This window comes from Citrobacter sp. wls757 (assembly GCF_005280935.1).
Taxonomy (GTDB): domain Bacteria; phylum Pseudomonadota; class Gammaproteobacteria; order Enterobacterales; family Enterobacteriaceae; genus Citrobacter; species Citrobacter portucalensis.
On the sequence record NZ_SZWU01000060.1, the window covers coordinates 456,316 to 513,986 of the forward strand.

General features: G+C 51.7%; 52 protein-coding genes and 1 pseudogene (1 of these 53 running past the window's edge). 20 read left to right on the forward strand and 33 right to left on the reverse strand.

Going from position 1 to position 57,671, the window contains the following annotated elements; translation table 11 throughout:
• The 3 genes and pseudogenes from FDW94_RS23555 to FDW94_RS17060 form a co-directional block, all read right to left on the reverse strand.
• A pseudogene (locus FDW94_RS23555) lies at positions 1 to 1,956 on the reverse strand (NtaA/DmoA family FMN-dependent monooxygenase); the annotation flags it as partial.
• Positions 1,957 to 1,981: 25 nt separating this feature from the next.
• Positions 1,982 to 3,103, reverse strand: coding sequence for an amidohydrolase (locus FDW94_RS17055; RefSeq protein WP_032943504.1), 1,122 nt, complete (start codon positions 3,101 to 3,103; stop codon positions 1,982 to 1,984).
• Positions 3,103 to 4,101: an MsnO8 family LLM class oxidoreductase gene (locus FDW94_RS17060; RefSeq protein WP_032943505.1), complete on the reverse strand. Its 999-nt coding sequence runs from the start codon at positions 4,099 to 4,101 to the stop codon at positions 3,103 to 3,105. The genes FDW94_RS17055 and FDW94_RS17060 overlap by 1 nt, the downstream gene beginning before the upstream one ends.
• 514 nt (positions 4,102 to 4,615) lie before the next feature.
• Here FDW94_RS17060 and FDW94_RS17065 point away from each other — a divergent pair.
• Positions 4,616 to 6,157, forward strand: coding sequence for a PAS domain-containing methyl-accepting chemotaxis protein (locus FDW94_RS17065; RefSeq protein WP_137377943.1), 1,542 nt, complete (start codon positions 4,616 to 4,618; stop codon positions 6,155 to 6,157).
• A 279-nt stretch (positions 6,158 to 6,436) separates the two neighbouring features.
• The gene (gene ansP / locus FDW94_RS17070; protein WP_003833088.1) at positions 6,437 to 7,879 is read left to right on the forward strand and encodes an L-asparagine permease; all 1,443 of its coding nucleotides are present in this window, start codon (positions 6,437 to 6,439) and stop codon (positions 7,877 to 7,879) included.
• A gap of 41 nt (positions 7,880 to 7,920) precedes the next feature.
• On the opposite strand, the gene FDW94_RS17075 is transcribed toward ansP, so the two are convergent.
• From FDW94_RS17075 to FDW94_RS17090, 4 genes are all read right to left on the reverse strand, one after another.
• Positions 7,921 to 8,142, reverse strand: coding sequence for a YgdI/YgdR family lipoprotein (locus FDW94_RS17075; protein WP_003020157.1), 222 nt, complete (start codon positions 8,140 to 8,142; stop codon positions 7,921 to 7,923).
• A 137-nt stretch (positions 8,143 to 8,279) separates the two neighbouring features.
• Entirely contained in the window at positions 8,280 to 9,341 is a 1,062-nt protein-coding gene (locus FDW94_RS17080; RefSeq protein WP_003833093.1) for a YncE family protein, read from the reverse strand.
• A 252-nt stretch (positions 9,342 to 9,593) separates the two neighbouring features.
• Positions 9,594 to 10,628 (reverse strand): NADP-dependent oxidoreductase, encoded by a 1,035-nt coding sequence (locus tag FDW94_RS17085; protein WP_137377944.1) that lies wholly within the window; start codon positions 10,626 to 10,628, stop codon positions 9,594 to 9,596.
• A 58-nt stretch (positions 10,629 to 10,686) separates the two neighbouring features.
• On the reverse strand, positions 10,687 to 11,262 hold the full coding sequence (locus FDW94_RS17090; protein ID WP_137377945.1) for an XRE family transcriptional regulator: 576 nt from the start codon (positions 11,260 to 11,262) through the stop codon (positions 10,687 to 10,689).
• Positions 11,263 to 11,299: 37 nt separating this feature from the next.
• Between FDW94_RS17090 and mddA the strand changes: the two genes are divergently transcribed.
• Together mddA and FDW94_RS17100 are read left to right on the forward strand one after the other, a co-directional pair.
• Positions 11,300 to 11,818: an L-methionine sulfoximine/L-methionine sulfone acetyltransferase gene (gene mddA / locus FDW94_RS17095; RefSeq protein ID WP_048235335.1), complete on the forward strand. Its 519-nt coding sequence runs from the start codon at positions 11,300 to 11,302 to the stop codon at positions 11,816 to 11,818.
• A complete protein-coding gene (locus FDW94_RS17100; protein WP_137377946.1) occupies positions 11,815 to 12,264 on the forward strand; it encodes a DMT family transporter in 450 nt (149 codons plus the stop codon). The genes mddA and FDW94_RS17100 overlap by 4 nt, the downstream gene beginning before the upstream one ends.
• A 64-nt stretch (positions 12,265 to 12,328) precedes the next feature.
• On the opposite strand, the gene FDW94_RS17105 is transcribed toward FDW94_RS17100, so the two are convergent.
• Both FDW94_RS17105 and FDW94_RS17110 read right to left on the reverse strand, forming a co-directional pair.
• Positions 12,329 to 12,562, reverse strand: coding sequence for a YdcY family protein (locus FDW94_RS17105; RefSeq protein ID WP_003020183.1), 234 nt, complete (start codon positions 12,560 to 12,562; stop codon positions 12,329 to 12,331).
• A gap of 17 nt (positions 12,563 to 12,579) precedes the next feature.
• Positions 12,580 to 14,178, reverse strand: coding sequence for an ABC transporter substrate-binding protein (locus tag FDW94_RS17110; RefSeq protein ID WP_137377947.1), 1,599 nt, complete (start codon positions 14,176 to 14,178; stop codon positions 12,580 to 12,582).
• Positions 14,179 to 14,460: 282 nt separating this feature from the next.
• Here FDW94_RS17110 and FDW94_RS17115 point away from each other — a divergent pair, with 282 nt between their 5' ends.
• The 3 genes from FDW94_RS17115 to FDW94_RS17125 are packed head-to-tail and all read left to right on the forward strand — an operon-like array spanning position 14,461 to position 20,913.
• Positions 14,461 to 15,768 (forward strand): SrfA family protein, encoded by a 1,308-nt coding sequence (locus tag FDW94_RS17115; protein ID WP_137377948.1) that lies wholly within the window; start codon positions 14,461 to 14,463, stop codon positions 15,766 to 15,768.
• 4 nt (positions 15,769 to 15,772) lie between these two features.
• Entirely contained in the window at positions 15,773 to 18,754 is a 2,982-nt protein-coding gene (locus FDW94_RS17120; protein WP_137377949.1) for a virulence factor SrfB, read from the forward strand.
• Positions 18,751 to 20,913 carry a virulence factor SrfC family protein gene (locus tag FDW94_RS17125; RefSeq protein ID WP_137377950.1) on the forward strand — a complete coding sequence of 721 codons (2,163 nt, stop codon included), beginning with the start codon at positions 18,751 to 18,753 and terminating at the stop codon, positions 20,911 to 20,913. The genes FDW94_RS17120 and FDW94_RS17125 overlap by 4 nt, the downstream gene beginning before the upstream one ends.
• Positions 20,914 to 20,932: 19 nt before the next feature.
• Here the strand turns inward: FDW94_RS17125 and FDW94_RS17130 are convergent, their stop codons facing one another.
• Entirely contained in the window at positions 20,933 to 21,106 is a 174-nt protein-coding gene (locus FDW94_RS17130; protein ID WP_003020198.1) for a GhoT/OrtT family toxin, read from the reverse strand.
• A 192-nt stretch (positions 21,107 to 21,298) separates the two neighbouring features.
• Between FDW94_RS17130 and yncL the strand changes: the two genes are divergently transcribed.
• Entirely contained in the window at positions 21,299 to 21,394 is a 96-nt protein-coding gene (gene yncL / locus FDW94_RS17135) for a stress response membrane protein YncL (protein WP_071524268.1), read from the forward strand.
• Positions 21,395 to 21,513: 119 nt separating this feature from the next.
• On the opposite strand, the gene FDW94_RS17140 is transcribed toward yncL, so the two are convergent.
• Positions 21,514 to 22,293 carry a helix-turn-helix transcriptional regulator gene (locus FDW94_RS17140; RefSeq protein ID WP_048214153.1) on the reverse strand — a complete coding sequence of 260 codons (780 nt, stop codon included), beginning with the start codon at positions 22,291 to 22,293 and terminating at the stop codon, positions 21,514 to 21,516.
• 101 nt (positions 22,294 to 22,394) lie between these two features.
• Between FDW94_RS17140 and FDW94_RS17145 the strand changes: the two genes are divergently transcribed.
• A complete protein-coding gene (locus FDW94_RS17145) occupies positions 22,395 to 23,522 on the forward strand; it encodes a multidrug effflux MFS transporter (protein WP_137377951.1) in 1,128 nt (375 codons plus the stop codon).
• A 193-nt stretch (positions 23,523 to 23,715) separates the two neighbouring features.
• Here the strand turns inward: FDW94_RS17145 and patD are convergent, their stop codons facing one another.
• The 6 genes from patD to FDW94_RS17175 form a co-directional block, all read right to left on the reverse strand.
• A complete protein-coding gene (patD, locus tag FDW94_RS17150; protein WP_003833127.1) occupies positions 23,716 to 25,143 on the reverse strand; it encodes an aminobutyraldehyde dehydrogenase in 1,428 nt (475 codons plus the stop codon).
• Between the two features lie 21 nt (positions 25,144 to 25,164).
• Entirely contained in the window at positions 25,165 to 25,971 is an 807-nt protein-coding gene (locus tag FDW94_RS17155) for an ABC transporter permease (protein ID WP_003020204.1), read from the reverse strand.
• Positions 25,961 to 26,905 carry an ABC transporter permease gene (locus FDW94_RS17160; RefSeq protein ID WP_003833133.1) on the reverse strand — a complete coding sequence of 315 codons (945 nt, stop codon included), beginning with the start codon at positions 26,903 to 26,905 and terminating at the stop codon, positions 25,961 to 25,963. The genes FDW94_RS17155 and FDW94_RS17160 overlap by 11 nt, the downstream gene beginning before the upstream one ends.
• Complete coding sequence (locus FDW94_RS17165; RefSeq protein WP_048235324.1) at positions 26,906 to 27,922, reverse strand: ABC transporter ATP-binding protein; 1,017 nt, start codon at positions 27,920 to 27,922, stop codon at positions 26,906 to 26,908. It abuts the gene before it with no gap.
• A gap of 16 nt (positions 27,923 to 27,938) precedes the next feature.
• Positions 27,939 to 29,084 carry a putative ABC transporter substrate-binding protein YdcS gene (gene ydcS, locus FDW94_RS17170; RefSeq protein ID WP_137377952.1) on the reverse strand — a complete coding sequence of 382 codons (1,146 nt, stop codon included), beginning with the start codon at positions 29,082 to 29,084 and terminating at the stop codon, positions 27,939 to 27,941.
• A gap of 327 nt (positions 29,085 to 29,411) precedes the next feature.
• Complete coding sequence (locus tag FDW94_RS17175; RefSeq protein WP_008784843.1) at positions 29,412 to 30,821, reverse strand: PLP-dependent aminotransferase family protein; 1,410 nt, start codon at positions 30,819 to 30,821, stop codon at positions 29,412 to 29,414.
• 310 nt (positions 30,822 to 31,131) lie between these two features.
• Here FDW94_RS17175 and FDW94_RS17180 point away from each other — a divergent pair, with 310 nt between their 5' ends.
• The 4 genes from FDW94_RS17180 to FDW94_RS17195 all read left to right on the forward strand — a co-directional run bounded on the left by FDW94_RS17180 (position 31,132) and on the right by FDW94_RS17195 (position 34,092).
• Positions 31,132 to 32,535 (forward strand): cytochrome ubiquinol oxidase subunit I, encoded by a 1,404-nt coding sequence (locus FDW94_RS17180; RefSeq protein ID WP_060682173.1) that lies wholly within the window; start codon positions 31,132 to 31,134, stop codon positions 32,533 to 32,535.
• Complete coding sequence (gene cydB / locus FDW94_RS17185) at positions 32,535 to 33,545, forward strand: cytochrome d ubiquinol oxidase subunit II (protein WP_111465540.1); 1,011 nt, start codon at positions 32,535 to 32,537, stop codon at positions 33,543 to 33,545. The genes FDW94_RS17180 and cydB overlap by 1 nt, the downstream gene beginning before the upstream one ends.
• A complete protein-coding gene (locus FDW94_RS17190; protein WP_137377953.1) occupies positions 33,545 to 33,670 on the forward strand; it encodes a DUF2474 domain-containing protein in 126 nt (41 codons plus the stop codon). The genes cydB and FDW94_RS17190 overlap by 1 nt, the downstream gene beginning before the upstream one ends.
• Positions 33,671 to 33,861: 191 nt before the next feature.
• A complete protein-coding gene (locus tag FDW94_RS17195; RefSeq protein WP_003020233.1) occupies positions 33,862 to 34,092 on the forward strand; it encodes a DUF2554 family protein in 231 nt (76 codons plus the stop codon).
• 3 nt (positions 34,093 to 34,095) lie between these two features.
• Here the strand turns inward: FDW94_RS17195 and rlhA are convergent, their stop codons facing one another.
• Together rlhA and FDW94_RS17205 are read right to left on the reverse strand one after the other, a co-directional pair.
• Complete coding sequence (gene rlhA, locus FDW94_RS17200; protein WP_137377954.1) at positions 34,096 to 36,057, reverse strand: 23S rRNA 5-hydroxycytidine C2501 synthase; 1,962 nt, start codon at positions 36,055 to 36,057, stop codon at positions 34,096 to 34,098.
• Positions 36,058 to 36,136: 79 nt separating this feature from the next.
• Entirely contained in the window at positions 36,137 to 36,673 is a 537-nt protein-coding gene (locus FDW94_RS17205) for an XRE family transcriptional regulator (RefSeq protein WP_071446326.1), read from the reverse strand.
• A gap of 105 nt (positions 36,674 to 36,778) precedes the next feature.
• On the opposite strand from FDW94_RS17205, the gene FDW94_RS17210 reads away from it, so the two are divergent.
• Positions 36,779 to 37,945: a benzoate/H(+) symporter BenE family transporter gene (locus tag FDW94_RS17210; RefSeq protein ID WP_137377955.1), complete on the forward strand. Its 1,167-nt coding sequence runs from the start codon at positions 36,779 to 36,781 to the stop codon at positions 37,943 to 37,945.
• On the opposite strand, the gene FDW94_RS17215 is transcribed toward FDW94_RS17210, so the two are convergent.
• On the reverse strand, positions 37,928 to 38,797 hold the full coding sequence (locus tag FDW94_RS17215; RefSeq protein WP_048214144.1) for an AraC family transcriptional regulator: 870 nt from the start codon (positions 38,795 to 38,797) through the stop codon (positions 37,928 to 37,930). The genes FDW94_RS17210 and FDW94_RS17215 overlap by 18 nt on opposite strands.
• Before the next feature lie 185 nt (positions 38,798 to 38,982).
• On the opposite strand from FDW94_RS17215, the gene FDW94_RS17220 reads away from it, so the two are divergent.
• Positions 38,983 to 39,891 carry a DMT family transporter gene (locus FDW94_RS17220; protein ID WP_032943534.1) on the forward strand — a complete coding sequence of 303 codons (909 nt, stop codon included), beginning with the start codon at positions 38,983 to 38,985 and terminating at the stop codon, positions 39,889 to 39,891.
• Positions 39,892 to 39,928: 37 nt separating this feature from the next.
• On the opposite strand, the gene FDW94_RS17225 is transcribed toward FDW94_RS17220, so the two are convergent.
• The 3 genes from FDW94_RS17225 to tehA all read right to left on the reverse strand — a co-directional run bounded on the left by FDW94_RS17225 (position 39,929) and on the right by tehA (position 42,376).
• Entirely contained in the window at positions 39,929 to 40,603 is a 675-nt protein-coding gene (locus FDW94_RS17225) for a DUF3313 domain-containing protein (RefSeq protein WP_103285252.1), read from the reverse strand.
• A gap of 175 nt (positions 40,604 to 40,778) precedes the next feature.
• A complete protein-coding gene (gene tehB, locus FDW94_RS17230) occupies positions 40,779 to 41,375 on the reverse strand; it encodes a tellurite resistance methyltransferase TehB (protein WP_103285253.1) in 597 nt (198 codons plus the stop codon).
• The gene (tehA, locus tag FDW94_RS17235; RefSeq protein ID WP_008784854.1) at positions 41,375 to 42,376 is read right to left on the reverse strand and encodes a dicarboxylate transporter/tellurite-resistance protein TehA; all 1,002 of its coding nucleotides are present in this window, start codon (positions 42,374 to 42,376) and stop codon (positions 41,375 to 41,377) included. Before tehA ends, tehB begins: the two co-directional genes overlap by 1 nt.
• A 113-nt stretch (positions 42,377 to 42,489) precedes the next feature.
• Between tehA and ydcK the strand changes: the two genes are divergently transcribed.
• Positions 42,490 to 43,470, forward strand: coding sequence for a YdcK family protein (gene ydcK, locus FDW94_RS17240; protein ID WP_048214140.1), 981 nt, complete (start codon positions 42,490 to 42,492; stop codon positions 43,468 to 43,470).
• On the opposite strand, the gene rimL is transcribed toward ydcK, so the two are convergent.
• Positions 43,462 to 44,007, reverse strand: coding sequence for a 50S ribosomal protein L7/L12-serine acetyltransferase (gene rimL, locus FDW94_RS17245; RefSeq protein ID WP_137377956.1), 546 nt, complete (start codon positions 44,005 to 44,007; stop codon positions 43,462 to 43,464). The two genes, ydcK and rimL, sit on opposite strands and share 9 nt — an antisense overlap.
• Before the next feature lie 218 nt (positions 44,008 to 44,225).
• Between rimL and alr the strand changes: the two genes are divergently transcribed.
• Positions 44,226 to 45,452, forward strand: coding sequence for an alanine racemase (gene alr, locus FDW94_RS17250; RefSeq protein ID WP_137377957.1), 1,227 nt, complete (start codon positions 44,226 to 44,228; stop codon positions 45,450 to 45,452).
• Positions 45,453 to 45,519: 67 nt separating this feature from the next.
• Here the strand turns inward: alr and FDW94_RS17255 are convergent, their stop codons facing one another.
• The 4 genes from FDW94_RS17255 to FDW94_RS17270 all read right to left on the reverse strand — a co-directional run bounded on the left by FDW94_RS17255 (position 45,520) and on the right by FDW94_RS17270 (position 50,127).
• Positions 45,520 to 45,744, reverse strand: a complete 225-nt coding sequence (locus tag FDW94_RS17255) for a YdcH family protein (protein ID WP_003833168.1) — start codon at positions 45,742 to 45,744, stop codon at positions 45,520 to 45,522.
• Positions 45,745 to 45,911: 167 nt separating this feature from the next.
• Positions 45,912 to 47,567, reverse strand: coding sequence for a glucan biosynthesis protein (locus tag FDW94_RS17260; protein WP_047411098.1), 1,656 nt, complete (start codon positions 47,565 to 47,567; stop codon positions 45,912 to 45,914).
• A gap of 193 nt (positions 47,568 to 47,760) precedes the next feature.
• The gene (locus tag FDW94_RS17265; RefSeq protein WP_137377958.1) at positions 47,761 to 49,104 is read right to left on the reverse strand and encodes a VOC family protein; all 1,344 of its coding nucleotides are present in this window, start codon (positions 49,102 to 49,104) and stop codon (positions 47,761 to 47,763) included.
• Positions 49,105 to 49,224: 120 nt separating this feature from the next.
• Positions 49,225 to 50,127 carry a manganese-dependent inorganic pyrophosphatase gene (locus tag FDW94_RS17270; RefSeq protein WP_137377959.1) on the reverse strand — a complete coding sequence of 301 codons (903 nt, stop codon included), beginning with the start codon at positions 50,125 to 50,127 and terminating at the stop codon, positions 49,225 to 49,227.
• A 231-nt stretch (positions 50,128 to 50,358) separates the two neighbouring features.
• Between FDW94_RS17270 and pcaQ the strand changes: the two genes are divergently transcribed.
• On the forward strand, positions 50,359 to 51,282 hold the full coding sequence (gene pcaQ / locus FDW94_RS17275) for a pca operon transcription factor PcaQ (protein WP_003020288.1): 924 nt from the start codon (positions 50,359 to 50,361) through the stop codon (positions 51,280 to 51,282).
• A 40-nt stretch (positions 51,283 to 51,322) separates the two neighbouring features.
• Here pcaQ and FDW94_RS17280 read toward each other — a convergent pair whose 3' ends face one another.
• The 3 genes from FDW94_RS17280 to FDW94_RS17290 form a co-directional block, all read right to left on the reverse strand.
• Complete coding sequence (locus tag FDW94_RS17280; RefSeq protein ID WP_137377960.1) at positions 51,323 to 53,011, reverse strand: methyl-accepting chemotaxis protein; 1,689 nt, start codon at positions 53,009 to 53,011, stop codon at positions 51,323 to 51,325.
• A 169-nt stretch (positions 53,012 to 53,180) separates the two neighbouring features.
• The gene (locus FDW94_RS17285) at positions 53,181 to 54,299 is read right to left on the reverse strand and encodes an S-(hydroxymethyl)glutathione dehydrogenase/class III alcohol dehydrogenase (protein WP_008784862.1); all 1,119 of its coding nucleotides are present in this window, start codon (positions 54,297 to 54,299) and stop codon (positions 53,181 to 53,183) included.
• Between the two features lie 32 nt (positions 54,300 to 54,331).
• Positions 54,332 to 54,607: a metal/formaldehyde-sensitive transcriptional repressor gene (locus FDW94_RS17290; RefSeq protein WP_003833178.1), complete on the reverse strand. Its 276-nt coding sequence runs from the start codon at positions 54,605 to 54,607 to the stop codon at positions 54,332 to 54,334.
• Positions 54,608 to 55,329: 722 nt separating this feature from the next.
• Between FDW94_RS17290 and FDW94_RS17295 the strand changes: the two genes are divergently transcribed.
• Both FDW94_RS17295 and FDW94_RS17300 read left to right on the forward strand, forming a co-directional pair.
• Positions 55,330 to 55,692, forward strand: a complete 363-nt coding sequence (locus FDW94_RS17295; protein ID WP_103285263.1) for a CHAP domain-containing protein — start codon at positions 55,330 to 55,332, stop codon at positions 55,690 to 55,692.
• Between the two features lies 1 nt (position 55,693).
• Entirely contained in the window at positions 55,694 to 56,146 is a 453-nt protein-coding gene (locus FDW94_RS17300; protein ID WP_060683722.1) for a DUF3828 domain-containing protein, read from the forward strand.
• A 489-nt stretch (positions 56,147 to 56,635) separates the two neighbouring features.
• On the opposite strand, the gene FDW94_RS17305 is transcribed toward FDW94_RS17300, so the two are convergent.
• Positions 56,636 to 57,424, reverse strand: a complete 789-nt coding sequence (locus FDW94_RS17305; RefSeq protein ID WP_137377961.1) for a hypothetical protein — start codon at positions 57,422 to 57,424, stop codon at positions 56,636 to 56,638.
• A gap of 185 nt (positions 57,425 to 57,609) precedes the next feature.
• Positions 57,610 to 57,671, reverse strand: the 3' portion of a protein-coding gene (gene ompA, locus FDW94_RS17310) for a porin OmpA (RefSeq protein ID WP_137377962.1). It continues 985 nt past the right edge of the window; 62 of the gene's 1,047 nt are visible here — the last part of the coding sequence; its start codon lies beyond the right edge, outside the window; the stop codon is at positions 57,610 to 57,612.

Below are 57,671 nucleotides of genomic sequence, written 5' to 3' on the forward strand. Positions count from 1 at the left end.
GGCATCATCTTTGGTATATACCGGCGTAAACGGCTGTAACCCTTTCTTCACGTTCTCATCGTTCCAGGCCAACAGAATGGCTTCCTGGTTAGTCCCCGAACCGACGATAATGCGTAGTCCTGCGATATCTTCCGCCTGCTCGATTTTCTTCAGCTTGCTACCGGTTTTGACATAAAAGCCAAGAGAGTCCTTCCGATACGTCGCGAAATCGAATTTTTCTTTGCGTGCTTTGGTGACGGTAATATTGCTGATCGCGGCATCGTATTTGCCGGAAGTGACGCCCAGCGGCCAGTCTTCCCATGACGTAGGTACAACGTTGAGTTCCAGCCCCAAACTGTCAGCCACCAGACGCGCGATATCCGCCTCGCTGCCGATCAGCGTTTTATTGTCATCGGCAAATACGGTCAGCGGCGGCTGGCTGAGCCCGGCAATCGCCACGGTGAATTTACCCGGTACGGCCAGGTGCAGGTTTGCGGGCAACTGCGCAATCGCCTGCGGATTCTTAGCTGTATGGATCGGCGCTTTATTGGCTTCCAGGCTTACGCCGGTGCCGTTAATCGTCACCTCATTTGCCCAAACGGTCGCGCTTAAAGCCAGTGACAGCGCGAGAAATACTGATTTTTTCTGCATAGCGTTTTTCTCTTATTGTGTGAATTGATTTGCAGGTGTCGCTAATCCCAGGCTTGCGCGCAGGGTCGTACCGGGATATTCATGGCGGAACAGGCCGCGCGCCTGAAGCACGGGGACAACCTGTTCGACAAAACGCGGGAAGGTATCCGGCGTTCCGCCCTGGATGATAAAACCGTCTGCGGCTTTTTCGTCGAACCACTGCTGCAAGCCGTCGGCAACCTGTTGTGGCGTGCCGCTGAAACGCGGACGTGGACTGGCCGCTTCCAGAGCAACCTGACGAAGTGTTAAACCCCGCTCGCGTGCGTTGCGTTTGATCTCATCAGTCGTACTGCGAAAGCTGTTTTGTCCGAGAGAGCCCAGATCCGGGAACGGTGCGTCCAGCGGATATTGGGCAAAATCATGATGTTCAAAGTAGCGGCCAAGATAGTTCAGCGCGTCAGTAACGGAGACCAGCGCAGCGGTAGTCTGATACTGCTGCTCAACGTCTTCTGCGCTGTCGCCAACAATAACGCTGACGCCCTGGAATATATGCAGTTGATCGGGATGTCGTCCGGCGACTTCCAGCTGGCTTTTTACATCCTGATAGAAAGCTTTAGCCTCTGCCAGCGACTCCTGATGGGTAAAAATGGCATCAGCATGCTGCGCCGCTAATTTCTTGCCATCTGCTGAAGCGCCCGCCTGAAATATAATCGGACGACCTTGTGGTGTACGCCCAATATTTAAGGGCCCGGCAACCTGGAAATAATCTCCATGATGATTAAGCGTATGCAGTTTTTGCGGATTAAAAAATTCTCCACTTGTTTTATTACGGGTAAAAGCATCATCTTCCCAGGAATCCCACAGCCCTTTCACTACCTGTAAATATTCATCGGCAATACGATAACGCTGGGCATGCTCTGGATGCTGAGCGCGAGAATAGTTTTTTGCCGATCCTTCCAGAGGCGACGTCACCACGTTCCAACCCGCGCGCCCCTTGCTGAGATGGTCCAGGCTAGCGAACTGCCGTGCGGTCGTAAACGGCTCGCTGTATGATGTGGACACCGTGCCAACCAGCCCCAGATTCGTGGTGATACTGGCCAAAGCGGATAATACTGTCAGCGGCTCAAAACGATTTAAAAAGTGTGGGATTGATTTTTCATTAATATACAGACCATCGGCGACAAAAATAAAATCCAGCTTCCCTTTTTCCGCAATAAGCGCCGTCTCTTTGACAAAATCAAAATTAATACTGGCATCAGCCTGAGCCGCCGGATGGCGCCATGCGGACATATTTCCCGATGCGCCATGTAGAATAGTGCCGAGCCGTAGTTGCCGATTTTCAGCCATAATAACCCCTACCCAACAGGTAAACTTAAAGGTGTGCAAATGCCGTTTTTGCTAACTGTGCAAAGTAATGCGCGGCAGGTTCAATTAAACGCTCGTCCGGATTAAATCCCGGGTGATGTAATCCGTATTCACTGGCGCTGCCAATACTGACAAATGCGCCAGGTGTATTTTGCAGGTAGACGGCAAAATCCTCCCCGCCCATATGCAGGTCGGCATGGTGGGTGGTATAGCCTGACTGTTTCGCCACCGCGGTGGCAATATCGGCCCAACGATCATCATTTACCAATGCGGTTGGTCCCGCATGCCAGATTACGTCGATTTGTGCGCCAAAGGCGTGGGCAAATCCGGCGGCGATGTCATTAACGCGGGCCTTAACCTGCTGCTGCACCTGGGTTCGGTGCGTTCTGAGTGTCCCTTCCAGCTCAACGGACTCCGGCAGTACGTTCCATGTGTTTCCCCCCTGAATACGGGTCACGCTGAGCACCACCGAATCCAGCGTGTTTATGTCGCGGCTGGCAACGCTTTGCAGCACCGTTACCAACTGGCTGGCGAGCAGGATGGCATCTTTACCTTCATGCGGACGCGCCGCATGTGCGCCCTTGCCATTAATGCGCAGTACGAAGCGGTCGACATTGGCATAAAATGCGCCGCCGCGTGTGGCAAATTCGCCCACCGGCAAACCGGGCTCATTGTGCATACCGAAAATAGCCGCTACGTTTTGCAGCGCACCGGCGCGGATCAACGTTTTTGCGCCGCCGAAACTCTCTTCAGCTGGCTGAAACAAAATACGTACTCGCCCCGGTAAGGTTATTTCCTGCTGTTTTAGCAGCAGTGCTGCACCAAGCATGACGCTGGTATGGACGTCATGCCCGCAGGCATGCATCACGCCCGGCGTGAGTGAACGAAACGGAACATCGGCGCTTTCTTCTATCGGTAGCGCGTCGATATCCGCCCGCAGCGCGATGACATCTTCTCCCTGACCAATTTCCACGACCAGACCGGTTTTCAGCTCGAACGGCAGAATGTCGACGTCCGCAGCGTGCAACCAGGCGTGAATGCGCGCCGTGGTTGCTTCCTCCTGCAGGGAAAGCTCCGGATGCTGATGTAGTTCACGACGCCAGTCGATAAGCGTTGAGCCGAGAGTCATCAGAGCACCTCCACGGCGTTATGGGCTTGCGCTAACAAACGCAGCGATGTCAGACGCGCATGCCCTTGCGCCACTGGCGTGTCGATAATGAACTCGTCAATGCCAAATTGCGTATGCAGAGCATTCAGCTTTGCCATCACCTCCTGAGCGGTGCCGTGTAGCAACGCCTGCTCACGACGCGCGATTTTGCGTGGTGGGCTGCCAGACTGAGCGGCAAACGCCAGCGCCTGTTCTTCGCTGGCTACCGTGACACGTTGACCATCTTCCAGCTCCACGCCCCAGATTTGTACGTTTTCCGCCAGTTGCGCAGCGGTGTCGTAACTGTCAGCCACAATCACCTGGACGGCGACTATCGTCGGGCGTGCACTGTGGGTCTGCCAGAAGGACAAAACGTCATGCAATAACGCTTTGTCACCATTGAGGTGCGCTGCGAAGATGAAATTCCAGTCGGATTGCGCTGCTAACTGCGCGCTTTGTACACTGGCTCCCAGTACAAACTTTTCCGGTGGTATCGGTGGAATTGGCGTCGGGAATACCGTTTCCCCGCTTTCCGTTCCGCTCAGCGCCAGCCAATCGTTAAGCAAAGAAAGCTGGTCGGCAAAACTGCCTTTTTCTTCCTGATGCAGCCCATGCTGTAACGCCTGGGTCGACAGCGGTAAGCCGCCAGGGGCTTTCCCTACGCCGAGATCAACACGTCCAGGAGCCAGCGATGCCAGAAGATTGAAGTTTTCCGCCACTTTGTACGGGCTGTAATGTTGCAGCATTACGCCGCCGGAACCTACGCGGATATGCTGGGTTTGCCCGAGGATCCAGGCGATCACCAGCTCCGGCGATGGGCTGGCCAGCTGTGCCGTATTATGGTGTTCCGCGATCCAGAAACGATGGTACCCCCACTCTTCTGCCAGTTGCGCCAGGCGCAACGTCCGGGAAAGCGCGGTCGCGGCAGTTTCACCTTCACCGATGGGGCTTTTATCCAGAATACTCAGGCGATATGACATGTTACGAGCCTATGTTTGTTAACATGTCTTTATTATTAATTTATCAAATAGCCATACTGAAACATTTAATTCACATTTACTCAGCTAAAAAGTAGATAACAGCCCCTGTCGCTGCCAGGGTTAAAATTTGGATCGCCCAGTACTGGTTGTAACGCTAAACAGAAAAACACCCGCAATTAATAGCCTACAAAATATAATAGGGTCGTTGGCACCACGGTAATAGCATCAAAATCATTTCATGCCAGTTTTCTTTTTACGAAAAGGTTTTTTAACGCGATTTACGTTAAGTCAGTTTAAACGACTTGTCACGTTATGCGCTTGTATTAATTGTTTCACTTTTATGACACAGGATGAATGATTTACATAGGAATTTTTATTTTAACTACTTCCACAGAATTGATGATTAGTAGAGAATGCAACGTTCTTATTAAAACGGTTTAAAACAGATTTTAATATCCCCCGATTTTATTGCGGGGATTTTTGTATGGATTATACATAGCACCATGGGACCTCTATGAAAAGTAACATGCCCGTTACACAAATTGAGCACGCACTTAACGATAAAACGACGTTGCTTTCTACGACGGATAAAGAAAGTCATATTACCTACGCCAACTCCGCGTTTATTGATGCCAGCGGATTTAACGAACACCAGTTAATGGGCGAACCACATAATATTATTCGCCATCCCGATATGCCTCCCGCGGCGTTCGCCGATATGTGGTACACGCTACAGCAGGGAGACAGCTGGACGGGGATGGTGAAAAACCGTCGACAGAATGGCGACCATTACTGGGTTCGCGCCAACGTTACGCCAGTCTGGCACAATGAAAAACTCACCGGCTACATCTCGGTGCGTACCGTTCCTTCGCGAGATGAAATAACTCAAAGCGAAAGCTTATATCAAAAAATTAATAATCAGCAGCTTAAAGGGTTTCGTCTTTTTAAAGGCATTATCATTCGTCGCGGAATATTGTCATGGGCATCAATGTTTAAATGGCTGAGTATTAGCCAGCGCGTCAATTATTCTTTAGGGGTAATCGCCCTGCTCGCTGTGCTATTTCTCTTCGCTCCTGTTAATCCATTTATTCAGGCGGGAGGGTTATTGTTCTTATTTCTGATGCTTGCTATTTACCTTAAGTATCAAATTTGTCAGCCAGTTAATACGCTACTGACGCAAATGAAGAAAGTGGTATCCGGGAGAAAACCTGATAACTGTCATTTAAATCGGGTGGATGAGATCGGAATGCTGATGCGTCTGGTTAATCAGTCCGGGCTTAATCTGAATTCCCTGGTCGATGATGTCAGTACGCAAATATCCGGTATTCGCGCCATCAGTCAGCGGGTATCAAAAGAAGGTACGGCGCTGCACAAGCGTTCAGAAGAAACCTCCGCCGACCTGCAACAAACCGCTGCCGCCATTGAAGAAATTGGTAGCGCGGTACAGCAAACTGCTGAGACTGCGGCTCATACTATGACCATGGCCGATAAAACCAGCGCCAATGCGACAGAAGGCGGCGATATTATGAAACAAACTATCGCCATGATGCAGGCGATATCGCGTGACAACGGGCAGATAGTCGACATCATCGGCGTTATCGACAGTATTGCTTTCCAGACTAATATTCTGGCGCTCAATGCCGCGGTTGAAGCCGCGCGGGCCGGGGAGTCCGGGCGTGGTTTTGCCGTTGTGGCGGCAGAGGTCCGTAATCTGGCGCAGCATTCGGCGTCTGCAGCAAAAGAGATCAAACAGCTGATTGAGAAGAATGTCGCTAACGTTAACAGCGGTGTCAAAATGGTGGAGCAAACGGAAACGCATCTCACTGGGATGATTGGCGATGTCCTGCAGATGTCGATGATGATCAAAGATATTAGTCTGGCGACGCGTGAGCAAACCCAGGCGCTGGATCTGATTAACGATTCGATTTCACGCGTTGGCACCATGACACACAATAACGCTGAGATGGTTGAGCGTGTCACCGATGCTACCGCCGATCTGACTCAACGTTCATCGCGCTTACAGCAGGCCGTTCAGGTCTTTGGCGTATCAGCATAACCTTACAGCGCTTATCGGGTGAATGTCTCGATAAGCGCACACATCTCCACGTATTTACGCCCTTCTCTTTTATTGGCTGAATCGAGGCCACACCGCGCCAGTGCTGTCTGTACAAAAATGCTGAATTCTTGTTGCCGGGGCTTTGCGGAACCGAACATTTGAATGTAGGATGCTCGGCCGGCAGTTTTCCCCGTAACACAATGAAGGGTAACGCTGTTTTCGCCGCAACTGGTGCGGCAAAAAGGATTTTGTATTTTTGTCAGGTCAACAGGAAAAGTAATGAACACAAACAACACGCAAGCCGCGGAACAACATGCGGCGAAACGACGCTGGTTGAATGCCCACGAAGAGGGGTATCACAAAGCGATGGGGAATCGACAGGTACAAATGATCGCCATTGGCGGCGCAATTGGTACCGGGTTGTTTTTAGGCGCAGGCGCACGCTTGCAGATGGCGGGTCCTGCTTTGGCGCTGGTCTATCTGGTGTGCGGTATTTTTTCGTTCTTTATACTGCGTGCGCTTGGTGAACTGGTTTTACATCGCCCTTCCAGCGGCAGCTTTGTCTCCTACGCTCGTGAATTTTTAGGTGAGAAAGCCGCCTATGTGGCTGGCTGGATGTACTTCATCAACTGGGCGATGACCGGCATTGTCGATATCACCGCGGTGGCGTTGTATATGCATTACTGGGGCGCATTTGGTGATGTACCGCAGTGGGTGTTCGCCCTCGGCGCGCTGGCCATTGTCGGCACCATGAACATGATCGGCGTGAAGTGGTTCGCGGAGATGGAGTTTTGGTTTGCGCTGGTCAAAGTGCTGGCGATTGTGATTTTCCTGGTGGTGGGTACCGTCTTTTTAGGCACTGGAAAGCCGCTGGATGGTAACGCCACCGGTTTTCACCTGATCACCGACAACGGTGGGTTCTTCCCACATGGTCTGCTTCCAGCGCTGGTACTGGTTCAGGGGGTAGTTTTTGCGTTTGCCTCCATTGAACTGGTGGGCACCGCTGCTGGAGAATGCAAAGATCCGCAAACCATGGTGCCAAAAGCGATCAATAGCGTTATCTGGCGTATTGGTCTGTTCTATGTGGGTTCTGTCGTGCTGCTGGTTCTGTTACTGCCGTGGAATGCCTATCAGGCGGGGCAAAGCCCGTTTGTTACCTTCTTCTCCAAACTGGGCGTGCCGTATATCGGCAGTATCATGAATATTGTGGTGCTCACCGCGGCGCTTTCCAGCCTTAACTCTGGGCTGTACTGCACCGGGCGTATTTTACGTTCCATGTCGATGGGCGGATCGGCGCCTAAATTCATGGCTAAAATGAGCCGTCAACAAGTACCCTGGGCGGGGATCCTCGCCACGTTGGTCGTCTATGTCGTCGGGGTATTTCTGAACTATCTGGTACCGTCGCAGGTGTTTGAGATCGTGTTGAACTTCGCGTCGTTGGGCATTATTGCGTCGTGGGGCTTTATCATGGTCTGTCAGATGCGTCTGCGCCGGGCCATAAAAGAAGGTAAAACGGCAGACGTCAGCTTTAAACTGCCGGGCGCTCCGTTTACCTCGTGGCTAACCCTACTGTTCCTGCTGAGCGTGCTGGTGCTGATGGCGTTTGACTATCCAAACGGCACCTACACCATCGCGTCATTACCGTTGATTGCCATCCTGCTGGTTGCAGGCTGGTTCGGCGTGCGTAAACGCGTCGCGGAAATCCACCGCACCGCGCCGTAATGGCTGAAGGCCTGACTGGTTAACCCTTCAGGCCTTCATTTTTAGTTCGCTTCAATCAACTGCGCTACATCGTTGCTGTTAATTTCCCGCGCATTTCCATCCTGATCGGTATAGCTGGTCATTCCCGTATCTTTATCCAGTTTTGGCTTACCCTGGGTGGTGATGGTTTGTCCGCTTTTGGTCGTCATGACGTAATCGGTGGTACATCCTGCAAGGGTAAACAGCATTACGCCTGCACAAAGACAGATAAATGGCTTTTTCATGGTATTCCCGTGTTATTCAGTTAGCCGTTGAGGGCGTAGTGTAAGTCCCTGAAGTGGCTCGGGCTACTGGCGGGGTGTAACGAGGCGTATCGTGGGGTTTAGAGAAATGACAGGAGGGGTTTCCCCCTCCGGATGTTTTATAGCGCAATACGAATAACATCGTCCGGCTGAGTGGCTTCCTGCTCGCGGGTAGATTTCTGTTTCACGCTGACGTACAGGGTTTTACCATCGGCGGAGAGCGCCAGGCTATTCGGGAACGTTGGGGTCTCGAATGTTTTGACGACTTTATAGCTTTTCGCGTCGATCACACTCACTTTACCGGCCTGGCGATGAGTCACGTAGGCTTCATTACGCGTTGGGTTGAACAACACGGCCAGGGATTCCGGCGCGGCGACTTTTGCCAGTACATTGCCATTACGGGTGTCGATTACCAGCACTTCCGCCGCTTTAGAGTCGGTGACAAATGCGCGGTTGCCCGCTGTGTCCAGGCTCAGGTTGATAAAGAAATGCTCTTTCCCGTCATCCAGCAGTTTTTTGCGGCTGAGAATTTTGTTAGTGGCGGTGTCAATGGTAATGAATTCACCGTCGGCATTGGCGGTGTACAGGCGTTTAGCCTTGCTGTCGACAGCCAGAGCGGTGCTCATTTTGCCGGTATTCTGGATGGTGTCCTTCAGCTTGATCGTCTCACCGTCCACCACCCAAATCACGCTCTCTTTACCAATACCGCTAATGTATACCGTGTTGGTAGCATCATCGGCGACCAGCTCACGCGGCTGCAGCGGGCGAACGTCTTCAGAACGTTTACGCGCATCCAGCACCAGACGTCCTTTCACCGCACCCGTTTTGGCATCCATCGCCGTTACCGCGCTGTTTACCGTATTGCCGAACCACAGCGTTTGCGTGGCGTTGTTGATGGTGGCACCAAACGGTTTGAGATCGTTATGAATCACCTGGGTCACTTCGAGGGTGACCGGGTCAAGACGATAAACCACCCCGCCGGTATCCAGTTTTCGGCTCTGTGAGGTCGCCAGCCACAGCGCGTTCTCTTGCTGGCTGTACGCCATTTCATAGGCGCCTTTGCCGACGGCTTTGCGCAGCAGTTCTTCTGCAGCCTGCGTAGTAAAAGATGATGCAACGAGCAGTGAACCTAACAGTAAAGAACCACGCAGACGCGGCGAAAACAGATGACGTAAAGACATGACGACTCCCTTTGATAAATTCGTTTGTTACTGCTTCACATAGCTTCAATGAGCAAAATCATGGTTTTGCCCTTTTAAGAATGAGAATAGTAATCATTATTTATCTCAATGTGGAGTGTTTATTCGCTTTCGGGTAGTAACCTTCTTATTTTCTCCATGAATACCAGATAACGACATTGGCATTTTACCAGGCCTACATTTTGTACGAAGCAGGCCTGGTTACAGGCATTCACCGTCTTCCACCTTTACGCATCAATCCTCAGCAAGACGAATCACTACCTTGCCGAAGTTTTTGCCGGTCAGCAGACCGATAAAGGTTTGTGGCGCATTTTCCAGACCGTCGGTCACCTGCTCGCGGTAGTGGATTTTGCCCTCTATAACCCAGCGCCCCATCTCCCGCTGAAACTCATGAATACGGTGTCCATAATCCTGACCAATGATAAAACCCTGCATGCGGATACGCTTTTTCAGCAGCGTTGCCATTAACAGCGGTAATCTGTCAGGTCCGGCCGGAAGCGACGTTGCGTTATAACCGCTGACCAAGCCACAAAGCGGGATGCGCGCTGAGGTATTGAGCAATGGCAGGACAGCATCAAATACTTTTCCTCCGACGTTTTCGTAATAAATATCAATACCCTGCGGACAGGCTTTTGCCAGTTGTTGCGCAAAATCTTGTGCGTGGTGATCGAGACAGACATCAAAACCCAATACCTCGGTGGCATGTCGGCATTTCTCTGCCCCACCCGCCACACCGATCACCCGACACCCCTTAAGCTTACCGATCTGCCCGACCGTTGCGCCAACCGGCCCGGTTGCGGCAGCTACCACCAGCGTTTCCCCCGCTTTTGGCTGACCGATATCCAGCAGACCCATATAAGCGGTAAACCCCGGCATACCCATAACTCCCAGCGCCCAGGAGGGATGCTCGGGATGATCGCCAAGCTTCACCAGCCCGTTACCGTCGGAGATGTCATAGTCCTGCCAACCGCTGTAGCTCAATACCCATTCGCCTGGCTGGTAGTCCGGATGGTGGGATGACACCACGCGACTTACGGTACCCCCCACCATAACACCACCAATCTCTACTGGTGGTGAGTAAGATGGCTCATCGCTCATGCGGCCACGCATGTAGGGATCAAGGGAAAGATAAACGGTGCGCAACAACATCTGGCCTTCGCCCGGTGTTGCGACTTCATCTTCTTCAAGACGGAAGTTATCTGGGACTGGCGCGCCATGTGGACGGGAAGCCAGTACCCAACGACGGTTACGATTAGTCTGTTGACCCATGATGTGCTCCTCTGCTTTTGGCATGAATCCATCAATAGTAGCAGCCCGTTCCTGCTATTTAGCTGACGACGTGATTTAACCGCACAACCAGGTAAACGCAGGGTTGCGCGGTTTCATTGATAAACCGACAGTCATTCGGCGGACCAAGTTCCAGGCAATCACCTGCCTGCATTTCATGGCGTGCGTCCCCTTCGACAAAGACTAATTCCCCCTGCTGTAACCAGATAAGTTGTCTGGCCTGCACATAGGAAGAGGCTGGCATCGGGATATCACTTCCGGCAGGTAATTCGATCTGCACCAGATCGATAGGCAGATCGCTGCGCGGTGAAACATGGCGGCGCAGATAGTGGCTTTGTGGATCGTGCCAAACAGGCTGATCGACGAAGCGCAATAGCTTGCCCTCCTGCATTTCAGCCCGCGCAATCAGGGTAGACATGCTGATGCCAAACGCGCCGGAAAGCCTGCCCAGCAGCGTAGCCGTTGGACTACTCTCGCCGCGCTCAATTTTATGGATCATGGCCCGCGACACACCCGCGCGCTCGGCAAGTTCCGTGAGTGACCAACCGCGAGATTCCCGCTCAATGCGAATTCTTGCACTGATCCGTTGATTTATGCTGTCTTCAATAGTATTCATATTGTAATACTATAGTGAACAACCCCTGAGGTTCAACATGTCAATTCGATTTGCCAGCAAAGAAGACTGCGCCGCCATTGCAGAAATCTACAACCATGCGGTACTGCATACGGCGGCTATCTGGAACGATCAAACGGTCGATGCCGAAAACCGTATTTCCTGGTATGAAGCCCGCCAATTGATGGGGTATCCGGTGCTGGTGAGTGAAGAGAATGGCGTGGTTACGGGATACGCCTCCTTTGGCGACTGGCGTAACTTTGATGGCTTCCGTCATACCGTTGAACATTCGGTGTATGTTCATCCTGAACATCAGGGAAAAGGGCTAGGACGGGCACTGCTCAGCAGACTGATAGACGAAGCCCGCGCATGCGGCAAGCATGTGATGGTGGCAGGTATTGAGTCTCAGAATCAGGCATCACTGCATCTGCACAGCTTGCTGGGTTTTAAAACCACCGCGCAAATGCCGCAGGTTGGAACCAAATTTGGGCGTTGGCTGGATCTGACCTTCATGCAGTTACAGCTAGACGATCGCCGCGATCCGGATGCCCGTAGATGAACCAGACGCTGACCCTCTCCTTTCTGATTGCCGCAGGTATTGGTCTGGTGGTGCAAAATACCTTGATGGTACGCATCACCCAGACATCCTCGACGATCCTCATCGCCATGTTGCTTAACTCGCTGGTCGGGATCGTGCTGTTTGTCAGCATACTGTGGTTTAAGCAAGGAGCTGCGGGATTTGGAGAACTGGTATCCAGCGTGCACTGGTGGACGCTCATCCCCGGATTGCTGGGATCGTTCTTTGTTTTTGCCAGTATTAGTGGGTACCAAAATGTGGGGGCCGCTACCACTATCGCGGTGCTGGTGGCTAGCCAGTTAATCGGCGGGCTGGTGCTGGATATTCTACGTAGTCACGGCGTGCCGCTGCGGGCGCTGGTAGGTCCGGTCTGTGGCGCGGTGCTGTTGGTCATCGGGGCGTGGCTGGTGGCGAGACGTTCATTTTAATTGCCTGATGGCGCTTCGCTTATCAGACCTACAGAACATGCCTGTAGGTCGGATAAGTGAAATATCAGAGGATTGTGCCGCCTTTGGTCAACTGTTCGCGACGGGCTTCCATATCTTCTTTATGCTGACGGCCATGATGTGCGATAGCCGTACGCAAACGCTGTTGCTGGGTATAGCGGTCTTCCCGGCTCAACGCGACATCATCGCTGAGCTCAATCAGCAATTCATTCATATGCGTAATGACGCTCTCTTCAATGGCGGCATCAACACGTGCGCTGACCTCATCCAGATGCGACATAACCTCTCCTTAACTCATTAATTTAATTTTGCTTTTGAAAAATCACTGCCCATCAGGCTGACGCTGTATCCGCTGACGTTGCTGCGCGTAGCGTAGAACGTTTTACCGTTTGCCAGGGCTATCCACGGAGCCTGCTGGTAGAAAATCTCTTGCGATTGCTGGTAAAGCGCGGCGCGCTCTTCCGGTTTACTCACCAGCTTCGCCTTTTGAACCAACGAATTATACTCTTTATCGCACCAGCGCGCGGCGTTAGATCCGGTTTTTATGCTGTCGCAGCCCAGCAGCACATCGGCGAAGTTATCCGGATCGCCGTTGTCTGACATCCAGCCAAACAATGCGGTGTCATGCTCACCTTTACGCATTCCGGAGAGATATTCCCCCCACTCGTACGACACAATTTTCGCCTTCACGCCCACCTTTGCCCAGTCGCTCTGGATCATCTCAGCAATCCGTCGGGAGTTCGGGTTGTAAGGGCGCTGAACCGGCATTGACCACAGCGTCGCTTCAAAGCCGTTTTCCAGCCCCGCCTGCTTCAGCAGATCTTTCGCCTTTTGCGGGTCGTAAGTGTAATCCTGCAGATCTTTATTGAAGCCCATCATATTCGGCGGAATCGGCGATTTTGCCACCGTACCGGAACCTAAAAAGACGGCGTTAATAATGGCCTTTTTATCGGTCGCGTAGTTTAGCGCCTGACGCACCAGTACGTTATCAAACGGTTTTTTCTCGGTATTAAACGCCAGATATCCGACGTTCAGCGCTTCAACCGAATGCAGAGTCAAATCTTTATTCTTTTTAATCTCGTCAAACTGTACGGGGGCTGGTGCCGGGATTATCTGGCACTCATTGGTTTGCAGTTTTGCCAGCCGCGTCTGGACGTTTGGCGTGATTGAGAAGATCAGGTGCTTCGTTGGAACGGCGCCATCCCAGTAGTTCGGGTTGGCAAGATAGCGGATTTGCGAGTCCTGCTTGTACTGTTGCAACACGTAAGGCCCGGTGCCAATCGGCCAGTTATCGACGTTTTCCGGGGTGCCTTTTTTCAGCATCGCGTCGGCATATTCCGCAGAAAGGATAGAGGCAAAATCCATACCCCAGTCGGCAAGAAACGCGGCATTAGGTTCATTGAGGACAAACTGAACGTGATAATCATCGAGCTTCTTCACTTCTTTAATCAGTTTATCCAGACCAACATCGTTAAAGTATTCGTAGCTTCCCTGAGAAACCTTGTGATACGGATGATCGGCATCTTTCTGCCGTAATACCGAGAAAATCACGTCATCTGCGTTGAAGTCGCGGGTCGGTTTAAAGAATTTATTACTGTTGAATTTCACGCCCTGACGCAGGGTAAACGTGTAAGTCTTACCATCCGGGGAAATCGTCCAGTCCGTTGCCAGAGACGGTATCGGGGTATTCTTTACCGGATCAAAGTTGATGAGTCGGTTGTAGAGCACCTGTGAACTGGCTACAAATGAAGGACCAGAACTGGCGATTTGCGGGTTAAATGACTCCGGAGATGCTTCAGAGCAATAGATGATGGTGTCAGTATTGGCCGCGAACGCAGCACCTGACGGTAAGACGGCGCTGAGAGCCAGCGCGAGTAACGTTTTCCTTGCAATCATGGTTATAAGCCTTCTTATTTTATTATTAACAGGGATATCAGAGCATAGCTGACAAAAACTGACCAATAACAAATCACTATCAGGTTATTCTAATCCGGTGTATTTCGCTGAATAATTCATCACTCCAAGCGAATTAATTTCCCTTAAGTCTTTTTCAAAACGTCAAGATTTTTCCCGGCACTCTATGCCATGAAAATTAGCCCCTTTTTGCCTCTCTTTCGCCGTTTGCTCGTTTTTATAAAACGTAAAGTAGATACGTGAAGAAGTCTAAGGGGTAACAACGTGGCAAAAACTCTCTTGCGCAGCGGCAATTTGGATGACTATCAGGCCGTGGGCGGCGGTGGTCAGGCCGTGTTTGATTCAGCATTGCAAATTCGTGAAACGCTTCGTCTGCGTAAACAGCAGGCGATGGTGGATTGTCTGGCGATCCCACAAATTAACGACAACGGCGATCGGGTTGACTGGTATTCCCCGATAGAAGGGAAAGCCGTGGCGTGGAAAGCCGCTGATGAAGAAGCACGTTTTCGTGCGCTGCGCTATCTGGGGAGCACGCTGGAAAATGCGGCGACCCTGAGCCGTAAAAGTCTGCAATCGGGGAAAACCTCCCTACAGCTGTTTGGCTCGCTGCTCGAAAAAGCCATCCAATTTCCCGGTGAAAATCACGTGTTTCTGGTTGATGGCAAACCCGTTATTACGTTCTGGGGCTTCGTCAATCTGAATGAAAATCCCCGCGACGATGTGCTCGACTGCCTGCGCATTGCCGATGTTCCTCCTGTGGTTACCGTAGCAGAGCCAGAACAGGAAGATGAAATCGCACCGGAAATTACCTTTGCCGAGGCCGATGTCCCCTTACTGACGCCGGTCGTTGATCTGCCAAAACCGGCTGAACCTGAACCTCCCCCCCCGGTTATTGTTAACGAACCTGAAGTCACTGCCCCGCCGGTACATGAAAAGCCCATACGCCGCATACCGCTGTGGAGCCTCCCCGTTGCCGCAGTGATTATTGCAGCCATCGTTGGGCCGCTGCTGTGGAAGCAACAGACCACCCAGCCCGTACCCGCAGTAGCCGCTATTGAAGTCGCTAAGGTTGATATGGTACCGCTGCCAGCACTGACATCTGTACTGCCCCTGCATCGTGCTGAAGTGACTCCAGCTGCGAAGAAAGAGAAACCTGTCGAAGGACCGGTGGTGATCGCCGCGATTCCAAAAGATGCGCTGGTGATGGATGCCAACCAGATGAAGGCAGGAACGACGCGTTTTCTCAACGGTAACTGGCGCGTCATGGTCGATGTTAAAGATCCGGTGAGCGGCAAAGCGCCGTCGCTGCGCTATCAGATCCAGGCCAATAAAGGCACTGCGCGCGTGGTTCATGGTGACAACATTGTTTGTCGTGCCGAGATTTTCTCTGGTTTGCACCAGTCGGGTGAATTAATGATTAAGAGTCGCGGCAATGCCCGTTGTACCGACGGTTCACGTTATCCGATGCCTGAAATTACCTGCAAAGCGGGAACCAATGACGTCGCCGCCTGTACCGCGCGTTATGACGATCACGCGGAAATCCCTCTGACGATCAAAAAGATAGGTGCCTGATTTTATGTTGGTGAATCTGTGTGATTACAAACAGAGCGTGACGCTCATCGCCAATAGCGGTGTGCAATTTCTGGATTTCGGCCTCACGCCGCAGGAATCTGCGCACCATGGACGCTTTGTGCGTAAAACGGCAAACGGTCCGCTACTGAGACTAGACTTCGATCTGACGTCAGGACGCTATACCCTACCGGGCAGCACCGGCGCGCAACCCGAAGTGGTGAAGCCGGAAAGTACTCAGACGCTGCACTATTCGCTGGACGTGCTCGACGGCGTCTGGCTGCCGCTGCCGTTTTTGCGCTTTAACCCGCCGCGTACGTTTGTTGAAGGCCCGGATAACTGGGCACGCGTGCAGGTGCGAAAGCTGCCGCAGCCGGACAGCGCGGGCAACACCCACCGTGTTACCGTAGCGCTGGACAGCCAGCTTACTGAAAATGCCCCTGCGGCGTTAACCCCCAACGAAAATGATCTGCTTAACGGTACACGGTTTGCGCTGGCCTGGCATGACAACGAAATTGCTGATTTCCTTGACCAGACCTGGATTGACGGCTGGTTGCGCGAATCTTTTATGCACCATGTCACCCAACATGAGAACCGCTCAGAACAAGAGATCCAGCAGGCGCTGCGTAACTTTGAATACCAGGCGCACTGGCTGAATGTGCTGACCCTGTTAGGTGAGCAGCTTTCCGTCCCGGAAGTGAAACTGGTTACGCACACCCTTAGCACCCCCGCCATTCCCGTCGATCTTATTTTGGATATCGGTAATACCCATACCTGTGGTGTGCTGATTGAAGATCACGGGGATGCCAATGACGGGCTGCGTCAGACCGCTGAATTGCAGGTCCGTTCGTTAAGCGAGCCGCAGTTCCTCAACGATCCGCTGTTCACCAGTCGGCTGGAGTTTTCCGAAGCGCGCTTTGGTAAACAGCACTTTTCCGTTGAGAGCGGACGTGATGACGCCTTTATCTGGCCGTCGATTGTGCGTGTAGGTGATGAAGCCCGTAAGCTGGCGATGCAGCGTATGGGCACCGAGGGCAACAGTGGGATCTCCAGCCCGCGCCGCTATCTGTGGGATGAAACGCCGGTGCTACATGACTGGCGCTTTAGCCAGATGAATGGCAAAACCCAGCGCGAACCGCTGGCTACCGCCTTCCCGCTGATGAATCTAATGAACGATGACGGGCAACCGCTGTTCAGCCTGCCGCAGGACGATCGTCTGCCAGTGTTCTCACCACAATACAGCCGCAGCACGCTGATGACGCATATGCTGTGCGAAATACTGGCCCAGGCGCTGGGGCAAATTAACAGCGTAGCGACGCGTTTGCGCCTCGGATTCCCGGCGTCTCCTCGTCAGTTGCGGACGCTGATCCTGACCCTACCGTCGGCGATGCCCAAACAGGAGCGCGAGATTTTCCGCCTGCGCATGTTTGAAGCTATTGCCCTGGTCTGGAAAGCAATGGGCTGGCACCCGCAGGATGAAGACTTCACCACCCGTAAGCAGCAGGAAAAGAGTGTGGTTCCCGTACCTGAAATTCAGATGGAATGGGATGAAGCCAGTTGCGGGCAACTGGTGTGGCTGTATAACGAGGCTATCTCACACTACGATGGCCACACCGAATCGTTCTTTAACGCCCTTGCCCGCCCGGACCGTTTGCCGGAGCCTGGTGAGACTAAAGGCCGTGCACTGCGCGTGGCATCGATCGACATTGGCGGCGGGACAACGGATATGGCCGTCGTTCATTACCAGCTTGATGACGGCGTTGGCGCGAACGTCAAAATTACCCCGCATCTGCTGTTCCGTGAAGGTTTTAAAGTTGCGGGCGATGACATGCTGCTGGACGTGATTCAGCGCTGCGTGTTGCCTGCACTGCAAACCCGCTTACAACAGGCTGGCGTGACCGACGCCGCCGCATTGCTGGCCACGCTATTTGGCGATTCCGGGCGCATCGATACTCAAGCAATTCTGCGTCAACAAACGGCATTGCAGCTCTTTATGCCGCTTGGTCATGCGGTCCTCTCTGCCTGGGAACAAAGCGATATTAACGATCCGGTCGCCGGACTACATGCCACCTTTGGGGAACTCCTGAGTCAACAACCCACGCGCAACGTGATGAACTACATCCAACAGGCTATCGATCATGCGTTGCCAGCAGGGTCGCCAGCGTTTGATGTTCTGAGCGTGCCGTTACAGGTACAGTTCAGGCAGTTACAAGAAGCACTATTGACGGGGCAATTTACCCTGACTTCCCCACTGCACGCGGTTTGTGAGGCCATTTCACATTATCGCTGCGATATCTTATTAGTGACCGGCAGGCCCGCCTGTTTACCGGGTGTACAGGCGTTGATCCGCCATCTGCAACCTGTTCCGGTTAACCGTATGATCTGGATGGATAACTACCGCGTGCATGAGTGGTATCCGTTCAGCCAACAGGGGCGGATTGGTAACCCTAAATCCACCGCTGCTGTAGGCGCTATGCTGTGCAGCCTGGCGCTGGATTTGCGTTTGCCACGTTTTAACTTTAAAGCTGCCGATATCGGCGCTTACTCGACCGTACGCTTTCTCGGTGTGCTGGATAATACGGTCAATACCCTGCGCGATGAGAACATCTGGTATCACGATATTGATCTGGATAAACCTGGGGCGAAGCTGGATGCCCGGTTGCATTTCCCGTTACGTGGCAACGTGACGTTAGGATTTCGGCAACTGGCAAACAGCCGCTGGCCTGCCACGCCGCTGTATACGCTCAGCATAAACTCTGCCGAACTGGCAAAAACTATCGCCGGAGATGGCGTGTTGAATGTTCGGCTGCAGCTACGCGGCGGCAGCAAAGAAAGTGGCCCGGAATTCTTCATCCTGAGTGATGCCTGGTTACAGGATGGCACCCCCGTTGCCGCCAATGCCTTAACGTTAAAACTGAATACGCTGGCAGACCGTCGCCATAGCGGAAGCCATTACTGGATTGATAGCGGGAGCGTGTACCTGAAATGAGTAAGATGTTAAATACCGCGCAGGCCGCCATCGAGTGGGTGGTAGATACCCGTCAACGTGCGGCGCGTCTTGATGATGAAGCGGATGCCCTGCTGGCACAGCTTACGCTAGCCGCAGTGAGTGAATCTGCGTTGAAGGAGACCTTTTCATCGCAAGGATGTATAGGGTTATACGGACACTCACAATCGGCAAAAGCACATCTGGTGGCGGCATTGTGCTGCAATGCCACTGGCAAAGTGAATATTGTTACCCCGGATCGCAGCTTTGATTATTTCTCGCATATTAATCCGGGCCATGCACCAACCAATATGGCGATCCGCTTTACGCGCGATGAAAATCCGCATGATAGCGAATGGCCGTTGCGTCTGCGATTACTCAGTGAAGCCGAACTGGTACAGCTATTTATCGCCCAGTTCAGCGCGCTCCCGGGCAACCGACAAGTCGAGAAATCGATTATTGAGGCGCGCCTGGAAAAATGGCAAACGCTGCGTCAGCGTCACCCGGTGCCGGGCATTACCGCACATGATGTTGCGGCAATTGGTCGTTTCTGGCGCTCCTGCGTACCGGCAAACCAGCAGCAAATTGACGATGCACTATGGTATCAGTTTGCCACGTTGCTGCCCGCACTTGACCTGACTACCCGGGCAAACGCTTGGGCGTTACTGTGGGGAGAACAACCAGAGCTGACGCAGCAGTGGCTGGCGCTGGCGCACACGTTGCAACAAACCGGACACGCGCAAGAATTAGCGGCCCCGCTGAGCCTGCTGGTTGATCATTTTGGTTTACCGGCCGAAAGTTTCCTGACCCAGGTGGCATTGACCAGCAATAATGAGACGCAAAGCGATGTGGTGGTTCATCCGATTGAAAATCATCAGTTGCTCAATGCGGTCAGCCTTTCTTTGTCGTCACTGGCGTTACTCACGCGCGAGCTGGTCCTGACGGTTGAAGACTCGGTGCTGGAGAATGTCGATCTGCTCGATATTCCCCTCGCCCCGGATGCTCATCCTAACCCACTGTGGCAGGCAAAATTAGGCTGGATGCTGGAACATTATCGCCAGCACCTGCAACCGGATGTGCTCTTAATCTGCAACGCGGTCTCTGCCCGCGCCCAGACGCCCGCCATCACCCGCAAGCTGTTGGGCTGGGTCAACGATACCCAACCTGTTCATGATGCCGCATTACCGGGCGTGGTTTGGGCCATTACCCCGCAGGATGCGCGTTTTAGTACCCAGCAAAACCTTGATGAATCCGTGCAGCAATTGATGGGCAAGCCCGGGCTGCATTGGGGTACGTTGCAGGCGCTGGATAAACATAGCTTACAACGTCTTGTCGAATGGCTGACTCAGGCAACCTCACCACAGCAGCGCCAGGCCAGGTTGACTTCTTTACGCGAGCAGCATCAACAGCGCATCCGCGAAACGCTGATAAGCTGGATTAATCCCGCTCAAGCTGAATCGGATAGCCACGAGTCGGTGATCCGCCAGTTACAGGCGCAAGCGGCAAAACATGGCGAACTGCTGGATGGTTTGCTCCCGCCGATGCGCATTTTTGAGTCGCTGCTGCGTATTCAGCAACCACGCGAGGAGCAGGTAAGCGGTTTATTTAATGAAGAGATTGACCTGTTTGCCGAAGTGCGTGACACCCTACACTCGCCGGAAAGTCAGGAGACCGGATATCAGGCACACAAAATGTGGATTAACCACGTGCGCCAGTGGTGTCGCGATGAAAATAATGCCCGCCGTTTACGACTCGATCCCCGTACGTTAAGGCAGGTTGCCGACATTCTCGTCACCACCAGCTATCGCCTGGAGATGCCACAACGCTTACAGCGCATTATGCAGCGAGAAAACGTCTGTGCCGCGCAGTTACACGCCGATATTGGTGATTTTATTACCTGGCTTGGATTTGCCGACGTTGCTGAGGAACAGCGCCCTGCCAGCAGGATCCAAAAAGGATCGGCTATTTTTAGCGCGCCGAAGCAATTGCCGATGCTACGCCTGACGAAGCTGGATGAACAACCCTCGCATGGTGCAAGCCGTTACGTTTACGACTGGCTGGTTGCCTTGTACACCCGTGCGAATGAGAATGCGGGATATCAGCACCCACAGGATGTCTCTGAAACCGACAAAAAACGATTAGATGCCCTGCTTTTCTCCTGAAACGGCGTATACGCCGTCATCAGAAAAGAGAAAACATCAGCGCAACGGGAAAACTCATCGGCCAGGTCGCCCCGACTAATACCGCGCTAAGAAAGCGGATCCGCTTTTTATCGCGGGAAAGAAACCAGGTGATGATTGCCGTGATGACGGCCATCACCGCATAAAAAACCAACATTTTTTGGTATAGGGACATTTAAGGCATCCTGGCCAGAAGAGAAAATCGCGCGCAATATGCTCTTTTTCATGACTCACATCAAGTTTTATTAATTAATTTAAGAAAAACGGCTGTAAAACAACCCATTTTCATTATGTTCAGAATTCGTACTATTGCGGATAGTTATAAGCCGTACTATACCCATAAGGGTTAAAACGAAAGGTGGCAAAAATGAATGTTTCCAGTAAAACTGTGGTGCTGATAAATATATTTGCTGCTGTAGGACTTTTCAGTCTGATATCCGCAAGGTTCGGCTGGTTTGCTTGATGTAACGCTTCTTGATTAATTGCAGCGTCCGCTGGCAGAGAGGATCTTCTCTCTGCCATCAGTAAACAATCTTCCCACTCTGCTATCACTGGGTAAATTATCCTTAATATGTAATACCCCTAATCCTTCTGCGGCATTATATTGCCCGAATAACGGCCAGGTGTTGTGCCGGTATGTTGATGGAAGAAAGCAATAAAAGCACTGTCGCTGACAAACTCCAGATATTGCGCGACCTGGCTGATATGGCCTCCGTCAGCCAACATCTCCATGGCTTTTAACAGCCTAAATTGCTGCCGCCAGTCCTGATAATTCATCCCGGTATCCCTGATAAATATTCGGCTGATCGTCCTCTCGCATGCCCCAACCTGTCGGGACAATTGATTCAGTCGTGGTGGCAATTCCCCCATGCGTAATCCCTTGAGCCACACGTTAAGCCGCGGATCTGAGGGATACTGCAATGTCCAGTTTTCAGTGCGGGCGGCACGCATTTCCTCACAAAAAACGGTAATGAGGCTGGACTGCTGTGCGGCAGGCATTTCCCATGGCCAGAAGGCCATACGTTCTATCACTTCAAAAAACAGCGGATTAACTTCGACTATCTGCAGCGGTAACTCAGATAACGGCAATGCGGTAGAAAAGTACAAAGAGCGATAAGCCATCACACCACGCATTATGGCGCGATGTACCGTGCCTGCCGGGATCCAAACCGCACGGCGTGGCGGTAGCAGACATAGGGCCTGCTCCAGCTCAATCGTAATACTTCCCGCTGCCGAAAAAAGTAGCTGATGACGAAGATGACTGTGCCGCCCGGAATCATGTACCCCCATATCGGCAGCAATACCGATTACCGGTTTATCAAAGCTATCCGCATCAAAAGCATCATCAGGGGCAATTTTCATTATCTGTCTGATATTTGATATTTAAAGTCCTGATAATGGTAATACGACATATCCCTTTCAGCAATAATGCCCGCCTGTTTTCTGTCTCTCTGGATATTGCTATGAACACACTTCGTCGCCCACCGCTGTGGCTTCTTACGCTACTGATTATGTTTCCACAATTGGTGGAAACCATTTACAGCCCGGCATTGCCGGGTATCGCTACCTCTTTTCACGTAAGCAGTGAGCGCGCGGCTCAAACACTCTCCGTTTATTTTGTTGCCTTTGCCGTCGGCGTAGCGATGTGGGGTTGGCTAAGTGACTGCATCGGACGACGTTGGGCGATGCTGGCAGGGCTAATATGCTATGGAACAGGTTGCGCATTGGCCGTTGTTGCCACCGACTTCAGCGTTTTGCTGCTGGCGCGGATGATCTCCGCCGTCGGTGCGGCTGCGGGGTCGGTCGTGGTACAGACGATGCTAAGGGACAGTTATGAATCAACTGCGCTATCCCGCGTCTTTTCCGTGATGGGGGCCGCGCTGGCATTGAGTCCGGTTTTTGGCCTGCTAAGCGGAGGTTGGTTAGTGAGTCTGTATGGCCATACCGGTGTCTTTGTTGCCCTTGTGCTGTTGGCGTTGCTACTGCTAATACTGACAGCGACCATGCTGCCAGAAACCCGGCCCGAACATACGCTCAGCCCGAAGCTTGCCGCGCTATTTTCCCGCATGATGCGGGACAGTGAGTTGCGGAAAAACGCCATGCTGGTTGCCCTGCTGAACACCATGCTGTTTAGCTATTACAGCCTGGCACCGTTTCTTTTTGGGCAATTAGGATGGAGCTCCAGAGCCTTTGGCTGGACGGGGTTGATACTTGCGTTTGCTTCTCTGTCAGGTAGCCTGCTGAACCGAGGACTGTTAACGACAGGTCTGACGCCGGAGCGACTTGTACGTTATGCCTGTGTGCTGGCAGCGTTGTCAGGTCTCGTCGCGTGGTGTTTACAGCACTCCGCGTGGATCCTGATTCCGGTGTTCGGCGTGGTGATTGCCTATGGTATCGCCATTCCCAATGTGCTGAGTCAGGCGCTGCGTCACTACCGTGAACAGGCCGGTGCCGCAGGTGCTTTGTTCGGATTAAGCTATTACCTGTTACTTGGGATGATGCTGGGTTTAGCAGGCATGGTGCAGCAACTGGGGCTGGTTCTGAGCGTCGGTGCCCTACTCGCCTGGCTTTGCAGCCTGGGCCGCAGATAAACCCGATGGCGATCCTGAAAGCACAAAGCCCCGGCTATATGCTGGGGCTTTGTTGTATCAATTAGCCTGACCTCGCGGATATTTCCAACTTACCGCCGTCCGATGGCGACGAGGCCAGTGGCGCGAATAGTATAGACACACGTATGCCAATATTTAGCTATCCGTGCCCCATTCGCCGATCGCGCTTAAGATATTACTCATGCTTGATCATAACATGGCGAATAACCGTGTAATCCTCCAGCCCATAAACCGACATATCCTTTCCATAGCCAGACTGTTTTTGCCCACCGTGCGGCATCTCGCTAACCAGCGTGAAATGGGTATTGACCCAGGTACAACCATATTGCAGGCGAGCGCTAAAGCGATGCGCTCGCCCAACATCCCGGGTCCAGACGGAGGATGCCAGGCCGTATTTCGAATCGTTGGCCCATGCCAGCACCTGATCTTCATCATCAAATACGGTCACGCTGACCACCGGACCGAAAACTTCCCGCTGTACGATGGCATCGTCCTGCTTCGCCCCAGCAAGCAGCGTCGGGGCAAAATAGTAGCCCGAACCATCCACTTTTTTACCGCCGGTGATGACCTTAATATGGCCCAACGCTTTAGCTTCATCGACCGCTTTAGTCACGCGATCGAGATGTGCCTGCGAGCTCACTGGTCCCAGCTCGGTCGATTCATCATTCGGCGGACCAATTTTCAGGCTGGCAACGGCGGCGCCAAGTTTTTCGACCAGTGCATCATAAATGCCTTTCTGGGCATAAATTCGGCAAGCGGCGGTACAGTCTTGCCCGGCGTTGTAATAACCAAAGGTCCGCACGCCGCTCACCACTGCATCCAGATCGGCATCATCAAAAATGATCACCGGAGCTTTTCCGCCCAGTTCCATATGCGTACGCTTAATTGACGGCGCGGTGTGCTGAATAATGTGTTCACCGGTTGCAATGGAGCCGGTCAGCGAAACCATGCGCACTTTTTCATGACCGGTCAGCGGATCGCCCACCGTTTTACCGCGGCCAAACAGCACGTTAATCACGCCAGCCGGATAAATGTCTTTGGCAAATTCGGCCAATTTAAGCGCCGTCAGCGGGGTAATCTCTGACGGTTTAATCACCACGCAGTTTCCCGCCGCTAACGCTGGAGCCAGCTTCCACGCCGCCATCATCAGCGGATAGTTCCACGGCGCAATAGAAGCCACCACGCCCAGCGGATCACGGCGAATCATCGAGGTATGCCCTTCCAGATACTCACCGGCCGCCTGTCCTTGCAGGGTACGCGCCGCACCGGCGAAGAAGCGGAAAACATCGACAATAGCGGGAATTTCATCGTTGAGAACACAGTGCAGCGGTTTACCGCAGTTAAGTGATTCCAGCTCAGCGAAGGTTTGCGCGTTATCAGCAATAGCATCCGCTAGTTTCAGCAGCAGTTCAGAGCGGACTTTCGGCGTGGTTTGCCCCCAGGTGGCAAACGCGGCGTCTGCCGCACGTACAGCGGCATCAACCTGCATGGCTGACGCCTCAGCAATCTCCAGAATGAGTTCACCAGTGGCAGGGTTATAGACTGGCTGCTTTTCACCTTCACCGTTGACCAGCTCGCCATTAATCAGTAATTGATGTTGCATAGCAATTTCCCATATCGTCGTTTATTTACCGTTTCCGGCGAGAGTGTCGCCTTCACGCGTTAGCCACCAGGCCCCTAAAATTGGCAGTGTTGTCACCAGCATTACCAGCAATGCCACAACGTTGGTGACAGGCACATCCCGTGGACGGCCCAATTGATTGAGCAACCACAGAGGAAGTGTTCTTTCATGTCCGGCGGTGAACGTTGTCACGATGATTTCATCAAACGACAAGGCAAACGCCAGCATCCCCCCCGCCAGAAGTGCCGATGCCAGATTTGGCAGCACGACATAACGAAAGGTTTGCCAGCCATTGGCGCCAAGATCCATAGACGCTTCGACCAGACTCCATGAGGTACGGCGAAAACGCGCCACAACGTTGTTAAACACCACCACCACGCAAAACGTCGCATGGCCCACTACGATCGTGAGAAAACCCGGTTCCAGGTTGATGGTTTTAAACGCCGTCAACAGCGCAAGGCCGGTAATAATGCCCGGCAGCGCGATCGGCAATAGTAGCAACAGCGATATTGCACTTTTGCCAAAAAAGTCCCTACGCCACAGCGCGGCCGCGGCCAGCGTCCCCAGAACAAGGGCAATAGCTGTCGACAACGCTGCGATCTTAAGTGACAACGTCACAGATTCCAGGATATCGCTACGCTGCGCAGCAACGCTAAACCACTTCAGCGTTAATCCCTGGGGTGGAAAACTAAAAGCAGCCTCCTCAGTATTAAAAGCATAGGTGGCGATGATGAGGATGGGAAAGTGCAGGAAAATAACCCCGCCCCATGCCGCCAGTTTGAGTAGCCAGGGTGCGCGTTCAGAGTGCATCGAAAGCTCCCAGACGCTTCACGAACGCCAGATACAGTGCGATTAACACAATCGGCACCAGAGTAAATGCCGCCGCCATCGGCATATTGCCGATCGCCCCTTGTTGCGAATACACCATGTTGCCGATGAAATAACCCGGCGGTCCCACCAGTTGCGGCACAATAAAGTCACCCAACGTCAGAGAGAAGGTAAAGATCGAACCCGCTGCAATACCCGGTATCGCCAATGGAAGCACCACATAGCGGAAGGTTTGACGCGGACGCGCGCCCAAATCAGCAGAAGCCTGTAACAGCGACGGCGGAAGTCTCTCCAGCGCGGCCTGTACCGGCAGGATCATAAACGGCAGCCAGATATAGACGAACACCAGGAAACGCCCTAACCCTGAAGTCGACAGCGTATTGCCGCCTACCGCAGGCAATGTCAGGAACGAAAGCAGCAACGGCTCCAGCCCAAGGTGGGTTAAAAACCACTGCGCCACGCCGTCTTTAGCCAACAGCAGCGTCCACGCATAGGCTTTAACGATGTAGCTGGCCCACATTGGCAACATTACGGCAATGTAAAAAAAAGCCTTCATTTTGCCGCTGGTATAGCGAGCCATATACCACGCCATCGGAAACGCCAGAATCGCGCTGGCGATGGTGACCGCTACCGCCATCGTCAGAGTGCGCAAAATGATGTCGTAGTTAGCGGGATTAAACAGCGCCTGCAAATTCGCCAGCGTCAGGTCTGGTGTGACCGACATGGTGAAATCGTCGAAGGTATAAAAACCTTGCCACAACAGCGTCAGTAATGAGCCAAAGTAGACGATGCCAAACCACATCAGCGGTCCGAGGAGCAGCAAAAATAACCCCAACCCCGGATTACGCCAGAAGTAACCTGAGATCCGGTTCAGATTGGTCGACTGTGGAGGCGAATGTAAGACGTTCATAGCCATTCACCTCTCCTCAACCAGCGGTACCATCACGTCGCGTGACCAGGATGCCATCACCTGCTGACCTGGCGACAACGTTGACGGTAGCATTTCTCCCGTCAGGTTCGCCTGGCTAACCAGCAATTTTTCCCCTCCGGCGAGTTTTAGCTCAAACCGCGTCGCCGCCCCCTGATACTGCACCGCCTGAATAACCCCCCGGGCCTGAACTTCTCCTCCGGTATCATTCAAGCGAATGTGTTCCGGACGCAGGGAGAACATCCCCTGTAGCCCACAAACGTTCGCCGACATCGTCGCATCGAAGACATTGGACGTCCCGACGAAACTTGCCACAAACGGCGTACGTGGACGCATATACAGTTCACGCGGAGAATCTACCTGTTCAATGCGACCGTTATTAAACACCGCCACACGATCGGACATCGACAGGGCTTCCCCCTGATCGTGGGTAACAAAAATGAACGTGATGCCAAGAGATTGCTGTAATTTTTTCAGTTCCAGCTGCATCTGTTCACGCAATTTAAGATCCAATGCCCCGAGCGGCTCATCCAACAGCAGGACGCGCGGCTCATTGACCAGCGCCCGGGCAATCGCCACGCGCTGACGTTGCCCACCGGAAAGCTGCGACGGTTTACGCTCATGCACAAAACCGAGTGCGACCTTATCCAGCGCTTCACGTGCTTTCGCGTGGCGCTGTTTTTTATCGATGCCTTTGACCATCAGCCCGTAGGCGACGTTGTCGAGAATCGACATGTGCGGGAACAACGCGTAATCCTGAAATACCGTATTGACGTCCCGTTCCCAGGGCGGCAATTCGCTGGCCTGCTTACCAAAAATGGTAATTGCGCCGCCTGACAGCTGTTCAAACCCGGCAATCAGGCGCAGACAAGTGGTCTTGCCGGAGCCGGATGGCCCCAGCATAGAGAAAAACTCACCGTCGTTAATCGCAATACTTACCCCATCAACTGCACGAACATCCCCATACAAACGCGAGACGTTATGAAACTCCACTGCGTACGTCATAAAACCCCCAGTGGAATTAACGACCGCCCATAATGGCGATGTAATCCTGCGTCCAGCGACTGTAAGGAACGAATTTTCCACCTTCGGCAATCGGCGTTTTCCAGAAGGCAATTTTGTCAAAGTAGCCATAGCCGTTGGTTTCACAACCCTTTTCACCCAACAGAGGGCTGGCTTTACAACCTTCAGGTACCACTGGCAGAGAACCAAACCAGGCCGCTACGTCGCCCTGTACTTTCGGGGTTAATGACCAGTTCATCCATTTGTAAGCACAAACCGGGTGTTTCGCTTCACTGTGCAGCATGGTGGTATCAGCCCATCCGGTAACCCCTTCTTTTGGGAAAACCGTGGCAATTGGCTGACCTTCGCCTTTCAAGGCGTTAGCCTGATAAGGCCAGGCGCTTGACGCTACCACGCCTTCGTTTTTGAAATCGCTCATTTGCACGGTGGTATCGTGCCAATAGCGATGGATCAACGCGTGCTGATCGCTCAGGACTTTGATCACCGCCTGATACTGTTTTTCAGTGAGCTGATAGGGATCGGTAATACCCAACTGCGGCTGAGTGGCTTTAACGAATAACGCGGCATCGGCAATATAGATCGGGCCATCGTAGGCCTGAACGCGCCCTTTATTGCTTTTCCCATCCTCAAGTTTTTGCTCAACAAACACCACGCTCCAGCTATCCGGCGGCGTTGGAAAAATTTTGGTGTTATACATCAGCAGGTTTGGTCCCCACTGGTACGGTGTGCCGTAAACTTTTCCGCCAACGTTAAACCATTCGCCTTTTACCACGCGTGGATCGATGGTTTTCCAGTTAGGGATCAGCGCGGTATTAATTGGCTGAACGCGTTTTCCCATAATCAGGCGCAGTGAGGCATCACCAGAAGCGGTAACCAGGTCGTAGCCGCCTTTTGCCATCAGGCTGACCATTTCATCAGATGTGGCTGCCGTTTTTACATTAACCGCGCAGCCGGTATCTTTCTCAAACTGTGAGACCCAGTCATATTGCTTATCGGTTTGCCCACGTTCGATATAACCCGGCCAGGCAATAATATCCAGGCGGCCTTCCGGTTTATCTAATGATGTGGGGGGTTCGGCTGCCTGCGCAGTCATCAGCGTCATACTGAGTGCGCACAGGCTACTGAGGGCAAACTGCTTGCTCATAACGTCTTACTCCTGTCTAAAAAATATTGAGCGGCAGCCTTGCCGTAAATATATGTCCTTTTCTAAAAATAGTCGGGGTGTTGTAAGCGTTCCTGCTGGCGCAAGGAAATTTAATCAGGTTGTGAGCTAACGCTCATTACGCTACAGACTCTGACCTGGGGGTAATCTTCTGGAGTATAGACAAGGAGTTAGACGCAGAGGTGGCAATAGTAATAACTATTGATATTTTGTATGGACGCACCCGATATAAATAATACCGTGGTTCAGCATTCACTATTTCGAAAATAAGAACACGCTATTCATTTATATTGAATAGCGCGTTATGGTTTATTTCATCATTTCACGAATTAATTTACCAAGCTGTTTTACGGCCTGCTCTTCGCGATCTCCCCAGTGCCATGCAGTATTAAAACGAAAAAAACGTGTCCAGCTTCCCGAGGTCGAGAACATTTTCCCCGGCGCAATACTGATGTGGTGTGCCAGCGCATGGGTACTGAGCACACCGGCATCAAGCGGTTCCGGCAGCTCCAGCCACAGAAAATAACCGCTGTCGTTGTGGTGAATTTTGACTTCCGCCGGAAGATGACGCAGCAGCGTTTGCCAGGCCTGTTGTTTACGTTCCGCCAGTTGCCGACGCAAGCGCCGCAGATGCGCGTCATAGCGCCGGGTTGAAAGATAATCAACAAGGGCAAGCTGCATAGGCGAACTGGTAGATAAGGTGCTCATTAGCTGGAGTCGCTGAATACGCCGGGCATGTTTCCCTGCTGCTACCCAGCCAATACGAAATCCTGGTACCAGACACTTCGAGAAGGACGAACAATGCAGAACGCTGTCGGCGCGATCCCAGGCTTTGGCGGGCAACGGTTTTTCGCGGCCAAAGTACAGCTCGCTGTAAACATCATCTTCAATCAGTATTACGTGGTATTTTTCCAGCAAGGCAACCAGACGCGCCTTTTTCTCTGCGCTGAGCGTAAAACCCAGTGGATTTTGGCTGTTTGTCATTAGCCAGCAAGCTTTTACCGGGTACTCCTGCAACGCCTGCTCCAGCGCGGTGAGATCGATCCCCTCTTTTACGTCGGTGGCAATCGAAAGCGCCTTCAGACGTAATCGCTCCAGGGCCTGCAACGCCCCGTAAAAGCAGGGGTTTTCGACAATTACCCAATCACCCGGTTCGGTGACTGCTTGCAGGCTCAGGTTGAGGGCTTCCATCGCGCCGGTGGTGATGACGATTTCATCAGGTGAAATGGTCATCCCCTGTTGAGCATAGCGACGGGCAATGGCATGACGCAGCTCAGCATTCCCCGGCGGCAGGTTTTCAATCACGCTCATGGCGGTGGCAGTTTTACTCACCTGCGCCAACGAGCGGTTCAACTGCTGAAGTGGAAACAGACGCGGGTCGGGGAATGCGGAGGCAAAGGGCATCACTGACGCATCCCGGCTGGCCTGCAACATATCAAAAATGTAGGTATTGATATCCACCGCTTCATCGCGCATGACCTGCACCTGCGGCGCAGCAAATTCACGTTCGGGGCGCGCGGCGACATAATAGCCAGACTGCGGTCGGGCAATAATCCGCCCCTGGCTTTCCAGCAACTGGTATGCGTGTCCGACGGTCATAAAACTCATTCCGCTGCTGACCACCTGCTCACGCAAGGATGGCAAGCGATCGCCTGGCTGCCATACGCCAGACGCAATTTGATCGCGAATTTGCTCTGCCAGTCGCTGGTACTTTTTCATTTTTCGTCCTGATTACCGGTGTCGGTGACAACCACTGTGTATATCAGTTTACATAATCAGGGTATTTTATTTAACTGTTATAGTTAACAGTTTTACAACATCGGTAATGAGAGTTCTTTGCCTACGGCGCGTATTTCAAGAAGAGAACGCTATTCAATAACAGGAATCAAGCTTCCAGATTTCATATCAGCGAGTGCAACTTATAACAGCGCTGCAACTGTTATGGTTAAAAAGAACTGTTCTGTTTCTGCCTTCCATTGCTCCTCAGACTTAGAATTGCGCTAAATCAATTTTGCCTGCGGAGTTAAGCATGTTCGGTCTTGACGCGTTTCACCTGGCAAGGATCCAGTTCGCGTTTACGGTATCCTTTCACATCATCTTTCCGGCTATTACTATCGGGCTCGCCAGTTATCTGGCTGTGCTGGAAGGGCTATGGCTAAAAACGAAAAATCCCACCTGGCGATCGCTTTACCATTTCTGGTCGAAAATATTCGCCGTAAATTTTGGTATGGGTGTAGTTTCCGGGCTGGTGATGGCTTATCAGTTCGGCACCAACTGGAGTGGTTTTTCCGAGTTCGCCGGGAGTATCACTGGGCCGTTACTGACCTATGAAGTATTAACCGCCTTCTTCCTCGAAGCTGGTTTCCTTGGGGTGATGTTGTTTGGCTGGAATCGGGTTGGTCCAGGACTTCATTTCTTTGCCACCTGCATGGTCGCACTGGGTACCATTATTTCAACCTTCTGGATCCTCGCCTCCAACAGCTGGATGCAGACACCGCAAGGCTATGAAATAGTTAACGGCCAGGTCGTTCCCGTCGACTGGTTCGCCGTTATTTTCAATCCCTCATTCCCCTATCGTCTGCTGCATATGTCGGTTGCCGCCTTCCTGAGTAGCGCGTTGTTTGTTGCTGCCTCGGGGGCATGGCATTTGCTGCGCGGGAATAACACACCAGCAATTCGAGCGATGTTTTCGATGGCGCTGTGGATGACATTAATCGTCGCTCCACTGCAGGCCTTGATTGGCGATATGCACGGTTTGAATACGCTGAAGCATCAGCCGGCAAAAATTGCTGCGATTGAAGGACACTGGGAAAATCGCCCCGGTGAACCGACTCCGCTGCTGCTGTTCGGCTGGCCGGATATGGAGCAGGAACGCACCCGCTATGGGCTGGAAATCCCGGCGCTGGGCAGTCTGATCCTGACCCATAGTCTGGACAAACAGGTCCCGGCCCTAAAAGAGTTTCCTAAAGAAGACAGGCCCAACTCCACTATGGTGTTCTGGTCGTTTCGCATAATGGCCGGGCTAGGCATGCTGATGATCCTGTTGGGCGCGTTTGCCCTGTGGCTGCGCTATAAGCAGCGTTTATACACCTCGCGCCCTTTTCTGCGCTTTGCCTTATGGATGGGTCCTTCCGGTCTGATTGCCATCCTTGCCGGTTGGGTGACCACTGAAGTTGGCCGTCAGCCGTGGGTGGTTTACGGTCTGCAACGTACGGCGGATGCGGTTTCTGCACATGGCGATTTGCATATGAGCATCAGCCTGCTGTCCTTCTTTGTGGTGTACAGCTCAGTGTTTGGCGTGGGTTACAGCTACATGATCCGCCTGATCCGTAAAGGGCCACAGGAAGATGACCCGACCATTCCGCCGACAGGCACGCCTGCCCGGCCGCTTTCAGCCGCCGTCCTCGATTCTCAACCGGAGGCACATCGCTAATGGGTATCGATTTATCAGTTATCTGGTTTGTAATTATCGTCTTCGCCACGCTGATGTATATCGTGATGGACGGTTTTGATCTCGGGATTGGCATTTTATTCCCAGCGATTCAGGACGCTGACGACCGCGATGTTATGGTCAACAGCGTAGCCCCGGTATGGGACGGCAATGAAACCTGGCTGGTATTGGGCGGAGCCGGATTATTCGGCGCTTTCCCCCTGGCCTATGCGGTGATCGTCGATGCGCTGACCATCCCGCTGACGCTGATGCTGATCGGTCTGATTTTTCGCGGCGTCGCGTTCGAGTTTCGCTTCAAAGCCACACCGGCTCACCGACCATTCTGGGATAAAGCCTTTCTCGGCGGTTCAATCCTCGCGACATTCACGCAAGGTGTCGTGGTGGGTGCCGTACTCAACGGGTTTTCCGTTACCGGACGCAGCTACAGCGGCGGTCCTTTCGACTGGTTGACCCCGTTCACGTTGTTCTGCGGCGTTGGTCTGGTCGTGGCTTACGCCCTGCTGGGGGCGACATGGCTGGTGATGAAAAGCGAAAATCCGTTGCAGGATAAAATGCGCAGTGTGGCCAAAAAACTGCTGCTGGCAATGTTGGTTGTGATTGCCATTATCAGCCTGTGGACACCACTGGCACATAGCGCGATTGCCGAGCGTTGGTTTAGCCTGCCCAACCTTTGGTTCCTGATGCCGGTTCCGCTGCTGGTTGCGCTTATCAGTCTCTGGCTGTGGCGTTCGCTGGGGCAACATAACTGCCATACGCTGCCTTTTGTATTAACGCTGGGGCTGATTTTTCTCGGGTTTAGCGGGCTGGGGATCAGTATCTGGCCACATATCATTCCACCGTCTATTACGCTCTGGCAGGCGGCGGCTCCGGCACAAAGTCAGGGCTTTATGTTGGTTGGCGCACTGCTGATTATCCCGATAATCCTGGTGTACACCTTCTGGAGCTACTACGTTTTCCGCGGCAAAGTTCAACATGGTGAGGGGTATCATTGATGAAACAAACAATCTGGAAACGCCTGATGTGGCTGGTGATCCTCTGGGGCGGCAGCGTGCTGGCCCTGGCCGCCGTTGGTATGTTCTTTCGTCTCCTGATGACGGCCGCCGGATTCAAGTCCTGAATCTCGCCCTGATAACACCCGGTCAGCGGGCTGCACTGCCCGGGTGTTACAAATCCCAACATCGACTAAACAAAAATGTAAAAAACATCGAAATGGCAAAACAGAGATTGTCATTAACCCGATTAAAATATTGAATAGTCACCGGGCGAAATTATCGCCAATTCCGCAGCTAACGTACCAGAGGGTGCATGATGTTTAAGAAAGGGTTAACGGTGTTATTGCTGGCCAGCGCGCTTTTTTCCGGTCAACTTTTCGCTACTAATCAGGGACATGAATATCTTCAGGTGCAGGATGCCGATCATTTACTACGACACACGGCCGACAGCGATGAACTTCGAGTGACGGCGGAAGAATCCGCCGCCGATCTTCGTGAACACCATCACTGGCAAAAATCACGCAAACCCGATACACATCTGAGCTAACGATTAACCTTTGCGCTTCGGCAGTGTCTTCATCAGTTCTTCTGGACTGACCGAAGCCACGACGCTGCCCGGCAACGGCATCTTCAGAATGTGGTGCTTCATCTTGCCGATTACGTGCATTTCGCACGGTCGGCAATCAAATTTCAGCGTCAGGACTTCATCGCCGTTAACCAGTTGCATCGGTGTTGCTTTCCAGCTTTTGATGTTACCTTTCGCCTGTTTCGGACACAGGTTAAAGGCGAAACGCAGGCAATGTTTGGTGATCATCACCGGCACTTCGCCCTTTTCTTCATGTGCTTCATAGGCTGCATCAATCAACTGAACGCCATAACGGTGATAAAACTCACGCGCTTTTTGGTTGTAGACGTTAGCCAGAAAACTCAAGTGCGTTTGTGGATAAACCGGCGCTGGCTGAGATACCGGTTTGCGGTTACCGCGCTGATAGCTTTGCAGGCGCGCTGCATCCAGCATATCAACGGCTTCACGCCGGAACTGATTTAGTTGACCGTTTGGCACGAACAGCGCGCCCGGCAGATTCACCTGAATATTGCGGGCGTAGTACATCGTCTGACCAAGTTTTGCCAGTCCGTCCTGTAGGTTACTCAACGCTTTTTCCGCATTGTTCGCTTCCTCAAACTGGCCGTCCAACGTATGGGTGATACTCACGCCCTCTTCACTGGTGAGCGTTAGAATCAACTGCTCCTGCCAGCCGCCGAGCTCAATATCGATCGCAACACGGCGTTCGCTGGAAGTTTTTGTTAACGCTTGCTGCCAGTTATGATCGAGGTTGCGATTCAGCGGATGATGCGGACGCACTTTGTGCAGATCGGCGGGCATTTCATTCGGCCATACCCGATAACGATTGTTCCCCATTTTTTCCACGGTGTTGGCGCGGAATCCAACCACCTCACGTTTGATTAACACGTTCAGGCCATCCCCGTTTGCCAGCGGTTCAGTCACCTCAACATCGAGATGATCTTTCGCCACCTTCAGGACTTCGCCGACCGGCAAACCGATAAACTTTGGTGAGTCGAATGCGCCGATATCCCCTTTACGGGCATTCACAAAATAATCGGTACTGCCGCGATGGAAGGTTTTCTCTGTGGATGGGGTAAAGAAATGTTCGGTGCGTCCCGCTGATGAACGGGCCAGATCGCCGCGTTCTTCAATGATGGCGTCGAGCATCTGGCGATAATGCGCGGTAATATTCTTCACATAACTCATGTCCTTATAGCGCCCTTCAATTTTGAAGGAACGCACACCTGCGTCAATCAACGCACCCAGGTTGGCGGTCTGATCGTTATCTTTCATCGACAGCAGATGTTTTTCATAGGATACCACGCGCCCCTGATCGTCTTTCAGGGTATACGGCAGACGGCAAGCCTGGGAACAGTCGCCGCGGTTAGCGCTGCGTCCGGTTTGTGCATGTGAAATATAACACTGCCCTGAATAGGCAACGCACAGCGCACCGTGAATGAAAAACTCAATGGTCGCATCGGTAGCCTGATGGATAGCGTTAATCTGCTCAAGGCTCAGTTCGCGCGCCAGCACAATCTGGGTGAATCCCACATCGGATAGAAATTTCGCCTTCTCAACGCTGCGAATATCGCACTGGGTGCTGGCGTGCAGTTCAATCGGGGGAATATCCAGTTCCAGAATCCCCATATCCTGCACGATCAAGGCATCAACGCCGGTCTGATACAGATCGGTAATTAACCGTTGTGCGGGCTCCAGCTCATCATCATGCAAGATCGTGTTTAGCGTCACAAAGATTTTTGCCCCGTAACGATGGGCAAAAGGCACTAATTCGGCAATATCTTTCAGGCTATTACTGGCGTTATGACGCGCGCCAAAACCTGGTCCACCAATGTAAACGGCGTCTGCGCCGTGCAAAATGGCTTCGCGCGCAATGGCGGTATCCCGAGCCGGGCTTAACAATTCAAGGTGATGAGGCTGCTGGCGCATACAGTTGTTACCATCCACAAGCGGTAAAAATGGCGGTTATTGTAGTCACAAGCGCGGCGTTTCGGAATAGTTTTCCCGATTAACCGCGTGGGTAATGGATCAGCGAATGAAAATGAACCGTTTGCTCGCTACTGTTACGGTAGCTATGTGCCGTATCTCCGGCGAAACGGACACCCTCACCGGATTTAAAGGTGCGCCACTGCCCCTCAATACACATATCCAGCAGGCCACTAATCACCACCACGTGCTCAATTACGCCGGTTTCATGCGGAGTAGATTCACTGAGCGCGCCGGGTGCCAGCAGTATCGAAAAATGATCGAAGCACAGTTGCGGATCCCACGGGAACAACGGTGTGACGACCATCGCCTGCTGCTGGGGATCGAATGTTAGCGTGCCGTCTGACTCTGGTGGTGAAATAAACGTTGAAAACGGGACGTTCAGTCCGGTGGCTATTTTCCACAATGTTGCCACCGTTGGACTGGATTCGTTGCGCTCAATCTGCCCCAGCATCGCTTTTGACACGCCAGTTTCCTCCGCCAGACGCGAAAGGCTCCATTCACGCTGGTGACGTAGCGTCTTGAGCGTTGTGGCCAAATAGTGGGTTAAGTTGTCCATTTTTCTCCTTCGTCGCTCTCCTTTCTCAGGGCTACAGCTTAGCACTTGTACGCTATAACGCACAGTGTTACAGTGACTGACCGTTATAACGCACGCGGAGTTGCTATGCGCACATTTTCCATCCCCCTGCCTACAGTTTTGTCGGGTTTTGTGGCAGTCCTGGTCGGCTACGCCAGTTCAGCGGCCATTATCTGGCAAGCGGCGCTCGCCGCAGGTGCGACGACCGGACAAATCGCAGGCTGGATGACCGCACTAGGGCTAGCAATGGGGGTCAGTACGCTGGCGCTGACATTGTGGTATCGCGCCCCTGTACTTACCGCATGGTCAACGCCCGGTGCCGCGCTGCTGGTGACGGGCCTGCAAGGGGTATCGATTCAGGATGCTATCGGTGTTTTTATCGTAGCTAATGCATTGATTGTGCTGTGCGGTATAACCGGGCTGTTTGCCCGCCTGATGAAAATTATTCCCCACTCGCTGGCATCGGCCATGCTGGCCGGGATCTTGCTGCGTTTTGGTTTGCAGGCGTTCAATAGCCTGAACAGTGAGCTTATCTTGTGCGGCAGCATGCTGCTGGCGTGGTTGGTACTAAAAGTAATCGCCCCACGGTATGCCGTTATCGCCGCAATGTTGGTAGGTATAGCCATCGCCCTGGTTAAAGGTGACATTGTCACCGATGGTGTTAATCTGTCACCGGTGTTGCCAGCGTTTATTGCACCACACTTTTCATTAGCCCACAGTATCAGTATTGCGCTACCGCTGTTTCTGGTCACTATGGCTTCGCAAAATGCCCCAGGTATTGCGACCATGAAAGCATCTGGATATTCGTTACCCGTTTCACCCCTGATTGTTTTTACGGGTCTGTTGGCACTGCTATTTTCGCCGTTTGGCGTCTATTCTATCTGCATCGCCGCCATAACCGCCGCAATTTGCCAAAGCCCCGAAGCCCATCCAGATGCAAATCGACGCTGGCTCGCCGCAGCGGCAGCGGGTGTCTTTTACATTCTGGCTGGGGTGTTTGGCGGTTCGGTCACAGGACTGATGGCAGCCCTGCCCGTAAGCTGGATCCAGATGCTTGCTGGTCTGGCATTACTCGGCACGATTAGCGGTAGTTTATTTCAAGCCTTACATAATGAAGCCGAACGCGATGCGGCTATCGTGACTTTTCTGGTTACGGCCAGTGGTCTGACGGTATTAGGTGTTGGGTCTGCATTCTGGGGGCTGATCGTCGGCGGTATCTGCTACTCAGTGTTGACGTTATTTCGCCGCGCGTAGCTGCGTTGGCGTTTTACCCGTCACTTGTTTAAACCGGTTACTGAAATGGCTCGCCGAACTGAACCCACAGGCCATTGCAATATCCGACAGGCTGCGTGATGAACAACAGACCAGTTGCTGCGCCAGCGCCATACGGCGTTGCATGACGTACTGATGAGGCGCCATATTCATCGACTGGCGAAACATTCTGGCAAAATGGAATTCACTTAGCGCTGCTTCACCTGCCAGATCGCTCAACGTTATGGGATACGCCAGATGTGCTTCAATATAGGCCAGCACGTTGCGCAATGTGGCAGGCGCAAGCCCTCCGGTGACAACGGGAAGTCGCCATTGCACATTGCTGTAATGCTGGATCAGATGCGTTAACAGTAGTGAAGATGCTGCGCTAAGCGTGAGGTGATTGGCCGGTTGCTGCCAGTCGTTACCAAGCAAAAACTGACGGTAAACCGCCGTGATCCCCGGGTCACTGCCAAACGTATGCTCGTCCAGCGTGAAACTATAGGGGCTTTTGTCCCAAACTTTTTCACCCACTTCGCGCAAATGGGCGTCTGTACAATAGAGATGAACAAAGGAAAGATCGTCACGAATATCCCAACTGGACTCACTCTCCTTCGGCATCAGGCAAAAACGGTCTGGTCCCCCGCCATTCTTCCAGCCTCCCGCCGTCTTGTGGTAACTCTCGTAACCATCTGCGATGTATAAACTGAGCGTATGGTGATCGCAATATTGGGTGATGGTATCGCGTTTGTTCGACCAGGCCGCCAGTTGGATCCCTGAATGTAACGCAACCGATTCATGCAGCACGGCATTATGTTTGCGCAAGTTTTCAAAGGCACCGTAGGGCTGAGACATACCATCACATTCAAAAATAAGTTAGCAGGCTTTCAGTCTATATCAGCTACATATCGTTAACAGCTGCCTTTTCACTATTACGCAAAAAAAAGCGCAAGATTTTGCAAGTCCACCGCAAGCCGATGAAAGTCTCCTGCATTCCGTCGTGACACAGTGTAAGTCTGACGACAAAAAGAGAGAGTTGTATGAACGCACTGTTGTACTGCCTGGTGGTGGTTATTTGGGGAACGACATGGATTGCGATTTATTTGCAGCAAGGTCCGGTTTCTGCACCGGTTTCTATCTTTTGGCGCTTCGCCGTTGCCAGCTCGGTGATGATAGTGATCCTGTTGCTAAGCGGTAAATTACGCAAACTGTCTGGCCGCGATCATCTGTTTTGTCTGTTACAGGGCGGATGCGTTTTTTGCTTTAACTTCTGGTGTTTTTATACGGCTGCGGCGTGGATTAATACCGGCCTGGAGTCGGTGATTTTCTCGATGGCCGTCCTGTTCAATGCAGTCAATAGCTTCATCTTTTTTGGGCAAAAACCACCGCTGCGCTTCTATATTGCAGCGGGTTTGGGACTAACGGGCATCGTGACTCTGTTCTGGCAGGATTTGCTCAACAGCGGGTTTAATCATTCACTGTTACTGGGCATCGGTTTAAGCGCTTTGGGAACCTTCGGCTTCTCATTAGGTAATATGATCAGCCTGCGTCACCAGAAAAAAGGGCTGGAAGTGTTAACAACCAACAGTTGGGCCATGCTGTACGGTACGCTGCTGATCGCTGCCATTGCGCTGGTGCGCGGCGACAACTTCACGCCACAGTGGACATTCAGCTATCTTAGCGCGCTGTTATATCTGGCTATTTTCGGCTCAGTGATTGCCTTTGGCGCTTATTTCACGCTGGTAGGTCGCATTGGTCCCAGTAAGGCGGCATACAGCACGCTGCTGTTCCCGCTGGTGGCGCTGACGCTGTCAACATTGTATGAAGGATACATCTGGCAAGTTAACGCGATTGCTGGACTCGTGTTGATCTTACTGGGAAATCTGGTGATGTTTGCCCGACCGGAAGCGCTGATGGGTAAACTACTCTACCGTCGTCGTGTGGCATAAAAAAACGCACCATCCTGAGATGGTGCGTTCATCATTTTTATTGTGGTTTTTTGTTCACATCAAACATGGAGGCATCGGTCGCCATGTCATCAACAACTTTCTTCAACGTTTCGAACGCCATCGGCGTGCTTTCGTTGTTCAGGTCTTTACCTTCACCCTTACGTACAACTTTAATCACCGGTTTATTGGTCGCTGCATCAATCAACTCACCCTCGAAATAGAGGTTGGTATCCATGGTACGGTGACCCGTCGCCATTTGCGTTCCTGCAACCAGCAGTGCAACCGGGACCACTTCATAGAACTGCAGTCCTTCTTTGCTGGTCGCAACACCGGTAATCGCTCCGCGGAAAATCAGGCTACGTGGCCCTGGGGTTGTAACCAGAGGTTTACGCTGACCGATCGCCGTTTTCAACTTCGTATTGGTATAGGTCAGTAATTGATCAAGAACCTGCTGCCCTACCTGTGTAGTAGGTTTAGGAACCGGATAATACGTTACCGGGTTATACACGATGTTGTCATATTTGGATTCGTTGTAGCTCGGATCAACCCAACGGAGTACCGTTTGTCCCGATGCTGATTTTGTTTCCTTCAGATCAGAATAATTTTTTAAAAACCCAGAATATTTCTCCGGTTCGGTCACTTTTGACGCACAGCCGGATAATGCCAACAAGCCAGTAAGCACTGCAACTTTAAATAAAGTTTGAGTACGCATGAAACGATCCCTTTAGTTTTCGCAATGATGCAAAAAAAGAATAGCAAAACAGAATCATTTTGGATGCACTAAAAATGTTCAGATACATTAAAATTGGAAAGTAACGCACATTTTTATTTCTACGTTCAGCACGAAAAAACGCTGAACGTAGAAAGAGTTAACCCAGACGGGAGAATCAAACAGTTTTACGTGCCAGCATTGTGGCAAAGCGCAGTTTAATTCGATTACCGTTTTCATCTGTACGATGAAGTTCACCTACGTCTTCGTTATATTTCAGCAGATCCCACCCGCTGTAATAACGACGTAATTCTCCAGATTTAAACGCAAACGGAAAACCAACGGTGCACGGAAAATCTTCGGTATCCATCGCCGCGACGATTAAGTTGTATCCACCCGGTTTAGTACAACGTTGCATATTCTCAATAAGGCCAGGGATTGTTTTGGCTTCAAGGAACATCAACACAACGGTAGATAGAATAAAATCGTATTCCCCCTCAAAACGCAACGCATTAAGGTCAGCGACCTTCGCGTTCAGGTTGGTCAGCCCCTCAGCCGCTTTGATGCGCTCAAGGTTAGCGATGCTCATGGGGTTTTTATCCCATGCGGTAACGTCATAGCCGTTTGCCGCCAGGTACAGGCTGTTTCGGCCGTTACCGCAGCCCAGATCTAACGTTTTACCTGGTGCAACCACTTTTGCCGCTTCAACGACATCGGAATGCGTACGGGTTAAATCATATTTTTCAGTAAAGTAGTTTTCGTCGCAAAGGGTCATTATTTATCCTCAGATTTCAGTAATGCAGCACGCTCCGTGCGGATGAGCAGTTTCCCCTGCATCAGCAATGCAAACGTACGTATCAGTAATAATGCAATGATAAAATTGGTAAAAATAAACAGTGGGATAGACAGCGTATGAAAAAATCCTGATTCGCTGCCGTGTCCAAGATGCAATCCCGTTGTCGCCAGGGCCGACACGCCAAACGAGAAGCTCCAGAAAGACGCATTAAACGGCTGTGACAAATACCACGGCATAAGGCGTAGCATGAACAGAAGTTGCAGCAAACCATAGCCGAACAACATTTTGGCTAACGTATCCCCCTCGCCACCGTTGACGCTAAGCCAGGCGCTACAGGCGACCAGCGCGGGTGCCAACTGAATACCAAGTGAAGTCCGTAAAACCGTCGGCAGCTCGCCGCAGCTTCGTAAACGTTGCAGAATCACTGGCTCCAGGCTGAGCCATGAAAATACCCCGGCGCCCAAAAACACCAATCCGGCATCGTTGAACCCAAGTGCACCACAGGCCATGGCGCTGATAAAGTTATTGGCAACGGTTGGCAGATACAGACCCGGCGTGGTGGCCTCTTCCGGATGCTCCCCACGCCACAGCCCTGCCGTTTGCCAGGCTGCGTATGCCAGCTGTATGACCACGCCAATACTGAATAACCCAATCGCCAGCGGTCGATACCACGGAACAAATCCAATCGCGACCAGCATCGTGGTGGCCGGAAACAGACTGACAAAGCTACTCATCACCGGATGACGAATTTCCGCCAGTACGCTATGCGGAAAACGCAGTAAACGGCTCAGAAAGGCCAGCGTCAGCAATCCCCAGATGACCATTGCAAGGATGACTAAGCCATCACCAATCCAGTGGCTCACCGGCCACACCTGGCTGGCGTAACGCCACGCAAATCCCATTCCAATTGTACCCAGTACCATGCCAAAATAACCGGCCGGAAGATTGAGGACCCGTTCACTCTGTTTGTTCTTACTCATTTTGTTTATTTTTTAAAGTATATTTGAAATGCATTTTATGGAATATCTGCCGGTTTAGCCAGTGCAGAAAACTTTGCTACGTTTAACTAAGGTGCGCAACATGGAAATGAGCTATGACCAAATACCGTCTAAGCGATGAATCTCGCTCCTTTAGTTACCTGGATAATGGCAATAAAAAAAGTGTATTACTACGCCAAATCATCGCACTCATTGATTTTAATGATGTTAGATCCGGTACGCCCGGCGGCTGGATTGATGATGAAAGCGTTCTGTCGCAAAGCGGTAATTGCTGGATATACGATGAGAATGCGCTCGCGTTTTCCGGCGCGACGATAACCGGAGACGCCCGTATTACACAGGCAAGCGTGGTCAGAGATGGCGCGCAAATTGGTGATGCCGTCTGGATTGACCGAGCAGAAATCAGCCATAACGCGCAAATACGTGACAACGTCACCATTCAGGATTCTGTTGTTCGCGGTGAGTGCCTCATCTGCGGTGATGCACGCATTGTGTGTGACTCTGAAATCATTGCGGCCAGAGGGTTAACCCGTGAAAGCGACCAGCTCCTGCAAATTTACGAGCGGGCGGCAGTCAGCAATTCACGCGTGGTGCATCAGGCGCAAATCTATGGCGATGCGATGATCAATTATGCCTTTATAGAACATCGGGCTGAAGTTTTTGATTTTGCACGGATAGAAGGCAACGAAGAGAATAATGTCTGGATCTGCGATTGCGCCAAAGTCTATGGGCATGCACGCGTCATCGCCGGAACGGATGAAGACGCCATTCCTACCCTGCGCTACAGCTCGCAGGTGGCGGAACACGCGGTGGTTGAAGGTAACTGCGTGCTGAAACACCACGTGCTGGTTGGGGGGCATGCGCAATTACGTGGCGGACCGCTCCAGCTTGACGGTCACATCCTGATTGAAGGCTATGCCTGTATTCTGGGTGAAGTGCTGATCGAGCATCATATTGAGATAACCGATCAGGCCCAAGTTGAAGCCTTTGATGGCGATGCGATCCATCTGCGCGGGCCAAAAGTGATCAACGGCGAACAACGTATCACGCGCACCCCTATCGCCGGTTTATTCTGAAGAGCCATCAATGATGCGGGCGTAGAGATTCACGTCATGGTAATCGCCATTAAGGAACTCCGCCTGTTGCATACATCCTTCCAGTCGGAAGCCATTGCGCAGTGCAACCTGGTTGCTTCTGACGTTATCTACACGACATTTAATCACGAAGCGGCGAATCTCCTGGCGCTGCGCATAATGACGAATCATTGCCTGTAGCGCCTGAGACAGAATGCCTTTGCCCTGGTGCTCTTCATCCAGCCAATAACCAATATAAGCGGCTTTGTTCAGCGGCTCTATCTGGTTAAACGAGATAACGCCAGCCACCTCCCCTTGTTCGAAAATAAGGAACATTTTGGCGTAGCCGCGCTGGTGCAACATCATATTCCCCTGCACGTTCTTACGCGTGTCGTCCTCAGATTCGACAAACTGCGGCCAGTTCAGTGACTGTTGGAGCCAGGTTTTATTTTTAAGCACCAACTGATGCAGAGGGGTGACGTGGTGTTCTTCTACCGCCCGCAGTTCCAGCGCGTCACTAACGATAATTATTTCTGACATGTTTATCTCCTTTGCGATCGTAAACGGGGCATTTCTGACTGGCAGTAGCCGATATTACTCTGTTTAGCACCGAGGATGTCTTATTTTTATGCTGTAACAGCAATCACTTAGAAAGAATCTCTGGCGTGGAACCCGTTACTCTGGTGATCCGGGTATCCCCTGATGGATAGACCGTAATGATGACAATAACACTTTCATTCTATTGCTAAGGAGCAAGCATGGCAGCACCTTTGGGTCGTTTAGCACTTATTCCGCTTTTACTGATTACCGCCTGTCACCAACCTGTTTCCACCACGCAAGCGGGCCCCGTTCCCTTTGCCGTCAATAAGCAACAGGTCGTGGATAATACCACGCTGGAAATTTCCCGTAGCGCGCTGGAATATAACATTCATAAAGTTCAGCAACTGCTGGGAGATAAAACCCGGATGTGCGCCATTCTTAAAGGCGACGCGTATGGCCACGATCTCTCACTGGTAACGCCAGTGATGATGCAAAACGGCGTACAATGTATTGGCATCGCCAGCAACGAGGAGATTAGTACCGTTCGCCAGTCAGGCTATACATCGCAGCTCATGCGCGTGCGTAACGCGACGGAAAAAGAGATGCGCCAGGCGGCGGATTTCGATACCGAAGAGCTTATTGGTAATCTGGATATGGCTAAGCGTCTAAGTGCAATCGCTCAAGAGAAAGGTAAAACTATTCGTATCCATCTGGCGCTGAACTCTGGCGGTATGTCGCGTAACGGTCTGGAAGTCAGTACCGCTGCAGGTCTGGAAGAAGCACGCGCTATTTCCGCATTACCCGGCCTGAAAATTGTCGGCATCATGTCGCATTTCCCGGAAGAAGATGCGGCAGTGGTAAAACGCGATCTGGCCCGTTTCAATACGCAATCAGCCCAGGTACTGAAAATTACCGGGCTTAAGCGCGAAGATGTCACCCTGCATGTCGCGAATACGTTCGCTACCCTGACCGTTCCAGAATCCTGGCTCGACATGGTGCGTGTTGGCGGTATTTTCTATGGCGATACCATCGCCAGCACCGAATACAAACGCGTCATGACGTTTAAATCTGCCATCGCGTCGGTAAACCATTACCCCAAAGGAAACACCGTCGGGTATGACAGAACCTATACCCTTAAACGTGATTCCGTTCTGGCCAATATCCCGACAGGTTATGCCGATGGTTATCGGCGTGTGTTCAGTAATGCGGGGCACGTGCTGATCCGCGGCCAGCGGGTTCCGGTACTGGGTAAAACATCCATGAATACCGTGATCGTCGATGTAACCGATTTGCCGCATGTTGCATCCGGTGATGAAGTGGTGCTGTTCGGTAAACAGGGAAATGCGCAGGTTAGTGCAGAAGAAGTCGAAGAAATTAGCGGCGCGTTGTTCACTGAAATGTCGATCCTCTGGGGGGCGACGAACAAACGCGTGATGGTCGATTAACACCTAAAAACAGGAAGGGCTTCCGTTTCTCGCTGGAAGCCCTTTTACACAGCAAGCGCCGTTCTACTTAGCTCTCACTGACACTCTCTTTTTGCAATATTTTGAGCAGATCTTCCTTCAGGTGGAGTTTCTGTTTCTTAAGACGAACAATGTCCAAACTATACCCCCGACCATCCGAACCTTCCAGTCTGGAGATCTCATGATCAAGGCTGTTGTGTTTTTCGAATAAGGACAGAAAGCGAGGGTTCTCGGATTTCAGTCGGGAAATAAGGTCTCTGTATTCTGGAAACATACTTTCTCCCTGTTAGTGGACAAGAACGTGTATAAGAAATACACACCCACAGAGTACCCATTTGCCATACAGAAAAATGCGAACAGGATCGAGTAAATAGTGTACAGAGTCGTTATGAGGATGAATGCAGATACGGCTCCCCATCAGGAGAGCCATAAAGGGGGTGATTAACGCATCTCGCGGTCGTCAACGTACTGACGTTTATCCGGCGCTGGCGGGAAGTACTGATACAGCCAGGTTTCGCTGATGGCGTCACCCTGACAACGCAGGAACATACGCATATCTACCGGATCGGTTGAGTCAGAAGTCGGATACCAGTCAAACTGAATGCGATAACCGTCGATAGGCTCCACGTAGAGGATCTCAATCTGTTTCGCTTCACCGCTGGAGAGCGTAATCACCGGTTCAATGCCTTTCGGCGCAGCAGCTTTTAGATCGCCACCAACGAAGTCAACGGCAAAACGACGCGCCCATTTTTCCGGGTAATGCTCGCCCGGTGCCCATCCTTCCGGGAAACCGCCCATGCCTGTCCGGGTCGCCATCACGCGAGCCAACGGTGAACGCACCGGCGGCTGAGCGCTCCAGTACAGGCGATATTTGAATTCCAGCTCATCGCCAGCTTTGATCTTCTTGTCCGGCTGCCAGAAGCAGACAACGTTATCCAGCGTTTCGCCGGTCGTCGGGATCTCCATCAGACCGATGGTCCCCTTGCCCCACTGGTTGCGCGGTTCGACCCACAGGCTTGGGCGCTTGTTATACCAGCCCATGATGTCCTGATAATGGGAGAAGTCGCGATCGAGTTGCAGCAAGCCAAACCCTTTCGGGTTGTTATCGGTATAGGCGTTGAACTGCAGCTTTTGCGGGTTATTCAGCGGACGGCAGATCCACTCGCCATTGCCCCGCCACATCGCCAGACGATCGGAGTCATGGATTTGCGGGTGAATAGTGTCGCACATCCGACGCTCGTTGTTGCCACAGCTGAACATGCTGGTCATCGGCGCAATGCCGAGCTGCTTGATGTCTTTGCGCGCATAGATGTGGTTTTGTACATCCATAATCACCTGCGTTTTCTCGCAGTGGATCACGAACTTGAATGCGCCGGTTACGCTTGGGCTGTCGAGAAGCGCATACACGGTAAAGGAGGTTGCGCCCGGTTTAACCGTTTCGAACCAGAAAGAGGTGAAATCAGGAAACTCTTCTTTGCTGTCGGTGTAGGTATCTACCGCCAGACCACGGGCCGATAAACCGTACTGATAGGTGTCATCCACGGCGCGGAAATAGCTGGCGCCCAGGAAAGAAACAACATCGCGGCGGGCCAGTTCTGGCGCTTTAAACACGCGGAATCCAGCGAATCCGAGGTCAGTCTGCCCTTCCAATTGTTTGGTATCCACACCCGCGTCGTTGTATTTAAACAGTTCCGGACGGAAGTGAATTTCACGCGCCATATGCGTACTACCATCAACCGAGAACATGCGTACACGGCGACGGAAGCCCATTCCCACGTGGAAGAACTGCGCATCAAGCTGACGATTTTCAACATTGTTCCACAGAGACTGCTCTGCGTCATATTGAATGCTGTTGTAGGCCTGCGGCGTCAGTTTCGCCAGCGTGTCCGGTAACGCGCGTGGTGCACCGCCCCAGGGTTTCTGTGCTAAGTCATGGGCCATCGATTGCAGAACGGAAAAATCAAAACGTACGGTTTTTCCGTCTGCAATGTCAGACTCTGCCGCAAAGGCGGCGCGGGAAAAGAGTGATGCAATACCACTGGTTCCGCACACGGCGGCCATTGCCATTGAACCTTTAATAAATCGTCTGCGATTCATGCCTGAAAGTGAGTCCTTCTGGTCGTGTAAATGGTCCCGCGCCGGTCAAAATCAGCGGCATGAGAGTGCACATTTCTGACCGCTCACTCTAGACAAAATTCATTAATAATCCAATTGTTGGTCGCCGATTATCTGTACAAAATCGAAAATATTTTATGTCGATGGGAACAGACCGAATCCCATGTAAATTCCATTAAAGTAAACCACACCGACGTTTACTTTGCTCTTGAGCCTCCTGATACAGCGCAAACTCATCATAAACCGCGCAACCCAGCGCCTGTTCAAACGCGTCGCGGCTGGAATTTCCGTGGCTGCGAGCCTGTGTTTCATTGCCCAAATTGGACTGGAAAATTCCTGCGGCGCTCACCGGTAAAAAATCTTCGTAGGTGATGGGTTGCGCAACCAGCCAGCCCCGTTCAATAAGCGGCTGCGGATCGTCATCAGGGCGAATCGCCTGCCGATGCGCTTCACCCGATGGCGTCAGACGATAGCGGAACCAGGCTAGCCCCTGCTGGCGCAGCAGGAATTCGCTGTCCGGGAAGGCTTTAAACACCTCCTGAAGATGTAGCTGGTGCGTCAGATTGTCTTTCCCTGTTCCCGCTTTATTCAGCAATTCGTCGTACAACGCTCTGCCTTTCGGTGTCAGGGCCACGCCGCGCTGTTCGATTTCACCAAAACGTGCCGTGTGAGTGCCGCGCATTTCACCGGCAAACAACACCGGTTCTTCCAGCGCTTTGAAACTGGTCTGACGCAATAAAATGGGCACCTCGCGGCGCGGCGGCCCTTCAATCAGTATTTTCGGTTCAATGCCGCATTCCGGCATCATCGACTGCACCCGGTCAATATCCAGCGTTCGCGGTGTCAGATGGTTGATATGACAACCGGGGAAGCACACCACATCGGCAATCAGCCTGTGTTCGTTGTGTAATGCGTGATAGGTCGCTTCATCGACCGTGGCATGCTGATGCCAGCGGAATGTTTCCAACGCTTCATGCACAAATTCTTGCGCCTGTTCAGATGTAAAACTGCCCTGCGCATCAAATTCATCCAGCAGTTCGTGGCAACGGCGAGTGAAAATATCGCGTTTCGCGAGGATCTCAGCGGCTTTTTGCCGCAGCGCGGCGTTTTCGATTAGTTCGAGCCGTAATAACGAGGTGAACACCCGAAACGGGTTGCGCGATAGCGAGGCATCGTCGATGGGACGAAAAGCGGTGGAATGTACGGGGACGCCCGCCTGGGAGAGATCGTAATAACTCACCGGATACATGCCCATAACGGCAAACATCCGGCGCAGCGTAGAAAGCTCCTGCGCGGTACCCACTCGAATGGCACCATGACGCTCAACGTTTAGCCGGGCCAGTTCATCCGCATTCGCCAGTTTTTCATGCAGCGTCGGATTATTTTCCAGTACCGCCAGATTCACATCAGCGACAAGTTCCAGCAACGTGCCGTACTGCGGGACTTCCTGCTGGTACATTGCTGACATTGCCTGCGAAAATTGTTCCCGAATCTCATCTGCCGTGATGGTGTTCGCCATAATGTCATGCCTCCAGTGAATATTACCTGGAGTGTAGAAAACGCCGCTGATTCCGGTGGGAAGAATTTACAAAGTGTGACCCCGCGTAAACTTCCCACCCATACAAAAGATGAACAGTACCTACTGGCGTGGTTTCAAATGACTTTCCAGCCAGGGCAGCATCTGTTTTTTACGGCTAAGCATACCTTCGACCTTGCAAGGCTGCGGGATGTCTGAAAGTTCTGATCCAGCAAACCATAGGCTGGTGTCACCCAGATTGATGTCAGTGAGCATCAGCACGACTAACGCAGCATTCTTTTCTTCTGCATAGCGCGCCATTTCCTGACGGAGATCGTCCAGCACTGCATCCACCTGTTGCAGCGCATACAGTTCGAGCTGCGCGACACAGACTGAATGTCCATGGATGGTGAAAGTTTTAATGTCTTTCTGCAAAAGTTCCCGGGCGCTCATCCCTTCCACGCTGGTTTTAGCTGACAGCAGGTCACGACTGAAAGCGTCAAGATCCACTCCGGTTTTTTGGGCCAGCGCATCAACCGCCAGGCGATCGTCAGTGGTCGTCGTTGGTGAACGAAGCGTGACAGTGTCACTCAATACGGCGCCTAGCAGTAAAACAGCCTCAGTTGAAGATAATTGATTGCGTTCATCCTCCGTCATCAGTTGCCACAGCAGGGTTGCGCTACTGCCGACAGGCTTCACCCACACTTCCGGTGGCAGACGGGTGACTAACCCACCAAGTCGGTGATGATCGATAATTCCCACCACGTTACTTTCTGTTAACGATTCCGGTCCCTGGGCCGGCTCGGTGAAATCGACCAGCCAGACATCACGATCGGTCAGTTCAAACGTCAACCGTTCAGGCATCGTCAGACCCGCATGCTCAAAGATAAACTGCGTTTCGCGGTTAGGCTCGCCCAAACGCCATGCCGTCGCCTGCTGGCCACGTAAACTAAGCCAACGCGCCGTCATTGCGGCGGTGCAGATGGCATCGCTATCGGGATTAAGGTGCCCTATTACATGTATCATTCATCAGTGCCTTGTGAAGAGAAATCGTTCAAAAGTAAACAATCACCAAAGTATAACGACTGGCCACACTCCCTTCCATGATCCCACCACCCAGCAATGCTGTACAAAACATAAGCAAAATAAATCAGTTGTAAGTAAAACATGATAAATGTTAATAATATTTTGCTATCAGGTTATCAAAAACAAACAACTTTACTTGTCACCGATACGGCTCTGTTTTTAACATCGCTTATGGAAAAAAATGTTCTGTTCAATCAGCGCATTCGCTTGCGCCACCTTCATACTTTTGTCGCCGTTGCACAGCAGGGAACGTTGGGGCGCGCGGCTGAGACCCTTAACCTGAGCCAACCGGCTCTCTCCAAAACGCTAAATGAACTGGAGCAACTGACCGGTACCCGGCTCTTTGAGCGTGGCCGCCTTGGCGCGCAGTTAACGCTGCCCGGAGAACAGTTTCTTACCCACGCGGTAAGAGTGCTGGATGCGCTCAACACCGCCGGACAAGCGTTAAATCAGCGCGAAGAATCGCAGACTGATGTCGTACGGATCGGGGCCTTACCCACCGCGGCACTGGGCATTCTGCCTGCGGTAATTGGTCCTTTCCACAAGCAGCAAATGGAGACCACGCTACAGGTCGCCACCATGAGCAATCCGATGATTCTGGCAGGTTTAAAATCCGGGGAAATCGATCTTGGCATTGGTCGCATGGCCGATCCGGAATTAATGGTCGGTCTGAACTATGAATTGTTGTTTCTGGAATCACTTAAACTGGTCGTGCGCCCTAACCATCCGCTGTTGCAGGAAACCATCACGTTAAGTCGGGTAATGGAGTGGCCGGTGGTGGTTTCGCCAAAAGGAACCGCGCCTCGCCAGCACGCAGAAGCATTGTTGCAAAGTCAGGGTTGTAAAATGCCGCCAGGCTGCATTGAAACGCTGTCAGCATCGCTTTCCCGCCAGCTGACGGTTGATTACGACTATGTGTGGTTTGTCCCTTCAGGCGCGGTTAGAGAGGATTTACGCCAGGCGACGCTGGTGTCGTTGCCGATACCTACCCATGGTGCGGGTGAACCCATCGGTATTCTTACCCGTGTCGATGTGCAACTCTCTCAGGCCGCGCAGATCCTCATCGCCGCAATACGCAAAACCGTACCGTTTTGATGCCAAATATTAAGGGACCATCAGGTCCCTTAATTTATTGTTAAAACGTTTCCCAGTTATCGCCACTGGCCGTTGCCGTCTGCGGACGCGATTGGTCAGACGTAGTGCTTACGGGAGGGCGTTTAATTGCACTCGTTCCCGTTAAGCGAAATGTACCTACGGCTTCCGTTAAGCGCGCCGCCTGCTCTTCGAGAGAGGCCGCCGCAGCCGATGCTTCTTCAACCAGCGAGGCATTTTGCTGCGTAACCTTATCCATTTCTGATATCGCCTGGCTCACCTGTACGATACCCCGGCTCTGCTCATCAGAGGCCGCCGCGATTTCCAGCATGATATCGGTCACGCGTTTTACCGCGTCGACAATATCCGTCATCGTATTGCCCGCCGCGACGACTTCTCCGGAGCCCTGGTCAATCAGTCGGACCGATTCGCTGATCAATCCTTCAATCTCTTTTGCCGCCTGAGCGCTGCGGCTGGCCAACGTACGGACTTCACTGGCGACCACGGCAAATCCACGCCCCTGCTCTCCTGCCCGCGCCGCCTCAACCGCCGCGTTCAGCGCCAGGATATTGGTCTGGAAAGCAATGCTATTAATCACGGCTGTGATTTCGGAGATTTTCTTCGAACTCGTTGAGATATTACCCATGGTTTTCACCACGCCAGAAACCATCTGACCGCCCCGGCTGGCCTTACCGGAAGCATCTTCCGCCAGTTTGCTTGCGTGATGCGCGTTGTCGGCGTTTTGCTTCACCGTGGCGGTCAGCTCTTCCATGCTGGCTGCCGTTTGTTCAATCGCTGCGGCCTGTTGTTCAGTACGTGAAGACAAATCGGTATTACCCGCCGAAATCTCACTGGTACCGCGGTATATTTCTTCCGCACCCTGACGTACCGTACCCACCGTTTTCCCCAACGATCGTTGCATTGTCTGTAGGTGACGGCTCAGACGGCCAATTTCGCTACGCCCGGTCGGTTCATCTTGCATCGTCAGATCGCCCGCGGAAATTTGCTCAATACGCTTGGCCGCGCGTAGCAGAGGGTGAATGACCGTGCGGCGCAGAACAATGAACGTCATTACGGTCAGCGCCAGCGCCAGGACAAATGCGCCCAGCATAAAAGCCATGCCGAGTTGTGTACGCTGATGCGCCTGTTCGCTTAACTGGTTCGCCCTTGCGGTACGGATGTCGATCGCTTTCAACAATACCTTGTTGTAAGCAGTATCCAGCGCTCTGGCATGTTCGTTTTCATGGTTGATAATGGCTTCAAACATACCGTTTCTGGCGTACTTCAACATGGGCTGTAAACCGTCGGTATAGGCTTTGAAGCTGGCGCTCAGTTCAGCATCTAGCGCTTCATCAGCAGACGTTTTTACCGCACGCGACATATACGCGTTAAAACCGTCCTGCGATTGCTTAATACGTTTTTCTGCCTCGGCGATATTGGCCTTCATATCATCCATTTCGGCGATACGGCTCGCCGCGCCGGCGTGGATCATGTTGATACGCGCGGTGCGTAAGTGGTTAGAGCTGTTAGATAACCCCATCCTGACCTGAATCTCATCGGTCACGTCGCGCTGATCGCGATCGGCCTGCATAAGAAAATAGCTTGCCAGTCCGGAACTTAAGGCGAACAGCAGAAGGATGCCACCGAGAATGGAGGAAAACAGCGGAACCAGCCGGATTTGATGCAGAAAGCCCAGTTTATGCTGGGCTTGCATCGATGTAGTGTTGTCCATGACCGTCGACTCTCTTGTAGGGTTTATGCGTGAAAACACGCCCGTTAGATAGTCATCGGCAATCCGGGAAGTTTACTTACCGTGAAAAGCGCCGGATTCGTCACACTTTCACAACATAATTCTAAAAAATTCAGGAAAGTGCCAGCGGTTAAATCCGCTGGCCAATGAATCAGTTATCGCCAAAGTGGATAACGGTACGGATGGACTTACCCTGGTGCATTAAATCGAACGCTTCGTTAATCTGCTCCAGCGGTAAACGGTGGGTAATAAAGGGATCCAACTGAATTTTCCCGCTCATTGCTTCTTCAACCATGCCAGGAAGCTGAGTACGCCCTTTCACACCGCCAAACGCGGAACCGCGCCAGACACGCCCGGTAACCAACTGGAACGGACGCGTTTTGATCTCTTGCCCTGCTCCCGCCACGCCAATGATGATGCTTTCGCCCCATCCTTTATGGCAACATTCCAGTGCCGCGCGCATCACGTTAACGTTGCCGATACATTCAAAGCTAAAATCCACGCCGCCGTCGGTCAGCTCAACGATCACATCCTGAATCGGTTTGTCGTAATCCTTTGGGTTGATGAAATCGGTCGCGCCCATTTCACCTGCCAGCTTAAATTTTTCCGGATTGGTATCAACGGCCAGAATACGCCCGGCTTTCGCCTGCACCGCGCCCTGAATTACCGCCAGACCAATACCGCCCAGACCAAATACGGCGACGGTGTCGCCTTCTTTCACTTTTGCGGTATTATGGACTGCTCCGATACCGGTGGTCACGCCACAACCCAGCAGACACACTTTGTCCAGCGGGGCCTGCGGGTTAACCTTCGCCAGAGAGATCTCCGCGCAAACGGTGTATTCGCTGAAGGTGCTGGTGCCCATATAGTGATAAATCGGCTCACCGTTATACGAGAAGCGCGTTGTGCCATCCGGCATCAGACCTTTGCCCTGGGTCGCACGTACGGCCTGGCACAAGTTGGTTTTACCCGATTTACAGAACTTACACTCGCCGCACTCTGCGGTGTACAGCGGGATCACATGATCGCCCGGCTTCAGACTGGTAACGCCTTCGCCTACTTCAACCACAATGCCGCCACCTTCATGGCCAAGTACCGCCGGGAATACGCCTTCCGGATCGTCGCCAGAGAGCGTAAAGGCGTCGGTGTGGCACACGCCGGTATGGGTAATTTTAACCAACACTTCACCTTTCTTTGGCGGTGCGACGTCGATTTCGACAATTTTTAACGGTTGGCCGGGGCCGAATGCAACTGCTGCACGTGATTTCATTTGTCTCTTCCCATTATTGCGAGGTGATGATGTTATTTTAGATAAGCACGCAGAAGATGGCCGATTTCAGCCATGCGCACGGCACGCTGGTCTGGCGTTGTTTCTCCGCTGACCAGCTCGTCTTTCAGATGGATCTCAACCATTTCGCCCATCAGGCCATTGGATGCACCGCGCACGGCGGCAATTTGCTGCAGGATTGCCAGACACGGTTCGCCAGATTCCAGTGCACGCTCAAGCGCATCAACTTGACCGCGAATACGGCGTACACGGGTAAGAATGCGTTTCTTGTCTTCAGGTGAATGCGGCATACGCCCTCCGGATACTATAGGGGGGTATACTATCAGATTTGTTATTTCATTGTAAAATATAAGACTTATTTAATATCAGTAGCTTAGATTAAGCTGTTATCGGATATATGCGGACACCCGTTTACTATCGCCTGCACAGGCAAACGGAACCCGGTTTATATCCACAGCGCTATGTGGGTATGAATGACTGTCGCTAGTTCCCGCTGGCGGCGGTCAACCACCTTCTAATAGTCACTACGCTGCGATGGAGCTGGGTGCTGATTACTGGCAATAAAAAACCGCCCAAGGCCGGCTGATTTTGATGTGTAACGGTTTAGCTAATTGGTTGATGATTAGTGTCTAATATCATTTCCCAAATATTGAAATTCTCTTCAGTACATCTGCCATAAGGTAAAGCTGTCGCCCTGGCTGTACGAAATTACCAATACGATACTCAATCTGTTCACCACCCGATTAGACACAAAAATTTCTTTCATCCGAAGGTTGTGCTGCGCCCCTTTTATTTCACGCTCGCTAATTTAACGACGGACCTTCGTTAACCACTTCGACTCCACCCCCCCTTTTTTCATTACCTAAATATATAATTCCATGTTTTATGACTTAATTAACTTCATATTTATTCTTGATGATGATTAACATCACTTAATGATAATTTACAAAAACAATTAAATTTAAAGCGTAATGTTTTACTGTGGGCTTTTTTATTAATACAAGGAAACGTTATGAGCTGGAATAAAGATGCTGCCGTTAATTACGCACGAAATCACGCAGGAAGTGCCAGTCAACATAGATGCGCTCATTTTGTCTCTAATGCCGTGCGCGCTGGCGGCGCTAGACTCATCAATACAAACTATGCAAAAGATATGGCGTTTAACCTACGTGCAGCAGGCTTTCGAGCTGTTTATGGCGCCCCAATGAAAGGCGATGTTGCTGTAATACAACCGATCGCTGGCCATCCGGCGGGACATGCTTGCATTTACGGCGGTGATGGCACCTGGTATTCAGATTATAAACAAAACAGCATGTACCCTGGCAATAATTGGGCATCTGCGGCACCGTCTTATCAATTATTCAGGCACAATTGATATGAAATTATTAATATTTACCAGCCTACTAATCTGCACTTCCGCGTTCGCGACTGTTTCCCCTACTGGCCCAGAGGCAGCAGCATTGAAATTTAATCACTGGTATATTGCACAATTGTTAAAAGAGAAAAATCCTTTAACGGATTACGCTGGACTTAAACCTTACGTCACTACCAGCACGATTGCCGCATTGAAAAAATCTAATGCGGCTGACCCCAATACCGAAGACGTACCGGACTCTGATATGTTTATCAAAGCCCAGGATTATAGTGAAGACTGGCGGCAGATCGAGATTGTGTCGTCAGATTATGATCCCGTGTGTATGCAAGTTTATGTGTCGTTTGGAACGAATAAAGCACATACCGTTATCGACTGTATGGTGCAGGAAGGCGGGGCCTGGAAAGTTCAATCTGTAGCCAGACAGGATATCTTGCCGAACATCAGTCTAAAGTAATCTATGTAAAGCCCGTTAATTCGTATGGGCTTCATTCCCCTTAATTATTTTTTCGTTGCGCTATAAGCTTGCGCAAATCGATACCAAACCGTTTTTTAATACCCCGAAGATAACTTCCTTCAGCCCCTTATAACCGAGCATACCCAACACAAACACGATCTCATTGTGTGTAAATGTGACCTCGCCAACTTGCGGGATAGTGAACGTTACGTTTGGGAGGTGAACTGCTGCAAACATCATGATCACTGCCCCGATCAGGACGTCACCACAACATTCACGGAATTTCCCCCCCCCCAATAAAAACTCGAACGATAACGCCCAGGGCAACCAGGATTACTAATTTATGGTTCACCGCAGCAGATTTATCAATACCTCATCACAGGTCTTCGCGAGGGAACGGATACTCTTCAGCATTTCAAGGAGTACGGCAGCAGCGAAACGCAACATCTCAAGTTTGTATTCCTGCCAGGACTAAAAAATTGTGTTTTATCATATTAATTTGAACAACACCCTGATTGGCTTTAACTGTGTCAGATGCACCCAAAGATTATGTAGATTAATAAGACCTGCCTGAGCCAGTATTGCCAGGGTGATCATCAATGTGGACGCGGTAATCACAAGCATCAAACGACTAATATTTTTCTGGATCCTGATCTGCTGCTTTTCCCGTTTGTCTTCAGATTCCCATGAAACAATTGTTGAAATAGCCTTGCCTTGTATATAATATTTTTCATCACTAAATCTGACATCCTCTGTAATTACAAGTGACTGGAGCAGCAGAAAGACCTTCCTCCTGAAATCTTCATTCTTGATATGTTTATACCAAAGCGTCCCGTACAATAGATCAATAACCTCATCACATGTTACTCCAGTGTGAGTTTTCTCTGGCGATTGATGTACATATTCGTTCACCAGCATCTGTAGCAACATTATACGATCAAGTCCACTCAACGCCTTGTTACTGGCAAATGAAGAAAAGAGATTGCTTTTTGCTCTAGTCAGAGCATTTTTTGCATAAGCAATACGTGTAAAATAATTTATTGCAAAAAGAAAAATCGAATCAAACCTTAACGGACCTTGCTTTCTCCAATGAATAATCTCAACATTCATTTTTTCAATATCATTGAGTGGAAGGTTTATTTTCTCCATATAGGCGTGCTGCTCAGCATGCCATTTTTCAAGCACAACATTTTTGCCTCTTAGGCTCACAAGCTGATATTTTTCTTGTTTTACATCCGAAAAATAAACACCATAGTAATTATATACTTGATCATCCACATGATTTTTCAGAGTAAACCGTGGCAGAAAATAACGCCATAATCTACCTTTAGCTCTCGAAACTAAGGATTCTATGAACATAATTACGCTCTAACACCTTTAATTTGTCACAGTTAATGATAGTTCACTGTGCGAATAAAAAAGCCCTCCCCATTCAATAATGAGGAGGGCTTTTTTACACCGATTTAGTGCTTATCAGTGATCTCAACAACGACATGGCGATCTGGAGCAAGGCAATTAATCAGCT

Bases quoted from the DNA above. Each gene is read 5' to 3' on its own strand.
- FDW94_RS17055 (WP_032943504.1), bottom strand. From the start codon at position 3,103: ATGACTCTCGGCTCAACGCTTATCGACTGGCGTCGTGAACTACATCAG.
- FDW94_RS17075 (WP_003020157.1), bottom strand. From the start codon at position 8,142: ATGAAAAAGCCATTTATCTGTCTTTGTGCAGGCGTAATGCTGTTTACC.
- FDW94_RS17090 (WP_137377945.1), bottom strand. From the start codon at position 11,262: ATGAATACTATTGAAGACAGCATAAATCAACGGATCAGTGCAAGAATT.
- FDW94_RS17180 (WP_060682173.1), top strand. From the start codon at position 31,132: ATGTTCGGTCTTGACGCGTTTCACCTGGCAAGGATCCAGTTCGCGTTT.
- ansP (WP_003833088.1), top strand. From the start codon at position 6,437: ATGAACACAAACAACACGCAAGCCGCGGAACAACATGCGGCGAAACGA.
- rimL (WP_137377956.1), bottom strand. From the start codon at position 44,007: ATGTCAGAAATAATTATCGTTAGTGACGCGCTGGAACTGCGGGCGGTA.
- FDW94_RS17060 (WP_032943505.1), bottom strand. From the start codon at position 4,101: ATGTCATATCGCCTGAGTATTCTGGATAAAAGCCCCATCGGTGAAGGT.
- FDW94_RS17130 (WP_003020198.1), bottom strand. From the start codon at position 21,106: ATGTCCCTATACCAAAAAATGTTGGTTTTTTATGCGGTGATGGCCGTC.
- FDW94_RS17155 (WP_003020204.1), bottom strand. From the start codon at position 25,971: ATGCACTCTGAACGCGCACCCTGGCTACTCAAACTGGCGGCATGGGGC.
- FDW94_RS17120 (WP_137377949.1), top strand. From the start codon at position 15,773: ATGTTGGTGAATCTGTGTGATTACAAACAGAGCGTGACGCTCATCGCC.
- FDW94_RS17080 (WP_003833093.1), bottom strand. From the start codon at position 9,341: ATGTCTTTACGTCATCTGTTTTCGCCGCGTCTGCGTGGTTCTTTACTG.
- rlhA (WP_137377954.1), bottom strand. From the start codon at position 36,057: ATGCGCCAGCAGCCTCATCACCTTGAATTGTTAAGCCCGGCTCGGGAT.
- FDW94_RS17085 (WP_137377944.1), bottom strand. From the start codon at position 10,628: ATGGGTCAACAGACTAATCGTAACCGTCGTTGGGTACTGGCTTCCCGT.
- FDW94_RS17105 (WP_003020183.1), bottom strand. From the start codon at position 12,562: ATGTCGCATCTGGATGAGGTCAGCGCACGTGTTGATGCCGCCATTGAA.
- FDW94_RS17205 (WP_071446326.1), bottom strand. From the start codon at position 36,673: ATGGACAACTTAACCCACTATTTGGCCACAACGCTCAAGACGCTACGT.
- alr (WP_137377957.1), top strand. From the start codon at position 44,226: ATGGCAGCACCTTTGGGTCGTTTAGCACTTATTCCGCTTTTACTGATT.
- FDW94_RS17290 (WP_003833178.1), bottom strand. From the start codon at position 54,607: ATGCCGCATTCACCTGAAGACAAGAAACGCATTCTTACCCGTGTACGC.
- FDW94_RS17110 (WP_137377947.1), bottom strand. From the start codon at position 14,178: ATGATTGCAAGGAAAACGTTACTCGCGCTGGCTCTCAGCGCCGTCTTA.
- FDW94_RS17280 (WP_137377960.1), bottom strand. From the start codon at position 53,011: ATGGACAACACTACATCGATGCAAGCCCAGCATAAACTGGGCTTTCTG.
- FDW94_RS17225 (WP_103285252.1), bottom strand. From the start codon at position 40,603: ATGCGTACTCAAACTTTATTTAAAGTTGCAGTGCTTACTGGCTTGTTG.
- FDW94_RS17100 (WP_137377946.1), top strand. From the start codon at position 11,815: ATGAACCAGACGCTGACCCTCTCCTTTCTGATTGCCGCAGGTATTGGT.
- mddA (WP_048235335.1), top strand. From the start codon at position 11,300: ATGTCAATTCGATTTGCCAGCAAAGAAGACTGCGCCGCCATTGCAGAA.
- FDW94_RS17260 (WP_047411098.1), bottom strand. From the start codon at position 47,567: ATGAATCGCAGACGATTTATTAAAGGTTCAATGGCAATGGCCGCCGTG.
- FDW94_RS17065 (WP_137377943.1), top strand. From the start codon at position 4,616: ATGAAAAGTAACATGCCCGTTACACAAATTGAGCACGCACTTAACGAT.
- pcaQ (WP_003020288.1), top strand. From the start codon at position 50,359: ATGGAAAAAAATGTTCTGTTCAATCAGCGCATTCGCTTGCGCCACCTT.
- FDW94_RS17210 (WP_137377955.1), top strand. From the start codon at position 36,779: ATGCGCACATTTTCCATCCCCCTGCCTACAGTTTTGTCGGGTTTTGTG.
- FDW94_RS17220 (WP_032943534.1), top strand. From the start codon at position 38,983: ATGAACGCACTGTTGTACTGCCTGGTGGTGGTTATTTGGGGAACGACA.
- ydcS (WP_137377952.1), bottom strand. From the start codon at position 29,084: ATGAGCAAGCAGTTTGCCCTCAGTAGCCTGTGCGCACTCAGTATGACG.
- FDW94_RS17295 (WP_103285263.1), top strand. From the start codon at position 55,330: ATGAGCTGGAATAAAGATGCTGCCGTTAATTACGCACGAAATCACGCA.
- FDW94_RS17255 (WP_003833168.1), bottom strand. From the start codon at position 45,744: ATGTTTCCAGAATACAGAGACCTTATTTCCCGACTGAAATCCGAGAAC.
- FDW94_RS17145 (WP_137377951.1), top strand. From the start codon at position 22,395: ATGAACACACTTCGTCGCCCACCGCTGTGGCTTCTTACGCTACTGATT.
- FDW94_RS17300 (WP_060683722.1), top strand. From the start codon at position 55,694: ATGAAATTATTAATATTTACCAGCCTACTAATCTGCACTTCCGCGTTC.
- FDW94_RS17215 (WP_048214144.1), bottom strand. From the start codon at position 38,797: ATGTCTCAGCCCTACGGTGCCTTTGAAAACTTGCGCAAACATAATGCC.
- tehB (WP_103285253.1), bottom strand. From the start codon at position 41,375: ATGACCCTTTGCGACGAAAACTACTTTACTGAAAAATATGATTTAACC.
- ydcK (WP_048214140.1), top strand. From the start codon at position 42,490: ATGACCAAATACCGTCTAAGCGATGAATCTCGCTCCTTTAGTTACCTG.
- FDW94_RS17285 (WP_008784862.1), bottom strand. From the start codon at position 54,299: ATGAAATCACGTGCAGCAGTTGCATTCGGCCCCGGCCAACCGTTAAAA.
- FDW94_RS17190 (WP_137377953.1), top strand. From the start codon at position 33,545: ATGAAACAAACAATCTGGAAACGCCTGATGTGGCTGGTGATCCTCTGG.
- FDW94_RS17125 (WP_137377950.1), top strand. From the start codon at position 18,751: ATGAGTAAGATGTTAAATACCGCGCAGGCCGCCATCGAGTGGGTGGTA.
- FDW94_RS17270 (WP_137377959.1), bottom strand. From the start codon at position 50,127: ATGATACATGTAATAGGGCACCTTAATCCCGATAGCGATGCCATCTGC.
- FDW94_RS17265 (WP_137377958.1), bottom strand. From the start codon at position 49,104: ATGGCGAACACCATCACGGCAGATGAGATTCGGGAACAATTTTCGCAG.
- FDW94_RS17165 (WP_048235324.1), bottom strand. From the start codon at position 27,922: ATGACGTACGCAGTGGAGTTTCATAACGTCTCGCGTTTGTATGGGGAT.
- FDW94_RS17195 (WP_003020233.1), top strand. From the start codon at position 33,862: ATGTTTAAGAAAGGGTTAACGGTGTTATTGCTGGCCAGCGCGCTTTTT.
- cydB (WP_111465540.1), top strand. From the start codon at position 32,535: ATGGGTATCGATTTATCAGTTATCTGGTTTGTAATTATCGTCTTCGCC.
- patD (WP_003833127.1), bottom strand. From the start codon at position 25,143: ATGCAACATCAATTACTGATTAATGGCGAGCTGGTCAACGGTGAAGGT.
- FDW94_RS17160 (WP_003833133.1), bottom strand. From the start codon at position 26,905: ATGGCTATGAACGTCTTACATTCGCCTCCACAGTCGACCAATCTGAAC.
- tehA (WP_008784854.1), bottom strand. From the start codon at position 42,376: ATGAGTAAGAACAAACAGAGTGAACGGGTCCTCAATCTTCCGGCCGGT.
- FDW94_RS17140 (WP_048214153.1), bottom strand. From the start codon at position 22,293: ATGAAAATTGCCCCTGATGATGCTTTTGATGCGGATAGCTTTGATAAA.
- yncL (WP_071524268.1), top strand. From the start codon at position 21,299: ATGAATGTTTCCAGTAAAACTGTGGTGCTGATAAATATATTTGCTGCT.
- FDW94_RS17175 (WP_008784843.1), bottom strand. From the start codon at position 30,821: ATGAAAAAGTACCAGCGACTGGCAGAGCAAATTCGCGATCAAATTGCG.